Here is a 54,113-nt window from a genome sequence, read left to right as displayed (position 1 = left end):
CATCGATGGTGCTGGGCTCTTCCGAAGTTCGCCTGATCGACCTTACCCGGGCGTATGCCGCGGTGGAGAACAAGGGGGTCGCGGTCATGCCTTACGCCATCACTCGGGTGGTCACTGCGGACGGGCGGCTGCTTTACCGACACGAGCCGACCGAGAACCGGGTGCTGGTCGCGCCATGGGTGGCGGCCGAAATGACGGACCTGCTGCAGACCGCCGTTCTGTCCGGCACCGGCCGGGCGGCGCAGATCGGGCGACCGGTCGCGGGCAAGACCGGAACGACCACCTCCAACAAGGACGGATGGTTCATGGGCTTCTCGTCGGGGCTTACCACCGGCGTGTGGATGGGTCGCGATGATGCCAGACCGATTCCCGGCCTTCAGGGCGGCACGGCGCCGGCCCGGGCTTTTCACGATTTCATGGTTGCCGCCGTCGCCAATCGGCCTGTCGAGCAGTTCGAGACCGAAGTGCCGATGCCGGACTGGCAGCTGTCGCCCGAAGAGGATCTGAACGCGACCATTGGCGACAGTCAGCCGCTCGTCGATGCCGACGGCAATCCGCTGCCCAGCCAGCCGGCTGACCCGATGGGCGCTCAGCCCGGTCCGCAGCAGCAGCAAGCCCCGCAGCAGCAGGGCTCGCCTGACCAGACGGAGCTTGATCGCATTTTCGGTGGCACTCCGCCGCCGCGCGAAGGTGCGCCGCCGCCGACCGACCGCTCTCCGCCGCCGTCAGCCCCGGCCGATCAGCCGCAGCGCCGGCCCGACTTCTCGCAATAAGGCTCGGGCGGGGCCAACCGGGCCGCCGAACAGCCGCTCCTCGGCCCGGCGGAAGGCGGGCGAGTGATCCATGTGCAGCCGGTGCGCGACTTCGTGGGCGACAACGAAGCGGCGGCATTCGGCCGGCGCGAGGATCAGTCGCCAGCTGTAGCGGATCGCGCCTGCCGACGAGCAGCTACCCCATCGGCTCGCCGCATCGCCGATCGCCACGGACGAGACGGACACGCCCGCCGTCGCGGCAATGGCGCTTGTTTCGGCGCTCAGCGTATCGAGCGCGCGTTTGTGCAGCCACCGCAACGTGGCGCGCGGCAGGGCGTCGGCCGGGCCGCCGACGTGGAGTTCGTCGCCGACGTGACTGACTCCCCGCCGTCCGACGATGCCCCTGATCGTGACTGGCTGTCCCTCGAGGGGGATCGTTGCGCCATCGTGGAGGGGGGAGTGGCCGGGCGCCCCGGCGAGTTGCCGTTCAACCCAGGCGCGCTGTTCGCCCGCCCAGCGCAGCGCAGCCTGCGCCGAGCCGCGCGGCGGCATCGTCAGGCGAAGCTGACGCCGTTCATGATCGACCCGCAGGCGCAGGCGCCGCGCGGCGTGGTGGCGCACCAGCGCGATCGGCAGCGGCAGGTCGGGATGATCAAAGATCGCGGTCGACAAGATGGAACTCAAGTTCGCCGGCGTCGGTCTCGCTGATCGTCCAGCCGCGAGTCGACATGCCTGCCTGATGCACGCTCTCGCGGCTGCCGCTGACCAGATAATGCCAGTCAGGGAGCGGCAGATTGTCGGCCCGCAGGCGGTAGGCGCAGGTCGAGGGCAGCCATTCCAGGCTGTCGAGCTTATCCGGCGAGAGCTGCACGCAATCGGCGACGTGACGGGCGCGATTCTTGTAATCACCGCATTGACCGCTTTTACGGTCGAGCAGCTTGCAGGCGACGTTGGTGGGGTAGAGCTCGCCCGTATCCTCGTCCTCCAATTTGTGGAGGCAGCAGCGGCCGCAACCATCGCACAGCGCCTCCCACTGGCCCCGGTCGAGGGTGGCCAGCGGTCTCAACCACCAGGACGTTTCGGTCGGCTTGTTCATTTCCCGCCTTGCTGTGGTCTGCTAGAGCCGCGGTTTCAAGGTCGTAAACAGGGCGATGAGCGAAATGCGCAAGGTTTCGAAGCGGTTGGCGGCGATCGCGGGATTGGCGCTGATGATCCCAACTGGAGCAAGCGCGCAGGCGGCCCGCAGCGCTTATGGCGCGGACGGCTATGGCTTCGTCGAGGCGGTAAAGTCGCGCGATAACAACAAGGTGCTCGGCTACCTTGAGTCGAACGGCGCCGCGATGATCAACTTCCGCAATGACAAGGGCGAAAGCGCGCTGCATGTCGTGACCACCCGGCGCGACGGCGACTGGCTCGCATATTTTCTGGCCAAGGGTGGCGACGTGAATCTTGGCAATGGCGCCGGTGACACCCCGCTCCACCTGGCTGCGCGCGGCGGGTGGGAAGAGGGGGTGCAGACCCTGCTCGATTATCGGGCCGCCGTGGATCGCCCGAACCGGCTGGGCGAGACGCCGCTGATCGCGGCCGTGCAGGCACGGCAACTCCAGATCATCCGGCGCCTGCTGCAGGCCGGCGCCAATCCGGATCGTCGTGACAGCGCGAGTGGCCGCAGCGCGCGCGATTACGCCAAGCTGGACACCCGCTCGGGCGCGGCCATCCTGCAGCTGATGGACACGGTGAAAGGTCGGACGGGCCGGCCCGTGGCAGGGCCCAAGATCTAGCGGTCGAAGCCCATGCTGGGGTCGAGTTGCGCGCTCAGCCGGCGGGCAGCGCGGCGGGCGAAGCGCAAGGTTTCGGCCTTGCGCCTGGCCGGAGCCAGCGGGCGGTGGGCAGCGGCGCGGCAGATGGCGGCGTCATAGCGGTCGGCGACGATCAGGCCCGCCTCGCCCGGCAGGAAGCGCTCCTCCTCGCACAGCGCGGAGAGATGCGGCGGGACCGCCCAAAAGAAGCGGTCGCAATATTCGAGATAGTCGGTCCACTTGGCGTCGGTCGTGAGGTCGGCCTTGCTGACTTTGATCTCGACGATGGTCAGCTGACCCTTGGGATCGATCCCCATCAGGTCGGCGCGGCGGCCGTTCGGCAGCGGCACCTCGCAGATGGCGAACAGGTCCTGGCGGCAGAACAGCCGCGTGACCCCGCGTGCGACCTCGGCCGCAACGGGCGGAAGGCCGTCGAAACAGGGTGGGGGGATCAGGGAATCGGGGGCGCTACTCACCCGCCGACATTAGAACAAATCGGGACCGAAGCGCTAGGGCACTTAGCGATAGAAGATGTGGTTGCCGATCGAAGCGACCTGCGTCGTCCGCCAGCCCGGATGCACGCGCTTGGCGTGGAAGAACATGGCCGAACGAGCAACGTCGTCATGCAGCTTGCCATCGACGATGCGGGCGATGGCGACCGCCGTCTGCCACTGCCGGCTGCTCTTGCTGACGGACGGCCACTGACCGCCGCGAACGAAGCTGAACTGGCCACGCTGGGTCAGAACGCCGCAGTAGCTTGCCGGGAAGCGGCCCTTGCTGTGGGTGCGGTTGGCGATCACCTGGCCGACGGCCAGCTGACCAGCGAGCGGCTCGCTCTTGGATTCGAAGTAGACACCGGCGGCGAGGCACTCGAGCTCGCGGCTGCCGGCGTTGGCGGAGCGCAGCTCGGCGACTTTGTCGGTCAGGCTTTCGGAACGATCGACGGACGGCTGAGCCGTGTCGAGCGGCGTCGGCGCTTCAGGAGCCGCGACCACCGGGGCGGCGATCAGCGGTTCACCCGGCTGAAGAAGGGACGAGGGGTTGGAGGTCTTTGCAACGGCATCGGTCGGCGTGACGGAAGCGGTGGCGGATGCGGCGACTGGGACGACCTGAGCAGGAGCGACCGAGCCGGCGGCGAGAGCCATACCAGCGATCATCATGGCGAAACGATGCAGCATTAAGGACCAAACCTGATGCGGTGGACGAGCGTCGGATGCGCACCGTCGAGCTGAAAAGCGCTCGCGCATCTTGGCCTGTCCCCCGTCTCGCGTGCCCTTAAAACGCGGCCCGAAATGGCTGCGCGAATAAGTGCCCCGCTGAACAGGTTCCTCCGTTCACCGCATTCGAATGGGGGTCAACTCACCGAGGTCGTTTCAGCGATGAATCGTTCGCTCGACGGGATATCCAGTTCCAGCACCCAGCAATCGGGGTCCCGGGCGCGGACACGCGCAACATCTTGTACGGCCCCGGCCGAATCACCCGCAGATGCGCCGACGACCGTCCACCGGTAGCTCCAGTCCGCCTGCATGCGGCGCTCGAGAAGGGCGCGGTGTTCCCCGCGCTCAGCTACCGCCAGGACGATCGTGCCGCGGTCAGGATCACCCTTGTGGAGCACGGTGCCAAAGCCGCCCAGCCCCTCCGCGCGGCGGATTAGCGCAGTGACCTCAATTCCGGGCGCGAGCCGAGCGTCCATGATCAGGAGCGATAGCCGGGCAGGCCGGCCAGCGCGATGTGCGAGCGCAGGAACGTGCCGGTGCCTCGCGCGCATTCTTCGCCGCTGGCATCGACGATCCGCGCCTCGGCTACGAACACGCGGCGGCGCCCGCTGATCCACCGGCCATGTGCCTCGGCCGGGCCAACCTTCATCGGCTTGGTGAAGTGGAGGTTGAAGGCGGTGGTCAGGAGAAAGCGGTCACTGACCAGGCTGTTCGCCGCATAAAAGGACGCGTCGTCCAGCATCTTGAAATAGAGGGTTCCATGCGCGGCGCCGGCGGCGTGGAAGGCATCCTCCCGCACCTCGAACCGGATGAGAGACTCACCAGGTGCCGAGATCGACAGACGCGATTCGAAAAGCCGGTTGATGGGCGCGGAGTCGTAGAGCGCTTCGAGCGCCCGGAAATGCGCCGCCTCACCCGTGTCAGGCGGCGTCGCGTTCATCGACACCCATCAGGACGGCGGCCAGGGCATCGCGCGAGCGGGCGCCGCGCAATTGCTCCACGGCCGCGGCGTTGCGCAGGGTCCGGCTGACCGCGGCCAGCGCCTTCAGATGCTCCGCACCGGAATCGGGCGGGGAGAGCAGGAAGAACACGAGGTCGACCGGCTGATTGTCGATCGCCTTGTAGTCGATCGCCTCGGGCAGGCGGGCGACCATGCACCAGACCCTCGCCAGCCCGTCGATCTTGCCGTGAGGAATTGCGACCCCGTTGCCGAAGCCGGTCGAGCCAAGCTTCTCCCGCTCGTTGAGAGCGCTTGTCACCTGGGCGGGATCAAGCCCGAGCCGCTGCGCCGCCAATTGGCCGAGCAGCTGGAACAACCCGCGCTTGTTGCTGGCGGGAAGGGCGGACTTGATGGACTCGAAATCGACGAATTCGCTCAAACGCATGTCTTGGCACTCGATCCTGCGCCGTCCGGATTGGGCGAACGCTTGGTGCAATCACTTCGGAAGGGCAATGGTCAGCTCCGCGGCTCGACCCACCCGATGGTCCCGTCCTCACGGCGATAGACCATGTTGAACGCACCCGTCCGAAGATTGCGGAACATCAACGCGCCAGTGTTGCGAAGGTCCATCAGCATCACCGCGTCCCCGACGCTCGCCTCCGGAATGTCGACGCTGGTCTCGGCAATGATCGGCGGATGCTCTGGAGCCGGCGCCTCCTCGGGCGGTGGGGCGAAGATCGTGTAGCCGGCATCCTGTGCCAATTCGGTACTGGGCGCATGGTCGCCCTTACGCTCCCGAAGCCGTGACACGTAACGCCGCAACTGCCGCTCGATCTTGTCGGCCGCGCCTTGGAAGGCGGTGTGTGCGTCCTGCGCGCGGCCAAAGGCCTTCAATACGACGCCATTGGCTACCGGAGCGATGATGTCGCAGGTGAAGCCGCGATCGTGTGGCCCACGGCCAAAGGTTACATTGGCGCCGATCGCGCGCGAGAAGTAGCGGTCCGCCACCGCCGAGATGCGATCCCTTACATGCGCCCGCAGCGCGTCACCCGTCTCGACCTGATGGCCCGACACCCGAACGTCCACTTCAGCGGACTCCCTTGCTTGTTGCGGCGGCGGCGGCCTGCCTCAGCAAGGCCGATGCCGTCAATGAGCGAGACCGGCGTCCTGCCGCTGCAGCAGGTGCCACAGCGGATCCTTCAGCCCCGCGACGAACTGGGCGTGACGCGCCAACTCTTCAACCGATGCGTGGTAGGGACGCGCCGGGCGGACCGGCCGCTGCGCCGGAGCGACCACACCGGCGCTGACGCCACTGTCGGCCACCACTTCGGCCATGAGCGAGAGCCCGATCTGCCGCCCACCGGTCAATTCGACATAGACCTGCGCGAGCAATTGCGCGTCGAGCAGCGCGCCGTGCTTCACGCGCGCCGAGCGGTCGACTCCAAACCGCGTGCAGAGCGCGTCGAGGCTATGCTTGGCGCCGGGATGCCTGGATCGCGCCATCATCAGGGTGCAGATCATCCGGCTCATGCAGACAGGATCGCGGCCGCACAGCGCCAGCTCGGCGTTGAGGAAGCCGAAGTCGAAGCTCGCATTGTGGGCAATCAGGGGCGCATCGCCGATGAAGTCGAGCAGTTCGTCACAACGCTCGGCGAAACGCGGCTTGTCGGACAGAAAGATGGCCGACAGGCCGTGCACCGCCTCCGCCTCGGAGGGCATCGCCCGTTCCGGGTTGAAGTAGGCATGGAAGTGCCGTCCGGTCTCGCACCGATTGACCATCTCCACGCAGCCGATCTCCACCATCCGGTCGCCGGTGGCCGGGTTCACGCCGGTGGTTTCAGTGTCGAAGATGATCTCGCGCATGGTTGCGTGAATCTATGCGCCTTTGCCCGAATCCAGTCCAGCAAGGATCGCGTCGACCTGCCTTTCCGTTTCTGCCAGTGAGGCGCCGGTGTCGATCACTACATCGGCCCGCGCCCGCTTTTCCGAATCGGGCATTTGGCGGGCGAGGATGGCCGCAAGCTTTGCGTCGGTCATGCCGGGTCGGCCGAGCACGCGCTGGCGCTGAACGTCAGCCGGCGCGGAAGCGACGATCACGCGGTCGAATGCCTTTGCTCCGTCCGTTTCAAACAACAGGGGAATGTCGAACAGGAGAACGGGTTCTCCCGCATGATCGGCGATGAATCGCTCGCGTGCGGCTTTCACGGCGGGATGCACCAGCGCCTCAAGGGCGGCGAGTTCGCCGGGTTTGCCGAGCACGGCCGCGGCCAAGGCGTCGCGATCAACCGCGCCGTCGCGCGTGGTTCCGGGGAACCGCTCCTCGACCGCCGGAACCAGCGCGCCGCCGGAACCCTGAAGTGCGCGAACCGCCGCGTCCGCGTCGAACACGGGCACGCCGCGCGAACGGAACATGGCGGCGACGGTCGATTTTCCCATGCCGATCGACCCGGTGAGCGCAAGGCGGATCATGCGGCCAGCTGCCGGTGAAGCTCATCCTCGTCATCCGGCCCGCGCGGCGGGGCGACGCCGAAGAAAAGCGGAAATGCCGCCGCGGCCTGTTCGATGAGCATCGTGAGGCCTCCGGAAGCGGCCAACCCTCGTTGCCGCGCATCGGCCACCAACGCCGTGGGATCGGGCGCGGTGACCAGGTCAAAGACCCAGCCGTCGGCCGGCATCGCCGTCAGGTCGGCCTCTAGCGCAGGTGCACCAACCATGCCGAGCGGCGTTGCATTGACGAGGCCGTCGGTGCGGATAGGTGCGCCAAGCTCTTGAGGCCGCAAGGAAAGCCCGAAGCTGTTGGCGAGCGAGAAGGCCGCCTCCTGGTCGCGGGCGTGGATCGCCACGTCAGTAAAGCCAAGCGACTTGCACGCGACTAGCACGGCGCGCGCCGCCCCACCGGTCCCGAGCAGGGTCATGGACCTCGCTGGCGAGGCGCCGGCAAGCTGTTTCAGCACAAGAATGATCGCCCCCACGTCGGTGTTGGCGGCCGACAACTCGCCGGAACGGGGCACAAGCGTATTGCAAGCACCGACCTGGATCGCTTCATCGCTGCGCTCACCGGCCTGGAGGAGGGCGTCGAGCTTGAGCGGCATGGTGACATTGCAGCCGCGCCAGAGCGGATCGCCGCGCCGGTCTGCTATATAAGAAGGAAGGTCGTCGCGACGGACTTGCGTCCGGCGATACTCGGCATCCATTCCGAGCCGTTCGAGCCAGAAACCGTGAATCATCGGTGACTTGCTCTGAGCAATGGGGTCACCGATGACCTCGGCATAAGGTTTGCCGGGTGACATGCTGGGGACGCGATCTGACGTCATACCGCCAAGACGCCTTGACGGCGCAATTCGCCAAGCAGCGCCAGGAGGGGAAAGCCCTGGATGGTGAAGTGGTCACCTTCGATGCCCTCGAACAGCTGGATGCCCGGACCCTCGAGCCGAAACACGCCGACGCAATAACTGACTTCTGGCCAATCACTGGCGAGGTAGGAGTGAATGAAGGCTTCGCTGAGGGTTCGAACCTGCAACCTGGCTTCCTCCGCATGGCGCCAGACGACCTTGTCACCCTTCGCCAGTGCCACTGCGCTGGTCAGGAGCATGGACCGCCCAGAGAAGAAGCGTAGATGTTCGGCCGCCTCCTCAAGGCCGCCCGGCTTGGAAAATCGGCGGCCATCGACCGACACGACGCTGTCGCTGCCGATCACCAGCGCGTTCGGTCGCTCCGTCGCCACGCCTAGCGCCTTCAATTCGGCGAGGCGGGTGGCAAGCTCTCCATCATTGCCATCGAAGCCTTGCTTCACCGCGGCCTCGTCCACTGCCGGCGTCGCCATTCCATAAGGCACGCCGGCATTGGCCAGCAGCGTGCCGCGAATAGGGGACGTCGAGGCAAGGATGAGGTCCATATTTGTTCCTGTGGAAAAACCCTGTGCCCGGCCTAGCGCGACCTCGTGCATTATCCAATTGGCCGGTTCGCACCCGCGCCGGCGGTCTTCATTCGCGATTCTATCCACGGCCTTCCGACTTGATCCCCAGCCTGTGAGTCATGGGAGAGTCTCGTTCCGACTCGCGGGTAATGCTGGCCATCGGGCGCCCGACCGCTGTTGGCAAAATCGGGAGGCGCACCTATTCCCCGCGACCAAGCGGCCAACTTCATTCAACAACCTTCTAAGATTCTAAGAGAGGAATAAGGGCGTGGCTTTCCGACCGGCGGGATCGACCGACAAACCGCTGCTCGCGGTGCTGCGCGGTGAGCGGCGCGACCCTCCGCCCGCGTGGATGATGCGGCAGGCTGGTCGCTACCTGCCGGAATATCGCGCGCTGAGGGCCGAGAAGGGCGGATTCCTCGACCTCGTCTATGATCCTGAGTCAGCGGCGGAGATCACGCTCCAGCCGCTGCGGCGTTTCGCGCTCGACGCGGCGATCCTCTTTTCCGACATCCTGATCGTGCCCTTTGCGCTGGGCCAGCAGCTCAGCTTCACCGCTGGCGAAGGGCCGCGGCTGGCACCTCCGCTCAAGGGTGCCGACCTGGCCGGCCTGAAATTGCGTCTGGAGCGCCTCGATCCCATTTATGAGACGGTGGCCCGAGTGAAGGCCGCACTGCCGCCCCAAACAACCTTCCTGGGCTTCGCTGGAGCCCCGTGGACGGTCGCTACCTACATGGTGGCGGGTGAGGGTAGCCGGGAGCAGGCGGAGGCGCGTAGCCTCGCCTACAGCGACCCTGCGCTGTTCGGCGCAATCATCGAACGGATCGAGGAGTTGACCCTCACCTACCTGATCGGCCAGGCGGACGCCGGCGTGGATGCGGTGCAGATCTTCGACAGCTGGTCGGGAAGCCTCGCGCCGGCTGAGTTCGAGCGCTGGGTGATCGCACCCACCGCGCGACTGGTAGAGCGGCTGCGTGCCGCTCGGCCCGACCTCGCGATCATCGGCTTTCCCAAGGGCGCCGGCGGCAAGCTGGCGGCTTATGCGCGGGAAACCGGCGTTGATGCGCTCGGCCTCGACGAGACGGTGGACCCGGCCTGGGCCCACTCGGTCCTTCCCGAAGGCCTGCCGGTGCAGGGCAATCTCGATCCGCTGGCGCTCATTGCCGGAGGCCGCGGACTGAAGGAAGCGGTCACGCGAATCCGCGAGGCCCTTGCCAGCAGGCCGCACGTGTTCAATCTCGGACATGGGATTCAGCAGACCACTCCGATCGCCCATGTTGAACAGCTGATGAGCCTGCTAGGGAAGTCCTCTGGAGGGGTGATCTGAGGCGATGACGTTCCTGGACGCTTATGTCGGCTGGCTTGGCAACGCCTACCCGTGGGTGAAGGCCGCGCACCTGACCTTCGTGATCTTCTGGATCTCGGGGCTTTTTTTGCTGCCGCGTTTCTACGTCTACCATCACGCCACTCCACCCGGCACCGCTGAAGATCGAGCCTGGATTGAGCGCGAGGAGCGGGTTCGGTCGATTATTCTCACGCCCGCGATGGTGATCGTCTGGATTTTGGGGCTGATGCTTGCCTTTCACCTCGGCGCCTGGGGCGAGGGGTGGTTCAGCGTCAAACTGGCGCTGGTGGTCGCTCTGACCGGTTATCAGGGCTGGATGGGTGCTTACGGACGCAAGCTGGCGAACGGTGCAAGGCCGCTCGAGAACCGTACCTTGCGGATCATGAACGAGATTCCGGGCATCGCCACCGCGGTGATCGTCGTGCTGGTGATCGTGAAGCCGTTCTAGTTGCCGCCGGAGCACAATGCTCCGGTTGACTTGGCTGCAACGGCACCATACCTCTGGACCGCATACGGGCGCACCGGTCCGTATTCCTCCTCCTCAGCCGGTGTGACCGCTTTTCAGCGGCTTTATCATCCACCTGGCTGACCATCCCCACATCCCAGGCATAGCTACATGCACTTGAAAGAATTGAAGAAAAAAACTCCCGCCGAACTGGTCGCGATGGCCGAGGAGATGGGAGTCGAGGGCGCCAGCACCTTGCGCAAACAGGACCTGATGTTCTCCATCCTCAAGGTCCGGGCCGACAGCGGCGCCGAGATCATGGGGACCGGCACCATCGAGGTGCTGAACGACGGTTTCGGCTTCCTTCGCAGTCCCGAGGCCAACTATCTGGCTGGACCCGACGACATCTACGTCACTCCCCAGGTCGTGCGCCGGTTCGGCCTCCGCACCGGTGACACGGTGGAAGGCGAAATCCGCGCGCCCAAGGACGGCGAGCGTTATTTCGCCCTGACCCGCGTCACCCAGATCAACTTCGACGATCCCGACCAGGTTCGTCACCGCGTCAACTTCGATAACCTCACGCCGCTCTACCCGAACGAGAAGCTCAAGCTCGACACGCTTGATCCGACGATCAAGGACAAGAGCGCTCGGGTGATCGACATCGTCGCCCCGCTCGGCAAGGGCCAGCGCGCGCTGATCGTCGCGCCGCCGCGCACCGGCAAGACCGTGCTGCTGCAGAATATCGCGCGGGCGATCACCGACAATAATCCCGAGGTCTTCCTCATCGTGCTGCTGATCGACGAGCGGCCCGAGGAAGTTACCGACATGCAGCGCTCGGTGAAGGGTGAGGTGATCTCCTCGACCTTCGACGAGCCGGCCCAACGCCACGTGCAAGTCGCTGAAATGGTGATCGAAAAGGCCAAGCGCCTGGTCGAGCACAAGAAGGATGTCGTGATCCTGCTCGACTCCATCACCCGCCTTGGCCGCGCCTACAACACCGTGGTGCCGAGCTCGGGCAAGGTGCTGACCGGCGGTGTCGACGCCAATGCGCTGCAGCGGCCAAAGCGCTTCTTCGGTGCGGCCCGCAACATCGAGGAAGGCGGCTCGCTTTCGATCATCGCGACCGCGCTGATCGACACCGGCTCCAAGATGGACGAGGTCATCTTCGAAGAGTTCAAGGGTACGGGTAACAGCGAAATCGTGCTCGACCGCAAGGTCAGCGACAAGCGCATCTTCCCGTCGCTGGACGTCGGCAAGAGTGGCACCCGCAAGGAGGAGCTGCTGGTCGAGCAGAACATCCTCACCAAGATGTGGGTGCTGCGCAGGATCCTGATGCAGATGGGCACCATCGACGCGATGCAGTTTCTGCTCGACAAGATGAAGGACGCCAAGTCGAACGAGGACTTCTTCGCCAGCATGAACCAGTAGGCTGAGCCCGCCCGCCGGGCGCGCTTCACACGTGTCCGGGGGTCGCGCCTCGTTCCGCGCATTCTCGGTCACTGGACCGCGGCAGCGCGGAATGATTAAAGCCCTGTCATGTTCAGCTTCGCGTCGATCTTTACCCCGGCCGGTCTTGCCGGACTAGGCCAGATCATCGTCGGGGACCTGACGCTTGCTGGCGACAACGTCGTCATCATGGGCAGCCTTGCCGCTGGCTTGCCGCCAAAAGACCGACGCAAGGTCCTCCTGTTCGGAGTCAGCCTGGCGCTGGTGTTCCTGATCACCTTCGCCCTGATCGCGACTCAATTGCTCAAGATCACCGGCCTGGTGTTTGCCGGCGGGCTGCTGCTGTTATGGGTCGCGTTCAACATGTGGCGTGAGCTTCGCCCGGTCCCGGTCGAGGTTTGCGATGATCCCGACACGCCGGAGATCGAAGGTCCTCCCGCATCGAAGTCGCTGCTTCGCGCGGCCATCCAGATCACCATCGCCGACCTTAGCATGAGCGTCGACAATGTCCTGCTGGTCGCCTCCATCGCCCGCTCCAACCCAGCGCTTCTCTTCGTAGGCCTGAGCTTCTCGGTGCTGTTCATGGGGCTTGCCGCCAACTATGTGGCGCGGCTGATCGAGCGCTACCACTGGATCAACTACATTGGTCTGGGCGTCATCCTCTATGTCGCCGCGAAGATGATCGTGGAGGGGTGGCTCGGCGGAGACCATGTCCTGGGACTGAGGACGATGTTCGGATGGTAGGAAAGCGACTTTGTCAGGAATGAAACGGCGATGATGCTGAGCTTCGTGTCCGCGACTGTTGTCGGCTTGGCGATGCCGTCCGGCGTCTGGCAGGCCATCACGGCGGATTTCGCGAACATCGGTCAGCCCGGCGCCCTTGCAGCGTTCCTGCAGGTGCTGATGATCGATCTGGTGCTGGCCGGCGACAATGCGATCGTCGTGGGCGCGCTGGCGGCGGGCCTGCCTGCGGAGCAGCGTCGCAAGGTCATTCTCATTGGTGTGATGGCAGCGCTTGTGCTGCGGGTCGCCTTTGCCCTGTTGGTCAGCCAGCTCCTGCAGATCGTCGGCCTGATCCTGGCCGGCGGATTGTTGCTGTTGTGGGTGGCATGGAAGATGTGGCGAGAGCTACGCCACGCCGGTGAGAGTACCGGATCGGTTGAGATCGTGGGAGACGAGCACAGCGGGCTGAAACCCGCGAAGAGCTTCGCCGCCGCCGCTTGGGCAGTCGCCGTCGCGGACGTCAGCATGAGCCTGGATAATGTGCTGGCGGTCGCTGGGGCCGCCCGCGAGCACCCGGGCATCCTGATCGTCGGCCTTCTGCTCTCCGTTGCACTGATGGGGCTCGCCGCTAACCTCATCGCCCGGTACATCGAACGCTACCGATGGATCGCGTACGGCGGTCTGGTCGTCATCCTGTGGGTGGCGGGCAAGATGATCTGGGAAGGTTTCCACGACGTGCGTCCCGTGTTGCTCCCCTTCATTGGCTGACGGGGACACCATCTTCGCGAACTCGAGCGGCAGTCCGCCTGCCGCGATTGCGGTCATTCGGATTAGCGGAGCTCGCGCGCATGATGCAGCGGAGCGGCTGGCTGGCCCATTGCCACCGCCCCGTCGAGCCGCTGTGCGAAAGTTAAAGGGGAGCGATGGGCTTCTGCTGGATGAAGCGTTGGTTCTGCGTTTCGACAGCCCTGCCAGTGCGACCGGCGAGGACCTGGTGGAGCTGCACTGCCACGGCGGGCGTGCGGTTGTGGCGGCGGTGCTCGCTGCCTTGTCCACTTTCCCCCACTGCCGTTTGGCGGAGCCGGGTGAATTCACGCGTCGCGCTCTTTCCGCTGGTCGGATCGACCTCACCGAAGCCGAAGGACTTGCTGATCTGCTCGAAGCGGAGACCGAGGCGAAGCGCCGGGCGGCGATGGGGGTTGCTGGCGGCGGCCTGCGGCGGCTGATCGCAGGATGGCGCGAACGGGTTGTCGGGCTATCTGCCCAGGCCGAGGCGGCGATCGACTATGTTGGTGATGAGGATGAGACAGCATTGGACACGGGTGCGCTGGTGACCGCCGCCCGTGAGCTCGCAGACGAGTGGAAGGGGTGGCTTGCGCGCCCCCGCTCGGATGTCCTCCGCCGGGGCGCTAGGGTGGTTCTGGCTGGTCCGCCGAACAGCGGAAAGTCCAGCCTCCTCAACGCCCTCGCGGGGGAAGAGCGCGCGATCGTTGCCGATGAGGCGGGTACCACACGTGACGTAATCGAAGTACCGCTTGCGATTGGTGGCCTGCCGATCGTTCTGGTCGACACCGCTGGGATCAGGCCGACCGATCAGCACGTCGAGCGGATTGGGGTCGAGCGTGCGCTGGTGCAAGTCGACTTCGCGGATGTTGTGCTCTGGCTGGGAAATGAGGAGAGCAGGCCCACGCATCCGCGGGTCATCCCCATTCATGCGCAAGCGGACGTAAGGCCGGGTCCCCCGCCAGACCGGATAGCTGTATCCGTCGTGACTGGGGAGGGGCTGACATCCTTGCTCCATGCGATCCGCCGTTTTGTCGAGACCGTGGTGCCGCCGGAGGACCAGCTGGCGCTTAATCAGCGGCACGCAGACCTGTTGGAACAAGCGGCAGGCGCATTGGAGGGGGTTTCAACGGACCTCGTCATCCTGGCGGAGCAGCTTCGCCAAGCTCGCTCCTTGCTCGACAAGATCACTGGTCGCAGTGGCACCGAAGAGATGCTCGACGCACTGTTCTCACGCTATTGCTTGGGTAAATAGCGGAGCCGTGTTTCACGTGGAACATTGGTCGGCTAAGGCGCCCGCATGTTTGATGTGGTCGTAATCGGGGCAGGTCATGCCGGCTGCGAAGCTGCATGCGCGGCGAGCCGCCGTGGAGCGCGGGTGGCACTGGTCACCCTCCGTGCTGACAACATCGGCCAGATGAGCTGCAATCCGTCGATTGGAGGCGTCGGTAAAGGGCACCTTGTCCGCGAACTCGACGTCTTCGATGGTTTGATGGCGCGGGCGGCCGATCACGCTGCGATCCACCGCCGAATGTTGAACCGCAGCAAGGGGCCAGCCGTCTTCGGTCCACGGGTTCAGGCTGATCGAAAGTTTTACGCACGAGCCGTCCGCCGAATGGTGGAAGAGAGCGGTGCGACCCAGATCGAAGGCGAAGCCACTCGCCTCATCGTCGTCAGCGGGAGGGTGGCCGGCGTTGCTCTTTCTGACGGGAGCCAACTGAAGGCCCGGGCAGTCGTCATTACCACGGGAACTTTCCTCAAGGCGATCATCCACATCGGAGAACAGTCCTCAGCCGCCGGTCGCAGTGGTGAGGCATCCTCCGTTCCTCTGGGCAATCAGATACGGGAGCTCGGCCTAGCGCAAGGTCGACTGAAGACCGGAACGCCGCCGCGCCTGGACGGACGGACGATCAACTGGAGTGTTCTGGAAGAGCAGCCATCCGATGCAAGCCCGTGGCTGATGAGCGCGCTGGATGACGGTGCCCGACCCCCGCAGCTTCGGTGCGCGATCACGCGGACCACGACGGACACGCACGAGATCATCCGGTCGTCGGAACATCGCTCTCCGCTATACTCCGGAGCCATCGAGGGGCGGGGACCGCGTTATTGCCCCTCCATCGAGGACAAGGTGCGACGCTTTGCCGATCGCGACAGCCACCAGATTTTTCTCGAACCGGAGGGGCTTGATTCAACCCTGGTCTATCCGAACGGCATTTCGACTTCCCTGCCTGCGGAGGTGCAGGAGAGTTTTGTCCGTTCGATCACGGGGCTCGAACGGGTGACGGTCGTAAAGCCCGGCTATGCCGTCGAGTATGAGCACGTTGACCCGCGTCACCTGAGCGGCACGCTTGAAAGCAAGGCGGTTGCGGGGCTGTTCCTCGCTGGGCAGATCAACGGCACGACGGGGTATGAGGAGGCCGGAGCACAAGGCCTCGTCGCAGGCTTGAATAGCGCGGCTGTGGCTTGTGATATGGCCCCGCTCTTCTTCAGAAGAGAGACCAGCTACATCGGTGTCCTGATCGATGATCTGGTCGTTCAGGGCGTCAGCGAGCCGTACCGAATGATGACCGCGAGAGCCGAGCATCGCTTGGCGCTCCGTGCCGACAATGCCGTCGCTCGTTTGGGGGAGGATGCTCTCGCATCGGGAGCGTTGAGCTACCGGCGGCGCAAGGCAGTCGATAAGCATCTACAATTCAGGACAACGGCCGCATACGCCACGACCGACGAGGGTAAGGCCGATGCGCTCTATGCGCCTTATGTGGAGCGCCAGGCTAGAGAGTGGTCAGCGGTCCGCGCGTCTTCCGACGCAGTGATCCCCAGCGACCTTGATTTTAGCAGCATCGCTGGAATGTCCGCCGAGATGGCTGAGCGGCTAGCGGCAGCGAGGCCGGACAATCTCGATCAGGCGTCTCGCGTGGCCGGCATCAGCCCGGCTGCCCTTACTGCTCTGCACCTCACCATCTCTCGGCGCGCCGCGTGATCGAAAAGGTCGCAGCAGCGGCGGGAAGCTCCGTTTCACGTGAAACAATGGAGCGTCTCGAGCACTACGTTCACCTGTTACTGGACGAGAACAACCGGCAAAATCTGATCGCGGCTTCTACGGCTGAAGACGTGTGGATGCGGCATGTCGTCGACTCTGCGCAGTTGCTCCGGTTCATGCCCGCTGGCCGACACCTCGATGTAGGATCAGGCGCGGGTTTGCCGGGGCTCGTCCTGACGATACTTAGTGAAGCGCCGATCACGATGGTTGAGCCCCGGCGTTTACGAGCAGAGTTCCTTCAGCGCTGTATCAACGAGCTGGACCTGCGCCATGCCACTGTTCAGCAGGCGAAGGTTGAGCGGGTTTCAGGAAAGTTCGACACGATTACCGCGCGGGCCGTGGCTGCAATCGAGCGGCTCTTTGCTGTTGCACACCATTTGTCGCATCCACAGACCGTCTGGGTACTACCGAAGGGCCGGTCTGGACAAATGGAACTGGCAGCGGCTCGTTCCTCGTGGCAAGGTCACTTTCGTACGGAGCCGAGCATCACCGAGGGGGAAGCGGTGATCGTGATTGCTTCGGGCGTGTCGCCAAGACGAAAGGGGCGGGGATGATCCGGATTGCGGTCGCCAACCAGAAGGGTGGAGTGGGAAAGACCACCACCGCCATCAACCTCGCGACCGCACTCGCGGCGACGGGCTGGCGGGTGCTGCTGCTCGATCTTGATCCGCAGGGAAATGCATCGACGGGGCTGGGCGTCAGCCAGGCCGCCCGTCACCATTCCAGTTACGACGTCCTGATGGGTGAAGCCACGCTCGAGGAATCGGTCGTCGCCACCCGCGTTCCTCGGCTCGACGTTGTGCCGGCTACCCAGGATCTCTCCGGCGCTGAAGTGGAGATGGTGGAGTTTGAGCGGCGCACGCACCGGCTTGCGGATGCGCTCGACAAGGCGCCAGTCGGCCGTTGGGACATCGTCCTGATGGACTGCCCGCCGTCGCTGGGCCTTCTGACCGTGAATGCGTTGATCGCTGCCCGGCAACTGCTGGTGCCGCTCCAATGCGAGTTCTTCGCTTTGGAGGGCTTGAGCCAGCTGTTGCAGACGGTCGAGCGCATCCGAACTCGCTTTAATCCGGACCTCAGCATCCTTGGCGTTGCGCTCACCATGTTCGACCGACGCAACAGCCTGTCCCGGCAGGTCGCGGAGGACGTTCGCGCCTGCCTCGGCTCGGCGGTGTTCGAAACTGTGGTGCCGCGCAACGTGCGGCTGTCGGAAGCGCCCAGCCACGGCTTGCCGGCCCTGATCTACGACCTGCGCTGCTCGGGGAGTGAAGCCTATGTGCGGCTCGCCAAGGAACTGATGGATCGCCTTCCGGCACCAGTCATCGTGGAGGCTGCATGAACGAGCTTCGGCAGCGCGGGCTCGGGCGTGGACTGTCTGCCCTGCTAGGTGACGCTCAGCCGGACTTGGAGGGTCCGCGGGGCGCGGGCGTGCGCGAGATCGACATTGCGGCGATCAAACCCAATCCGCAGCAACCCCGCCGAGTGTTCGATGAGGTGGCGATTGCCGAGCTTGCCGCGTCCATCGGCGAGCGTGGAGTGCTTCAGCCCATCCTTGTTCGCGACCTCAAGGACGGCCGTTTCGAGCTGATCGCCGGCGAACGCCGCTGGCGCGCGTCGCAACGGGCTCAGTTGCACAAGATCCCGGCACTGGTTCGCGAGTTTGACCAAGCCGCCAGCGCGGAGGTCGCGCTGATCGAGAATGTGCAGCGCGAGGACCTGAACGCGTTGGAGGAGGCCGACGCCTACGCCAGTCTGATCGAGCGCTATGGGCACGGGCAGGATGCTGTCGCCAAGCTGGTCGGCAAGTCACGCAGCCATGTGGCTAACCTGTTGAGATTGCGGGATCTTCCAGAGTTCGTACGAGAGGCCCTGCTGCGTGGCGAACTGACCATGGGGCATGCCCGGGCAGTGGCCACCGCAAGCGATCCCGAGGCGCTTGCACGAGAGGTGATCGCCGGTGGCCTGTCGGTCCGCCAGACGGAGCAGCTGGCCAAGGCGGTCAAACCCGGCAACGAGAGCGACAGCGCCCGTGCTTCCGCCAGAAAGGTGGGGACCGGGCAGGACGCCGACGTGGCGGCGCTGGAGCGCCAGCTGGGCGACGTTCTGGGCCTTAGGGTAAAGATTGCTGCCAAGGGTAGCGCGGGAACGGTGACGCTGCACTTCTCAACGCTCGATCAGCTAGATCTGGTTTGCCAGCGGCTGACCGGCGAACCGATCTAGGCTCAGCGACGGCCTGCGCGGGCCAGCTGCAGCAATTCGGTGCCGAGCGTCGCCGCGGCAGGCGGGGCGGTACCGCCCTTAAGCAATTCGCGTTCGACCTGCGCCAGACGACTCATCGCCTGTGCCAGGCGGGGGCTGGTCCAGCGCGACAGCATGCGTCCGACCAGGGCGCGGTCCTTCCAGAAGATGCCGGCCAGCACCGCGTCCATGGGCTGGCCGGAGTCGAGCCGCGCCCGCAAGGGAGCGAGCTGAAGAAGGCGGCGCTGCAATGATCGGGTCATCGGGATGGCGTCACTGCCGACATCTTCGGCGACGGCCAATTCGTCGGCGAGGTCGGCCAGCGCTCCGCTTAGCGCTAGGTCACCAGCACGGTTGAGGTCGCGGTCCGGCGCGTCGGCGCCGAGCAGGTCGAGGTGTTCGGCCAGCAGCTCGCGCGGATTTTCGGCAGTGGAGTTGAGAAAAACCGAGAATTTTGCGAGTTCCTGCGCGATGATCGCCTGATCGGCGCCCGCTGAAGCGGCCACGCGGTCCGCGATATCACGGGACAGGCGCAAGCCCTGTCCGCGCGCCAGATCGGAGACTAGCCGGCCCATGTTGGCCGCATCCGGCATGTAGGAAAGGTGCGACAGAGCGCTGGCGTGGGCGTCCACCGCCTTCATCAGCGCCGAAGTCTTCTTGAGCGCTCCGGCGATGAGCACGGTTGGGTGTTCGACCGCAGGAGCGGCGAGCAGGGCTTCCACTGCGGGCAGCGACTCCTCGCCGGCGGGCTCGACCCAGATCAGGCGCGGACCGCCGAACATGGAGATGGCGCTGGCACTGTCGCTGAGCAGGGCAGGGTCGCTCTTGAGCTGGACGCCCGTGAGCGCCTCCTTTTCGGCGTTGAGGCCAGCCAGCAGACGGGCGGCAAGCGCGCGGGAGGCGGACTCGTCCTCGCCGGCGAACAGATACAGGCGGACAGCCGCATCGGGCCGATCGACACTACGGTCGACCTGCCCCTTGGAAATCTTCACCGCGCGCCGGTCCGGGTCGCGTAAAGACCAAGCCGCGCGACAATCTGGTCGGCAAGGATCACGCTCAGCCGCTCCAGCGCGCTCTGCTCGGCGGCGACGGTCGCATATTCGCTGCTGACCACGTCGATACCGACATCGGACCCGGCGGTAGCGTCGAGTACCACGGCGCCGGTGGTGGAATCCACAAGACGGTAGCGCGCCCGCAGAGTGCGCCGTTCGCGGGTCACGGCGGAGTCGCCGCGAATGCCGAAGCCCTCGATGGCATCGTCGAGTTCGACCTGCAGCCGGTAGCGGGGGTTGGCGTCGGTGGTGCCAAGCCGGTCAACCAGCGCGGACCGGACGAGATAACCCGATTGGCCGGGGATCGGTTGAACTGCGACGGAGCGCAGAACCTGCGCGACTGGCCCGGACTCACCCCCGGCATAGAGCGGACGAAGGCCACAGGCCGAAGTCGCGACCGCCAGCACAAGGAGGAGTAGAAAGCGGCTCACAGGACGATGTTCACGAGGCGATCGGGCACCACAATCACTTTCCGCGGCTCAGCGCCGTCCAGCAGGCGCGAAATCTTGTCGGCGCCAAGGGCCATGGCCTGCAATTCCTCGCGGGCAAGTCCCCGAGGGGCGGACAACGTGTCGCGCAGCTTGCCATTGACCTGCACCGCCACCGTCACTTGGTCGTCGACCAGAAGCGCGGGATCATGCTCGGGCCAAGGCTGGTCGGTGATCAGGCCGTCACCGCCAACGGCGGTCCAGGCTTCCTCGGCGAGGTGAGGAGCCATCGGTGAGACCAGCTTCAGCAGCGTATGGATGGCGCTCGTGCGGTCGGTCGACGGCTTCGCCTTCTCAATGGCGGTGGTCAGCTCATACAGACTGGCGATCGCCTTGTTGAACTGCAGGCCCTCGATCGCCTGCCCGACGGCGGCAATCGTCTTGTGCATTCGCCGGCGCAGTTCGAGATCTTCGCCCTCCGTCTTGGGCTGGACCGCACTTTGTGCCAGGCGCCAGACCCGCTGGACGAAGCGCGCGGCGCCCTCGATGCCGCCGATCGACCATTCAAGGTCCCGCTCGGGCGGCGAATCGGACAACATGAACCAACGCACCGCGTCCGCGCCGTAGCGATCGATGATCAAGTCCGGATCGACGACATTCTTCTTCGACTTGGACATCTTCTCGACGCGGCCGGAGGTGACCGGCTGGCCGGACTCGACGTGCACCCAATCGTCGCCGTCGCGACGGACCTCATCAGGGCTGAGCCAGCTGCCGTCGCCCGCGCGATAGGTCTCGTGAGTGACCATCCCTTGCGTGAACAGGCCTTTGAACGGCTCGGCCATGCCGAGTCGGCCGATGCGTTCCAGCGCCCGGGTCCAGAAGCGGGCGTAGAGCAGGTGCAGGATCGCATGCTCGACCCCGCCGATGTACTGGCCAACGGGGAGCCAGGCCTCAGCCTCCGCGCGGTCGAACGGCTTGTCGTCCGGCTGGCTGGCGAAGCGGATGAAGTACCAGGAGGAATCGACAAAGGTGTCGAGGGTGTCGGTCTCCCGCCGGGCCGCGCCCCCGCACTTGGGGCACTCGGCCTTGTTCCACGTGGAATGGCGGTCCAGCGGGTTGCCGGGCACGTCGAAGCTGACGTCTTCGGGCAGAACCACCGGCAACTGATCGCGAGGCACGGGCACGGGCCCGCACGCATCGCAGTGGATGATTGGGATCGGCGTGCCCCAGTAGCGTTGGCGGCTGACACCCCAATCGCGGAGGCGGTACTGGATGGTGCCTTTGCCCCAGCCTGCGGTCTCGGCGCGGCGGATGATCTCGGCGGTCGCAGCATCGCTGGTGAGGCCATCGAGGAAGCGCGAGTTCACCGCGACGCCCGAGCCTACCTCGGCCGCGGTAACCGGAAGCGAGGCCTCGTTGGCGCTCGCGGCGACCACGCGGCGGATCGGGAGGTGGTATTTGCTCGCGAACTCGAAGTCACGGACGTCGTGCGCCGGAACGCCAAACAGTGCGCCGGTGCCATAGTCCATCAGCACGAAGTTCGCGATCCACACCGGCAGGCGCCAGTCGGGGTCGAGCGGGTGAAGAACCTCGAGGCCGGTGTCGAACCCAAGCTTCTCGGCGGTCTCGATCTCCGCGGCGGTGGTACCGCCCTGCTTGGCAAGCGCGATGAACTCGGCGACCTCGGGCCGCTCGGCCGCGAGCGCTTCGGCAATCGGGTGACCGGGTGAAATGGCGATGAAGCTGGCACCGAAGATGGTGTCTGGCCGGGTGGTGAAAACCTCGATCTCGCCCGGTCCATCCAAGCGCTGAAAGCGGAACTGCAGTCCCTGGCTTTTGCCGATCCAATTCTCCTGCATCAGGCGAACCTTGTCGGGCCACTGGTCCAGTGTTCCAAGGCCATCGAGCAGTTCTTCGGCGAAGTCGGTGATCTTGAGGAACCACTGACTCAATTTGCGCCGCTCGACGGCCGCCCCCGAGCGCCACCCCTTGCCGTCGATGACCTGCTCGTTGGCGAGCACGGTCATGTCGACGGGATCCCAGTTGACCTCCGATTCCTTACGGAAGACCAGGCCCGCTTCAAACAGGTCGAGGAACAGCGCCTGTTCGTGCCCGTAGTAATCGGGTTCGCAGGTCGCGAGCTCCCGGCTCCAGTCGAGCGCGAAGCCAAGGCGCTTAAGCTGGCCGCGCATGGTGGCGATGTTCTCGCGGGTCCAGCTGCCGGGGTGGACCTTCTTTTCCATGGCCGCATTCTCGGCCGGCATTCCGAAGGCGTCCCAGCCCATCGGGTGGAGCACTTCGAAGCCCTGCATCCGGCGGAAGCGGGCCAGCACGTCGCCCATGGTGTAGTTGCGCACGTGCCCCATGTGGATGCGTCCCGATGGATAGGGAAACATCTCCAACACGTAGGATTTTGGCTTGGGGCTGGCGCTGTCCGCGCGGAAACAGCCCTCCGACTCCCACCGCTCCTGCCAGCGGGAGTCGCTCGCCGCCGGGTCGAAACGGTCGGTCATGAAACGCCTCTTGGTGCTTAGCCGGCGACAGTGCCGCGGCGGATGTCGCGGGCGCGGGTCAGGATGATGTCCTCAAGCTTCTGGACGGTGGCGGCCGAGACCGGCGCATCGACCCACTGCCCGCCCTGGTTGACCTGGCGGCTGGCGGCGACCCGCAGCGCGTCGGCCCGCAGGTCCTGATCGAGGATGGAGACGGTCAGCTTGACCCGCTCACCCGGCGCCTGCGGGTTGGCATACCAGTCAGTGACGATCACGCCACCGTTGCTGTCGGCGGTGACCAACGGCGCGAAGCTTAGCGTGTCGATGGCGGCACGCCACAGATAGGTGTTGACGCCGATCTGCGTCAGCCGCGCGGGCGCGAGCCGGGTCGGCACGTCGCGATTGCGCGAACAGCCCGCGGCGAGCAACGCCAGGGGGATCAGCGCAGCGGTGAGGGTGGTGCGGGCCATCGAGGATCTTCCTGCCATCTTGTTTTGAGAAGGGTCGGGCGGCGTTATAGATGCTGTGCCAAAGCGGGCAAGCGGCGTAACGGGGCGGCTGCATTGTGGATTCAATGTCACATCGGCCCGCCAACTCCGAAGTGTCGTGGAACATTCATCTAAGCGAGGCTATATCCTCAACACAGGGAGTGGTGACTCGACAATGAACCGGGGCAGAATCAGCAAAGGTAAGATTGCCGTGGCATGGGCCGCGGCCAGCCTCCTGCTGCCTGCGACGGTGGTCATCGCAGCCGCTCCGCAGAGCAAGGGCGGTCGTCCGCCAGCGCTCGCCCTCTCCTTCGAGCGCGGTTTCACGCCGGCCCAGGCCGACCCGCGACTCGCCGCGGCACTTGCTAGCCGCCCGGCCCTCGCCAGCGACTTCGGCTTCACGCCGGCGGCGGCCAAGCGCCGTCCGAATCAGGTGAGAGTGGCGATCCGGGCGCAGCTGCCCGATCGGGCGCTCAAGGCGGCCGACTTGGCCACCCTGCCAGTCAACCAGGGCGTGGCGCTCACTCCTGCCAGCTACAATCTCGGCGTAGCCGTCGGTTGGCGTCGTTTCGCGCTGACCGGCGACGTCGCCAAGGCCAAGTCTGACGTGCCGGCGCTTGGCGCTAGCGAAGGCGCGGTGGTCGGCGTCAATTACAATCTGAAGCGCTTCACGGCGCGAATGGCGGCGAGCGCCGATCGCAGTGATCGCAACGTGCCCGCTATCGCCACCAATAACAGCTACGCGCTGGATGTCGGCGGCGCCTACAATCTGTCGAGCAATGTCGCCGTGACCGGCGGCGTTCGCTACAAGATCGAGCGTGAGAAGGTCGCGACCTTCGCCGACCAGCGCCGTGACAGCCAGGCGGTCTACATCGGCACCGCGCTGAAGTTCTAGGCCAAGCCGGCCGCGTGACGGGAGAAATCCCGTGACGGCACCTTCGGTTTACGGTTGCTCCGCCATGGCCAGCCAGGCATCAATTCCCGCCCATCCAGCGAAGCCTAGCTTCGGCAGTTTGCGCATTGCTCGTTCGTCGATTCCACCCAGCGCAAAGGCCGGGACAGCCGCGAGTCGAGCCAACCTTGCGGCCTCCTTCTCACCCAGCGCCGGCGCGCCCGGGTGGGAGCGGGTGCAATAGACTGGCGACACAAACACCAGTGCGGCGCCGTCCCGAGCGGCCGCGCGGGCCTCTGCTTCGTCATGCACCGAGCGCGAGAAGGGCAGTCCAAGGCTGGAGCCCTCCGGATTGTGGACGAAAGCGGCCCCGAGCGCGCGCGCCAGGATCGGATCGCGGGCAACGCCAAGAATCAGTCCGCAACGATGGCAAAGGTCCGCGACCTTCCGAGTGATAAGCATGCGCCCCTGGGGCTCAGTCGCGTGGTGCCGAACGATGACGCCCGCGCCGAGGTCACCCGCACGATCGAGCGCCGGCCACAGGCGGTCACCCATCCGTTCGTCGGTCATCAGCCAGGCGCTGGGCCAGCGTTGCGTCGTCATTGGTGTCGCTATAGCAGCGCGGCGTGATTGATGCTGCTACCCGCCTTGCCTCCGTTCGAGACGGGATTGCCGCCGCAGCCCGAACTGCAGGGCGCGACCCTGATTCGGTGACCTTGGTGGCCGTGTCCAAGACCAGGTCCGCGGGGGAGGTGGAGGAACTCATTGCTGCCGGGCAGAAGATCTTCGGCGAAAGCCGGGTGCAGGAAGCCGCGGACAAATGGTCCGGGCTCAAGGCTGCGCACCCTGACGTTACGCTGCACTGCATCGGCCGCCTGCAGTCCAACAAGGCGGACGAAGCGGTTCAGCTGTTCGACGTGATCCACTCGCTCGACCGGGCAAGCCTGCTCGACGCGCTGGTCAGGGCGGGGGAGCGAGCGGGTCGCTATCCCGCTGTCTATGTCCAGGTGAACATCGGCGCCGAGGAACAGAAGGGCGGCGTGGCGCTGGCCGAGTTGCCGGCGTTCCTCGACCAGGTGCGCGCCAGTCCGCTGCCGCTGGCCGGGCTGATGTGCATTCCGCCCGCGGGGGTGGAGCCGTCACCCTATTTCGCGCTGCTCGCCAAGCTGGCGCGGCGTCATGACGTCACCGGCCTCAGCATGGGGATGAGCGGCGATTACAAGGCAGCGGTCATGCTGGGGGCGACGGTCGTGCGGGTGGGCACCGCTTTATTCGCGGACTGACCTGCTCAGTCCAGGTGACCGCTCTTCCGGCGCTTCGTGTCGAGGTAATCCGCATTGTGCGGGTTGGCCGGCATGTGATGGGCAACGCGCTCCACCACCGCGATCCCCGCCTGTTGAAGCCCCGCCAGCTTGGCCGGATTGTTGGTCAGCAGCCGAACGCGGTCGATGCCGAACGTGCGCAGCATGGCGGCCGCCAACGCATAATCCCGCACATCATCCGGGAAGCCGAGGCGCCGGTTGGCCTCGACGGTGTCCAAACCACGGTCCTGCAGCTGATAGGCGCGGATCTTGTTGCTGAGGCCGATGCCCCGTCCCTCGTCGCGCAGGTAAAGGAGGACGCCTCCGCCGCCATTCGCGATCAGCCGGAGCGCGGCTTTGAGTTGCGGCCCGCAATCGCACTTGAGGCTGCCGAATACGTCGCCAGTCAGGCACTCGCTGTGCAGCCGAACGAGCGGAGGTGTGCCACTCGGTGCGCCAACGATGATGGCGGCGTGCTCACTGCCGTCCTCGGCCGAGCGAAAAACCGCGATTTGCGTCTCGACATCGACTCCGTCGATAGGGAGGCGCGCGCGGGCGGCGAGGGTGACGTGGCGCCGATGGCTCGCTGCCCGCGCTTCTTCGGTGCCAATTCGAAGGACGGACGATCCGGCCGGGGCTAGCCAGAGCGCCGGCAGGAGAGACGCTAGGCGGGCGAGCGTCAAGGCTGCCGCCGCGCTGCTGCCGTCACTCACGCTGCCGAGCGCAAGCGGGCCGAGCGGTCCACGGCTGAAATCCAGGCTGGGATCGACCAGCCGGCGAACCGCGGCCGAATCAAGCCAATCGGAGCGAAGGACAAGCACGGGCTGTTGCGGGTCGGCGGCTTCCCGGCGCTGGCCAAGCCCAAGCGCGGCGGCCCGTTCGCCACTTATCAGAAGGTCGCCGCCGGGGTCTTCGCCAGTCTCGACCGATGCGACCGTCAGGTCGCCCACGGTGATCGCTTGCCCTGCCGCCAGCACGGCGACTGCCGCGCGGACCTGGTTCACAGGGCGAACTCGACCACCAATGGCACATGGTCGGACGGCTTTTCCCACGCGCGGCAGGGCTCGTGCACGGCATGGCCGGTCGCCTGCCCGGCCAATTCGGGCGAGCACCACATATGGTCAAGACGCCGCCCACGGTCATTCTTCGTCCAGTCGGCCGAGCGATAGCTCCACCAGGTGTAGTTGCGGGCAGGGGCCGGGATGAACTGCCGGCCCAGATCGACCCATCCGTGCGCCGCTTGCAGTCGGCCCAGCGTCTCTACCTCGATCGGCGTGTGGCTGACCACGTCGAGCAGCGCCTTGTGGCTCCACACGTCGCATTCGAGCGGGGCGACGTTGAAGTCACCAACGATCACGGTTGGTTCGCTCAGGCCTTCCGACCAGCGGGTCATTCGCTCGAGGAAGTCGAGCTTCTGACCGAACTTGGGGTTGAGCCTCCGGTCGGGCACGTCGCCGCCGGCCGGAACATAGACATTCTCGATCCGAAGTCCGCCCGGTAGTCGCGCGCCAACATGCCGCGCTTCGCCATTGTCCTGCCAGTCGTGACTTCCAGAATCAGCAAGCGGCACCCGTGAGAGGATCGCCACGCCATGATGCATGCGCTGGCCGTTCAGCTGCTGATGGACGTAGCCCAGACGGTGGAACAGGTCGCAGGGGAAGACATCGTTGGCGGCCTTGGTTTCCTGGAGGCAAAGCACATCGGGCGCTTCCTCGGTCAGAAAGCGCTCGACGATGGTGGCGCGGGCGCGCACCGAATTGATGTTCCAGCTGGCGATCTTCAGGCTTGTCACACGCGTTCCCTAGCCCGGCCGTGCCCTGATACGCAAAGGCCCCCGCTCCGGGGGCATGGAGCGAGGGCCGACCAAGCGTTCGTCACGCGAGGGATCGCCGGCGTCCGGGTAACAGGGGGAAACCCCGGCTCAGCTGACGATCACAAAGCGGTTTAGCAGCTTTTGCCTGTCGGTCACATTAACAGTTTCGATTCGAATACGGGAATCCCGTCGTTATTTCCGCGACTTGGGCTCGGCATAGCTGAAGGCTCCGTCGGGAATGGGGACATTGTAGCGCTGGCTGTCGAGCTTGACGGTGGTTCGCTTGCTCTGCGCGTCGATGGCCGTCCAGCCCTCCAGCCGGAGGCCGCCCGGTGCCGCACCGCTCTTCACGAAGGCGAGGATGATGGTGCCGAACTCCGGCCGGCGGTTGTCACGCGCGCGAACCAGCAGGATGCGCGGGTCGCTGGTCGGGACCAGCGTCGCAATCCGCTTCAGGTCGGGCTGCGGTGAAAGCAGGACCGACAATGGCGAGTTGCCGATGCCCCAACTATTCTTCTGCCCGACGTCATAGTCGATGAACGTCAGCTTCTTGCCGTCGGCGACCAGCAGCATATTGGCACCGGCACCATATTCAAACCGGATCTTGCCGGGGCGCTTGAGTTGCAGCGTGCCGCGCAATTGGCGGTTCTTCTGGTCCGTCTGGATGAAGTTGGCGACCAGCGACTGGGTGGCCGCAAGCGAGCGTTCCACCTGGCCAAGGGAGTCGGCGCTCTGCGCGAGTGCCGTGCCGCTGGAGGTGGCCATAGCCACCGCGGCAACGGGCGCGAGCAAACGCGCGGAAAAGCTTGAGAAGGTCATGCAGGCTCCTGAAGGGCGTTCATTGTCGCGCGAATGGCGGTTTTCCGTTGAATGCGCTCTGAACCCGGCGGTTCCGAACAGTTCAGGCACGGTCAGAGAATGTGGCCGTCCATGTCCATCAACACCTCACGCCTGCCGACATGGTCGGGCTGACCCACCCGGCCGTCCTTCTCCATCCGCTCGATCAGCCGTGCCGCGCTATTGTAGCCAACGCGTAGCTGGCGCTGGAGATAGGAGGTTGACGCCTTCTGGCTTTCCGCGACGATCTGGATTGCCTTCCGGTACAGCTGGCTTTCCGCATCGTCCTCGCCAGCTGGGGCTCCGTCGAGCAGGTAGCCGCCGTCCTCCGGCTCTTCGGTGACCGCCTGGATATAGTCGGGCGTGCCCTGACGCCGCCAATGCTCGGCGACCGCGCGGACCTCCTCGTCGCTGACGAAGGGGCCATGGACGCGCAGGATCTGCTTGCCGCCGGGCATGTAGAGCATGTCGCCCTTGCCCAGCAGCTGCTCGGCGCCCTGCTCGCCAAGGATGGTGCGGCTGTCGATCTTGCTGGTGACCTGGAAGCTGATGCGGGTGGGAAGGTTGGCCTTGATGACGCCAGTGATGACGTCGACCGAGGGGCGCTGCGTGGCCATGATCAGGTGGATGCCGGCGGCGCGGGCCTTCTGGGCCAGCCGCTGGATCAGGAACTCGACCTCCTTGCCGGCGGTCATCATCAGGTCGGCCAGCTCGTCGACCACCACCACCACCTGCGGCAGGACTTCGTATTCGAGCTCTTCCGTCTCGTAGATGGGCTGACCGCTGTCGGCATCATAGCCGGTCTGCACCCGCCGCCCGAGCTTCGTGCCCCGAGCCTTGGCGTCCAGCACCTTCTCGTTGAAGCTCTTGAGCGCGCGCACGCCGAGGCTCGCCATCATGCGATAGCGTTCCTCCATCTGCTCGACCGCCCACTTAAGCGCGCGGATCGCCTTGGCCGGCTCCGTCACGACCGGCGACAACAGGTGCGGGATGTCGTCGTAGACGCTGAGTTCGAGCATCTTGGGATCGATCATGATCATCCGGCACTCGTCCGGGGTCATCCGGTAGAGCAGCGACAGGATCATGGCGTTCAAGCCAACCGACTTGCCCGAGCCGGTGGTGCCGGCGACCAGCAGGTGCGGCATGGGCGCGAGGTCGGCGATCACCGGATCCCCGGCGATGTTCTTGCCGAGGATCAGTGGCAGGCTCATCGACTGGTCCTCGAACGCCTGGCTGGCGATGAGTTCGCGAAGAGCGACCGTTTCGCGCTTTACGTTGGGCAGCTCGATCCCGATCACGCTGCGGCCGGGGATGGTGGCGACGCGTGCGGACAGCGCCGACATGTTCCGGGCGATATCGTCGGCCAGCTGGATGACGCGGCTCGCCTTGATGCCGCTGGCGGGCTCCAGCTCGTACATGGTGACGACCGGACCCGGACGCACCTCGACGATCTCGCCGCGGACGTGAAAGTCCTCGAGCACCCCTTCAAGCAGGCGGGCATTGCGTTCAAGCCCGGCCTTGTCGATCGGGGCGCGGCTGTTCGCCGGGGGGGCCGTCAGCAAGTCGATGGGGGGCAACTGGTAATTGTCGCCGAGCGCCAGGCTCTGCTGCTGTGCCCGGCTCGCTGTCTTGTCCGCCTTGCCACGTGCGGGCTTGATTGCTCCACTCGGCTCCATGACGGAAACCTCCGGCCGGGAGCGCGGCGGAGTGGCGACACTGTCCTCAATCCTTTTCTCGCGCGCAGCTGCGGTCTTGCGCGGCTTGACCGGGCGATCCTCGCGGTCGGCGCGGCGGAAGCGCTCCGCCACCCAGCCACGCTCGTCATCGCGCAAGCCAAGCGCCAGGAACGCCAGCGCGACGCCGGCGAGCGCCAGCACTACGATCAGCGCCAGCCGCATCGGCCCGGCGATCGCCGCATTGCCGATTTTCTCCAGGCCGAACTCCAGGCCATGAGCGCCAGCGAGGCCAAGTGCGCCACCCCAACCACCCGGCAAACCGGAGACCGCCGAACCGGCGGTGAGGCCAAGAGCACCGCCGAGCAGCAGGGCCCCGATTCCCGTCAACAGCAAGGCCCGGCCCGGACGACCGGCGGTCTCGCCGCGAAGCAACCGGATGCCAGCCATGGCGATCACCGGGAGGAACAGGATCGCGCCAATCCCGAACAGCAAAAGGAGGATGTCTGACAGGTAGGCACCGGGCGCACCCAGCCAGTTCTCGGCCGGTCCGCCGGCAGCGGTGCTCCAGCTGGGGTCGGTGCTCTGATGCGTGAGCAGGGAAACGGCGAGGCCAAGGCTGGCCGCGAGCAGCAGCGCGCCGAGCGTCCGCAGGGCAAACGCCTTGAGCGTGTCCATCAACCGGTCGCGCCAGTCCGGCTCCAGCTCGCGCCGCTGCGCGCGTCCTGCCACCGTCGCCATGTGCTTCATTCCCCACCCACGAGTGACGTCATTGTGCCTGACCGTGGACTCCGGGGTCAAGGACGGGCGCAAGCCCACGTTGCGCTAGTGGCTCCGGGGTGACAGAGCGAGCCCATGATCAGCGGCGATTGCATCATTCTTGGGGGCGGCCTGGTCGGATTGACCCTGGCTTCCGCCCTGGACGCCAGCGGCATGACCAGCGTGGTCATCGACCCCGCCGACCCCGACCTCCGCAAGGACGCCGCCTTCGACGGCCGCACCAGCGCCATTTCGTCCTCGTCCATGCGACTGCTGCGGACGATCGGGGTGGCGGAGCACTTTCCCGAGGCGGGTAGTCCGATCAGGGAGATCCGGGCGTCCGACGGGCTCGCGCCCGGTGGGCTGACGTTCGAGGCGGAACCGGACGAGCCGCTCGGCTGGATGCACGAGAACCGGCACCTGCGCGCGGCCCTGCGGACACGGGCCGAGGCGGGGACGGGGATCACCCTGCTGTGGCAGAGCAGCGCGGCAACCATCGACCGGGGCGAGTTCGGCGTGACGGTCGCGCTGTCTGACGGCCGCGAGGTCCGAGCGCCGCTGCTGATCGTGGCGGAAGGGCGCAATTCGCCCACGCGCGATGCGGCGGGCATCCGGCTGGCGCGCTGGCGTTACGACCACAATGCGATCGTTTCCACGCTGGCGCATGAACGCCCGCACGACGACGTCGCTTATGAGATCTTCTTCCCGGATGGCCCGTTCGCGCTGCTGCCCATGACCGACATGGCGGATGGTTCGCACCGCTCGGCGCTAGTCTGGTCGATCAGTGGGGCCGATGCGCCGGGCTGGCTGAGCCTCAGCGACGAGGACTTCGCGTCCGAGGTCAAGGCGGCCATGGGCGGCTTTCTCGGAAACATCCGCATGACCGCGCCGCGATCGACCTACCCGCTCGGGTTCCATCATGCGGCCCGCATCACCGATCACCGGATGGCGCTGGTCGGTGACGCCGCGCATGGCATCCACCCGATTGCGGGACAGGGGCTGAACCTCGGTCTGCGCGATGCTGCGGCGCTGGCGGAGGTGCTGGTGGATGGCGCGCGCCTCGGGCTGGAGCCCGGCAACGCCCAGCTGCTCGACCGATACCAGAAGTGGCGAGCGCTCGACACGCTGTCGGTGGCGCTGTCGACCGACAGCCTGGCCCGCATCTACGGCGTGCCCGGCAAGGCGGCATCGGCGGTGCGACGCTTCGGCATGGCGCTGATCGACAGGATGGAGCCGATCAAGGAACGGCTCAACGCCGAGGCGCGAGGAACCAGCGGCGACCTCCCGCTGCTGTTGCGCGGACTTCCGATCTAAGCCAGGCCGCCCTGATTATTGCAGGCGCGGGCTCTGCTCGCCGCCGCCGACGGCCAGCCTTAGAAACTGCATCAGCTGGACCAGCAGGTCGGCGCGCTCCGGCAGTGTCGCGGCCTCGAGCAATGCCTGCTTGGCCCCGACGTCAAATGGCGCGACCTGGGCGATGGCATTGACCAGCATTTCGTCGTCCAAACGCCCGACTGCCGACCAGTCCACCGTCAAACCCATCGCATCACCCAGCCGCCGCGCCTCGCGCTCGACTTCCGAACGCTGCGCTAGGCCAAGCGGATCGGGATCGCTGTCGTCGAACGCGCCCTCATCGACGTCGGCCTGGCGATAGGGCGTGCCGACGTCGGCCTCGGCGATCAGGCGGAAGCGGGTCGAGCCCTGCAGGACGAGGTTGAACCGGCCATCGTCCAGCTCTTCCAAACCCACGATCTCGCCGACGCAGCCGACGCGATAGAGCGGTGGATGCTGCGGATCGTCGCCCGTGCCCAGAGGCTGGATCATCCCGATTCGGGCCGCGCCGGCACTCGCGTCCTCGATCATCGTCCGATAGCGCGGCTCGAACACGTGCAGCGGTAACTGGCTGCGCGGAAACAGGATGGCTCCGCCAATCGGGAAGAGCGGAATCCGCAACGACGTCCCGCTCATGTGAACAGCAGTGCCGACAGCCGGCGGCGCTGCGCCCGCGCCCACGGGTCTTCCAGGCCGGATGCTTCAAGCAACTGCAGAAAGCGCGTCCGGGCCGCACCGTCGTTCCAGCCGCGGTCGCGCTGGATCAGGTCGAGCAGCGCATCGGCCGCGCCGTCGCGGTCGCCATTGGCCATCCGCGCACCAGCCAGTTCGTAGCGGGCCTCATGATCATCCGGGTTGGCGGCGAGCCGCTGCTCCAGCGCATCGGTCGGCTCGGCCGGAGCCGCGGCCGTTAGCGCAAGCGCGGCCTTCGCGCGGGCGATCGCGGGATCGCCGGCGACCTCGGCCGGTGCCGAATCGAGCAGAGCCCGGGCTTCGTCCTTGTGACCTTCGGCGATGAGCGCGCGGACCAGGCCGCCGATCACCTGCGGATTGTCGGGCGCCATCTCCTGTATCTGGCGGAAGATGTTGGTGGCCCGCGCAGCGTCGCCGCTGTCCAGCACCTCCTCACCCATGGCGATCAGCGGCTCGATCTCCGCCTCCAGCGCCTGTTCCTCACCCTGAACGTTCAGCTGGCCGAGCAACTGGTCGAGCGCCTTCTTGATCTGCCCCTCACTGCGGTAGGGCGTCAGGTCCGCGACCGGCTGGCCGCCAAAGAAAGCATAAATCGTCGGGATCGACTGAATGCGGAACTGGGCCGCGATGACCTTGTCCTGGTCGACGTCGACCTTGACCAGCCTAACGCCTTTCGTCGCGTAGTCGGCGGCGACCTTCTCGAGCACCGGACCGAGCTGCTTGCACGGTCCGCACCACTCCGCCCAGAAGTCGAGGATCACCAGCCCCGTCATCGACGGCTCGAGCACGTCCTTCTGGAACTTGGCAATGGCGTCGCGCTCGTCCGCGCTTAGTCCCAGAGTGGCCACGAGTGCGTTGATCCCATGCTCGAACGGAAGGTCGAGGGGCATATGAGCGTGGCAACGCCGACCCGCAAGGTTGGCCGCGGAAGGGGTTGCACGGTTCGAACACCCCTGCTAGCTGCGCCGCCTCACCCAGCCGGTCCGTCCGGCGTGACGCCAGAGCGGGCGTAGCTCAGGGGTAGAGCACAACCTTGCCAAGGTTGGGGTCGAGGGTTCGAATCCCTTCGCCCGCTCCAGTCGCCGTCCGTGGTGATTCTCACCAAACTGAGTCTGCCTCCGCTCCTATTCGGCGACAATCAGCAGCGTCTCGCCGCTTGCCTGTAGCGTGGCAGGAACGGCCGCCGCCTGCCCGCCTGCTGAACAGGTCCCGGCTGAGCTGCCGCCCGCCAGTGGCTCGGTCGACCCCGCCAGTCGAAGCGAATAGCCGGCAGCCGGCGCGGCGATGCAGAGCGTGCCCGAGCTGCTGGTCCAGGCCCGGGGCGCAACGCTCACGCTGATCATCACGCTCGCGGTGGACGTGGGTCCGATTGCTCCGTCGGCCGCAGAAGCTGGCGCCGCTCCCACCGTCAGAAGTCCGGTCACCACCATCAAGGAGCAAGCGCGCATCGTCGTGTCTCCACCTCACAACCGCGTACTCACCTGAAGGCGGACGCGGCCGTTCCCGCCCGAAATTCGGCAAACACGGTTTACGCGACGCTAACCATTTTGGCTTTACTCCATGATTCGTGAAGTCGGCGATGTCGCGGACTGGGACAGTGGCTGAACGCAGCGGCAAAGCCGTGCGATTTCAGACGCTTGGGAATTTGAAAGGGCCGGTTGAGACAAATTTAACGCCTGTTTGGTCCAATACGGACCAGAGCCGCTCCACTTCCGGAGGCTCCTGGAGGTCTTGGGGAAAGACATGATTCGCAATTCGCTTGTCCGGCTGGTGCCGGTCGCCCTTCTCATTGCCACGGCCGGCGCCGGAACCGCTCAGGCGGCTACGGACGGCTCGCTGGGCGCAACGTCCACCGGTCTGGTCAACATCAATGCGAGCATCGCCGCTCGCGTGCAGATCAGCGGCCTGAGCGATGTCACCATCGCGTCCGTCGACCCGACCGTTGCGGAAAGCCACCCGCAGGACGTCTGCGTGTGGAGCAACACCGCCGGGCACAAGTACAACATCAAGGCGACGGGCAGCGGCGCCAGCGGTGCGTTCACCCTCGCCAGCGGCACCCTGCCGGTGGTGAACTACACGGTTGAGTGGAACCAGCTGGTCGCGAAGACCAGCGGCACCGCGCTGACCGCCGGCACCGCCCTGACCGGACAGGCTTCGGCCGCGACAACGCCGACCTGCGCGTCTGGCACCAAGAGCGCCAGCCTGGTCGTGAAGATGGACACCACCAACCTGACCAACATGCAGGCCGGCGCCACCTACGGCGGCGTGCTGACGCTGGTCGTGGCTCCCGAGTGAGCTCGCTGGTTCCGTAAATGGCGCGTTTTTCATCGCCCATGCGGAACCGGCAGAAGCGGGGCGGCCGCTGGCTGCCCCGCTTTTTTCTTGCCCTGCTGGGGCTGCTGGTGGTCGGACTTCCGACCCCGGCCGCAGCACAGGAAAAGTTCGTCAAGATCGGCAATCTAACGGACTACAATTTCGGCACGATCACCAACCTCTCAGCCGATCGCACGTTGGCCAGCAGCATCTGTGTCTACAGCGCCAAGACGACACCCGGCTACAACGTGACTGCTTCCGGCAACGGTGCAGGCGGGGCGTTCACCCTCGCGGGCGGCGGCGGAACGCTGGCCTATGAAGTGCAGTGGAACCAGGCGCCCAACATGGCCTCGGGCACGACCCTTCGGCCCAACGTTCCGCTGACTGGGCTGCTGACCACCGCCATTCAGGCCAACTGCAACAATGGGCCGCCAAGCAGTGCCAGCCTCATCGTTGTCCTTCGTGCGGCGGCATTGCAGGCGGCGCCCAGCGGCACCTTCAGCGGCGTGCTGACGATCATCATCGGGTCCGAATGACGGGACGGGCTAGTCTCGCGGGCGCCCGCGCGCCGCTGCTGACCGGCTGCGCCTTGCTGGCGCTGACGGCGTCACCGGCGTGGAGCGCCACCACCGCCGCGACGGCGGCCGTGGCGACGGCGCGTGCGTCCGCCACCGGCGGCAGCAGCACCGGCTTTGAAGCGCGAGTCAGCGCGCCCGACGATTTCGCCGCACTGGACGGTCCTCGCGCGCTGGTGATGGACATCTACTTCAGCGAGCGCCGAGTCGGTGACGCACGGGTCACCATCGACCATGGCCGGGTCCGCTTCACCGATCCTGCCGCAGTCGCCGCCCTGGTCCCCAACCTTGCCGATCCAACAGCGCTTGCGAGCCAGCTTGCAAGCGAACTCGACAGCAACGCCACGCTGGTCTGTGCCCAGCTCAACGATACCGATTGCGGGGTCCTTCGGCCCGAGGTGGCGGGAATCATCGTCAACGAGGACCGCCTGCGGGTCGATCTGTTCGTCAATCCGCGCCTCCTCAAGACCGTCGCGCAAGGCGCAACCGGATTCCTGCCCAAGCCGGACACGGGCCTCTCGCTCGCCAGCAACTTCGGCCTCAGCCTCTCGGGCAGTGGCGGCCACGCGCCGCTTTACCAGGCCCAGACCCGCAATGTCCTTGCGCTCGGCAGCGGCCGGATCCGCAGCAACGTCGCCCTTGCTTCCGGCTTCGGAGTGCTGGTCGACGATCTCGTCGCCGAGCTCGACCGTCCCGACCAGCGCTGGTCGGCCGGCCTGTTCTGGGCGCCGGGAAGCGACTTCACGGGAGAACGGCGGATCCTGGGAGTCGGCTTCGAAACGCAGCTCGATACCCGCGCCGACCGCGAGCGCCTGCAAGGCACCCCGCAGTTCCTCTTCCTGCAGCAGCCGGCCCGCGTCGAAGTGCTGGTCGACGGCCGTCTGGTCGACGCGCGCTACTATGAGGCGGGCAACAATCTCATCGACACCTCCCACTTGCCCAGCGGCTCCTACAATCTGGTGCTTCGAATCCAGGAGGGCGGGGCCCCGGTCCGGGAGGAGCGGCGGTTCTTCGTCCGCAGCGCGCAGATGGCACCGCTTGGGCGGCCGCTGTTTCACGCCATGGCGGGCCTTCTCGCCAATACCCGTCCCGGTCACCCGGTCAGCCTCGACAAGCAACTCTACTACAGCGCCGGGGCCAACATCCGCCTCTCGCGCTGGTTCGGGGTGGAGAGCGGGGCCACGGGCACCCGGAACAAGGTAATTGTCCAGGCCGGCGGCTACGTCGCGACCAGCGTGGTCCGCGTCAGGGCCCTCGGCTTCATGTCGAGCGCGCATGACCACGGAGCCCTGCTCCAGGTCGCCTCGGGGGACCTTGGCCGGCTGCAGTTCAATTTCGACCTGCGCCGGGTCAACAGCCGGTTCGGCGGCGCGCTGCTGCCCCTGCAGGACAGCGGGTTCGGCTTCGACGGGCGGCAGGCGGACGCCAACGAGGTCCGCAACGGCAACTTCACGCAGCTCAATGGCAATGTCGGGTTCCAGTTCGGCGCGCTGGCCCTGCAGGTCACCGGTTTCTACCGCGGTGACCACCAGATGCGCGACTACAGCATCGGGCCGAGCGCCACCTGGCGGGTCGGGCAGATCGGCGGCCTCCAGTTCACGATGCTGTCGGACTTCCAGTTCACCCGGATGGGCAAGGCCGGCTTCATTGGCGCGCGCATGACGATGAACCGCGGTGCCTTTACCACCGTCAGCAGCGCCGGCGGTGCCTTCAGTCGCGGCTCGGACGGGAGCAATCGCGCCCGTGCCGTCACCAACATCTCGAGCCAGTGGCAGACCCAGCCATTCGAAGACGCGCAGCTGGCGCTCACCGGTGGGCTCAACCGCGACCAGACCGAGAGCAGCCTCCAGGGCAGCGCCAGCCTCCAGAGCCGCTTCGGCACCGCCCGCGCCGATGTGATCAAGCGGCTCGGCGGCGACTTCGGCTATTCGCTCAGCATCCAGTCGGGCGGTGCGGCGCGCGGTGACGGTGTGATCGTCGGCGGACGTGAGCTGACCGAAAGCGCGTTGATCGCCACCGTGCGCGGCCGTGGCGGCGCGTTCGAGCTGCTGGTCGATGGAATCCCGCGCGGACGGATCATCAACGGCCGCAGCCTGCCGATCTTCCTCTCGCCCTATCGCAGCTACAAGATCCAGCTGAAGCCGCTGTCCGGCGGCGCGATCGATTTCGATGCCGCGCCGCGCACCGTCACACTCTACCCCGGCAATGTCGCCCACGCAGTCTGGACAGCGAAGAAAATGACCACCGTGTTCGGCAAGCTGGTCGACGGCGGCGGCCGCCCGCTCGGCGGTGCCCGCGTCGCCGACGGAACGGAGGACATGGTGACCGCCGACAGTGGCTGGTTCCAGTTCGACCAGCAGGGTGCGAAGTCGTTGCGCTTCATTCGTCCCGACGGCAATCCATGCGCGGTGGCCCTGCCCGCACTGCCGGCGGACAAGGATTATCTCAGCCTGGGAACGGTGACCTGCTCATGATTCGACGTCTGATCCAGACTGCTACGATGGTTGCGGCGGCCGCGCTGGCCTGGCCCCAGGCGGCCTCGGCCGAGATCGTGCTGAGCCAGCTCGTGATCGACATGGTGCCGGGCAAGCCGGCCCGCGGCGATATCGAGGTGTGGAACAACGACAAGGATCGCGCCTACGTCACGGTCGAGCCCTATGAGGTGACGAACCCCGGCGCTCCGACCATGGAGCGGCGCACCGAGCCTGATCCCGAGAAGCTGGGTCTGCTGGTAACGCCGGCGCGAATGATCCTCGAGCCCGGGCAGCGCAAGCTGCTGCGGATCTCGGCGATCGGCGCACTCCCAGCCCGTGAACGCGTGTTTCGGGTGACGGTGAAGCCGACCGTCGGGACCATCCAGACCAACGTGTCGGGTCTCAAGCTGCTGATCGGCTATGATGTGCTGGTGCTGCTTCGTCCGGCGGGTGCGCTGGTGCCGAAGCTGGCCAGTCGCCGCTCGGGGGACAAGCTGGTCATCCGCAACGAGGGCACGGTCAGCGTCGAGCTGGCCGCCGGCAAGGCGTGCCGCGCGAAGAATCAGTGTCAGGAACTGCCCGGCAAGCGGCTCTATGCGGGGGCTGAGTGGACCGTCGATGCGGCGGCGGGAACAGCAGTCGACTATGCCGTGGTGACGGCGGGAACGACCACCCACCAAACTTTCTGACGCCCGCCAACAAGAAAGGCGCTCCGGTTACCCCGGAGCGCCTTTCCCTAAATCGTCACTGCGTTCGTGCGGCTTAGGCCGAGGCCTGCTCCGGAAGCGCGGTGCGGGCCTGCGCGATCAGCGCCGAGAATGCGGCGCCCTCGTGCATCGCCATGTCAGCCAGGACCTTCCGGTCGAGGTCGACACCCGTGAGCTTCAGCGCATGCATGAACTGACCGTAGGTCAGCCCCTCGGCGCGAACCGCGGCATTGATGCGCTGGATCCACAGGGCGCGGAAGCTCCGCTTCTTCACCTTGCGGTCGCGGTAGGCGTACTGCCCGGCCTTCTCGACCGCCTGGCGGGCGATGCGGATCGTGTTCTTGCGGCGGCCGTAATAGCCCTTGGCCTGATCCAACAGGCGCTTGTGCTTGGCGCGGGTGGTTACACCCCTTTTGACGCGTGCCATCTGTCAGAACTCCTTACTTGAGACCGTAGGGGGCCCAGAGCTTCACCCGCGCCGTATCGGCGACGGCGAGCACTTCGGTACCGCGGTTCTGACGGATGTACTTGGCGTTGTGGCTGATCAGCCGGTGGCGCTTGCCGGCGACTCCATGCTTCACCTTGCCAGTGGCGGTGAGCTTGAAGCGCTTCTTCACGCCGCTCTTGGTCTTGAGCTTGGGCATTTTCGTCTCCTGTGTTGCCCGCGAACGGGCGACGTTTCTCACCTGACACGGCAGCCCTCACTGGCCGGCCCGGTGGTTTTTCCAACGATCTGGAAAGCGGGAGCGCCAATAGCGGGCTGTCCTGCTTCTGGCAAGCTGCGGGACGGTCAAAGCTTGAATCACGTTCATGATGCGGCGCGGGGGACGTCGGCATCGTCGAGTTCATCCGAAGCAGGAGAAGCTCCATGACCATTCGTCCGATGCTGATCGCCATGGCGGCGCTGACCGCGATGGTCGCACCCGCGGGCGGCGAAGCCAAGGGTTGCATCCGCGGTGCGCTCGCCGGGGGCGTTGCCGGCCACTATGCGGGTCATCATGCCATCGCCGGTGCGGCCGCTGGCTGCGCGGCCGGCCATATGTACTACAAGCACAAGCCCGGACCGCGGCTGTCCACCGCTAGGCGGTCACCAGGGGACGCGATTGCCCTGGAAGTCCAGGAACTCACCCGAGTCCGCCGGCGTGAGGCTGTCGATCACCCGCCGCAAGCCGGCGATGCTTTCTTCCGGCTGGACCGGCGCGTTGGGCCCGCCCATCCGCGTCTGGACCCAGCCGGGATGGAGCACGGCGCAGGTGAGGTCGCGATTCGCGAGCGCCAGCGTGCGCCAGGCCATGTTGAGCGCGGTCTTGCTGGACCGGTAGGCGAGGTAGCCGCCGCCTTTGTTGTCCTCGATCGAACCCATCCGGGTGCTGACGGCGATGGCCTTGCCCCGGGCATGGCGCAGGTTGGGAAGCAGCCGCTGCGCCAGCAGATAAGGCGCCACGGTGTTCACCGCGAAGGTGTCGAGCCACTCGTGTGCCTCATCGGCGGTGGTTGCGTCGCGAGGGCCATAGGTGCCGGCGTTGGCGATCAGCAGGTCCAGCGGGCCCTCGAGTTCGAACGAGGCCACTCCCGCGAGGTCGGACAGGTCGAGCTGCAGCAAGTTGGCGCCAAGCTCCAAGACTTCTGGCGCCGCGGTGCGGGCAGTGGCCACGACCTCCCACCGGTCGCGGGTGAACTGACGCACAAACTCAAGCCCCAATCCGCGATTGGCACCGGTGACGAGCACTCTTGGCATTGGGTAGCCCTCTTAGTCGAAGAGGCTGGAAACGCTCGACTCGTCCGCAATTCTCCGCATCGCCTCGGCCAGCAGCGGCGCAATGGTCAGGCGGCGGATCTTGTCCTGCTCGGCATTCTCGCCCGAATAGATGGAGTCGGTGACGACAAGCTCCGTCAGCTCGCTCTGCGCGACCCGCGCCGCAGCTCCGCCGGACAGCACGCCATGCGTGACATAAGCCACCACTTCGGTCGCGCCCTGCTGCTTCAAAGCGGCGGCCGCGTTGCACAGGGTGCCGGCCGAATCGACAATGTCGTCGATCAGCACGCAGAAACGGCCCGACACGTCGCCGATGATGTTCATCACCTCCGATTCGCCCGCCCGCTCGCGCCGCTTGTCGACAATGGCCAGCGGAGCGTTGTTGAGCCGCTTGGCGAGACTGCGGGCGCGCACCACGCCGCCGACGTCGGGGGACACCACCGTGATCGGCTGGTCGGCGAAGCGCGCCTGGATGTCGGCGCTCATCACCGGCGCGCCAAACAGGTTGTCCGTCGGAATGTCGAAGAAGCCCTGGATCTGCCCGGCGTGCAGGTCGACGGACAGCACCCGGTCGGCACCGGCGACGGTGATCAGGTTTGCCACCAGCTTGGCAGAAATGGGAGTGCGCGGACCGGGCTTCCGGTCCTGCCGGGCATAGCCGAAATAGGGCACCACCGCCGTGATCCGCTTGGCCGACGCACGGCGCAGCGCGTCGATGCAGATCAACAGCTCCATCAGGTTGTCGTTCGCCGGGTAGCTCGTCGGTTGGATCAGGAAGACGTCCTCGCCGCGGACGTTCTCGTGAATCTCGACGAAGATCTCCTCATCCGCGAAGCGGCGCACGCTGGCCTGCGTTAAAGGGAGCTCGAGATAATCGCTGATCGCCTTGGCGAGCGGCAGGTTCGAATTGCCGGCGAGAATCTTCATCGGTGCGTGCCCCTTCGCTTGGTGCCTGCGTCACTAGCCGCGACACGCGTTGGACGGAAGTGCGGGAGACGGTAAGGGCGGCACATGACTGATCGGCTGACCATCGCCCTTGCCCAGATGAACCAGAAGATCGGCGATCTCGCCGGCAATGCGGCGGCGATCCTGGAAATGCGCCGGCAGGCCGTTGGCGCCGACCTGCTGCTGGTGCCCGAGCTTCAGCTGACCGGCTATCCGCCCGAGGACCTTGTTCTCAAGCCGGAATTCCTGCGGCGAACGGCGGAGGAGGCCGCCAGGCTGGTCGCCGCCACCGCCGAGCCAGGGCCGGCGATTGCCTTCGGCTCGATCGTGGTGCGTGACGGAAACCCGTACAATGCGGTCATCGTCGCCGACGAGGGGCGCGAGTTGTTCGTGACGCTCAAGCGGGAGCTGCCCAACTACGGCACCTTCGATGAGAAGCGAGTGTTCGTGCCGGGCCCGCTTCCCGAGTTATTCACCTTCAAGGGCGTGAAGCTCGGCTTTCCGATCTGCGAGGACATCTGGCTGGAAGATGTCTGCCAGCATCTGAGCCAGGCGGGCGCCGAGCTGTTCCTGGTGCCCAACGGCAGCCCCTATGAGCTCGACAAGGACGCGATCCGCCGCACACTAGTAGAGGAGCGGGTTCGCACCACCGGCATTCCGATGATCTACCTCAACCGGGTCGGCGGGCAGGACGAACTGGCATTCGACGGCTCGTCGTTCGTGGTGAACGCCGATGGGCGCACCGTGGTCCAGTTCTCCGACTGGAAGGAGCAATTGCTGCTGACGGAGTGGGAGCGAGCCGGAGATCGCTGGATCTGCCGCACCCGCGCCCACAACACGCTCGATCACTATCCGCAGGACATCTACCACGCGATGATGGTCGCCCTGCGCGATTATGTCGCGAGCAACGGCTTTCCGGGCGTGCTGCTCGGCTTGTCCGGCGGGATCGACAGCGCCCTTTCGGCGGCGGTCGCGGTGGACGCGCTTGGGGCCGACAAGGTGTGGTGCATAATGCTACCGTCCAAATACACACATTCCACCAGCGTGGAGGACGCGCAGGAGTGCGCCCGCCTGCTCGGCTGCCGCCATGACGTCATCCCCATCGTGCCCGGGATCGACGCGCTCGACGCCATGCTGGCCCCAGCCTTCGCCGGCCGGAAGCCCGACCTCGCCGAGGAAAATATCCAGTCCCGGCTGCGGATGGTGACGTTGATGGCCCTCTCCAACAAGTTCGGACACATGCTGCTGACCACCGGCAACAAGAGCGAGATGAGCGTCGGCTATGCGACCCTGTATGGCGACATGGCCGGCGGTTATTCGGTGCTGAAGGACGCCTACAAGTCGACGGTCTTTGCCCTCTCGCGCTGGCGCAACGCGCACCGTCCGGAAGACGCGCTCGGGCCGTCCGGCCCGATCATGCCGCAGCGCGTGATCGACAAGCCTCCCTCGGCTGAGCTTCGGCCGGACCAGAAGGACGAGGACAGCCTGCCGCCCTACAGCCTGCTCGACCCCATCCTCGAGGGGCTGGTCGACCTGGAAAAGGGCGTCGACGAAGTGGTGGAGGCGACCGGAGCAGACCGGGCGGTGGTGGTTGAGATGGAGAAGTTGCTGATGCGCGCCGAATACAAGCGCCGCCAGGCCCCGCCCGGAGTCAAGATCGGCACCCGCAATTTCGGCCGCGACCGCCGCTATCCGATCACCAACGCCTTCCGGACCGGCGCATGACCGTCGTCACGCGCTTCGCTCCCTCGCCCACCGGCCGTCTGCATGTCGGCAACATTCGCACGGCGCTCCACAACTATCTGTTCGCGAAGAAGGAGGGCGGGCGCTTCCTGCTGCGCGTCGACGACACCGATGGTGAGCGTTCCACCAGCCAGAACGAGCAGGCGATCCGCGACGACCTCGCCTGGCTCGGACTCGGCTACGACGACAGTGTTCGCCAGTCCGGGCGCTTCGCCCTTTATGAGCGCGAGTTCGAGCGGTTGCGAGCCGCCGGGCGGGTCTATGCCTGCTATGAGACGCCCGAAGAGCTGGACCTGCGCCGCAAGGTGCTGCTCGGGCGTGGGCTGCCGCCGGTCTATGAGCGGCCTGAGCGCGAGAACACCCCGGTCGAGGGGCGCACCCCGCACTGGCGCTTCCGGCTCGACCATGAGCGGCCGATCAGCTGGACCGACCTCATCCGCGGCGAGCAGAAGTTCGACCCCAGGCTCCTGAGCGATCCCGTCATCCGCCGCGCCGACGGCAGCTGGCTCTACCTGCTGCCCAGCGTGATCGACGATATCGACCTTGGCATCACCCACATTGTGCGCGGCGAGGACCATGTCTCCAACAGCGCGGTGCAGTTGCAGATGTTTTACGCGCTGGGCGCTAAGCCGCCTCAGCTTGCGCACGAAGCGCTGCTGGTCGCCGCCGATGGTAAGCTCAGCAAGCGGCTGGGGGCCAGCGGTGTCCCCGCCATCAAGGATGCCGGCCTTGAGCCGATGGCATTGCTGTCGCTGCTTGCGCGGCTTGGGACGTCACAGCCGGTCGAGCCGGTCGCTTCCCTCGACCAACTGGCGCAAGGCTTCGACTTCGCTCACTTTGGCCGGGCGCCGGCGCATTTCGATCTGCACGACGTCGAGTTGCTGAACGGCAGGCTGCTTCACCAGCTGCCGTTCGCCGCCGTTGCCGAGCGCCTGCCAGCAGGGGTCGGCGAAGGCGATTGGCTGCTTTTGCGCTCGGCGTTGCACCGGTTCGATGAACTCGGCGACTGGCTGCCGGTCCTTGGCGGCAAGATCGCCGCACCGGCGCTAGAGCCCGACGATCGCGCTTATCTGGCAGAGGCGCAGGCCTTGCTGCCTTCGCTCGATTGGGCAGCGGACCCGTGGCACCAGCTCACTGGGTTGCTGAAGGAGCGAACCAGCCGCAAGGGCAAGGCGCTCTTCCTTCCGCTTCGCCGAGCGCTGACCGGCCGGGACTCAGGACCAGAAATGGCCCCTTTGCTGAAGCGTTTGGGGCCTGAATTGGCGGCCACCCGCCTGGGCGCCGCGGTCGCCTGAGGAGGCAATGGAACATTATCACATTTGTTGTTGCGCGACTCACGTGATGATGTAACATCTACTCTCCTCAAGGAGGAGACGTGCCATGCTTGCTTATGCCGCACACCGCCGAACCCGCCGGCAACTCAGCCCGCCCACCCTGATCGCCATCGTCGCCGTACATGCCGCCGCGCTGACCGCACTCGCGCTCGCCAAGATGGACGGTGGCAGGCTCGTCGACGTGGTCACCACAGTGTACCGGGTGCGGCCCGAGCCGATCCCTCCCGATCCAAAGCCTCAGCCCAAGCCCAAGCCGGCGCAGCAGTCCATCAAGCAAGTTCCGCCGGACTCGCACGTTGATCGGCCGCAGCCGGTGATCCCCAACAACGCGCAGCCGCAACCGTTCGACCCCGGCCCTAGGCTGGCTGACCCTGGTCCCCTCATTGGTACCGGGGCGAATCCACTGCCGCCGATCGTTCCGGATCCGCCCAAGGTGATCGTCGCGAGGCCTACCGCGCCGGTGCTGGCCACCCCTGCCGACCAGCTTCGCCCCCCTTATCCGGAGGAGAAAAGGCGCCTGGAGGAAGAGGCCGTTCTGCGGCTGCGGCTCGCGATCGACCCGCGCGGACGGGTGACCGAGGTTGATCCGGTCGGCGCGGCCGATCCGCTGTTCCTCGCGTCGGCGCGCAGCCACCTGCTGCGCTACTGGCGCTACCGGCCCGCGACCGAGGCTGGCCAGCCGGTGGCGACCAGCATCGTGGTCACGCTGCGCTTCAGGCTCGACGAGGGTTGAGGCATGACTGGCGGGGAAGGACGCGAGCCCTTATCTAGGCAATATGCCCGTTCTTCCCCGCCCGTCCTCGCCGCGCGCCGCCTGGGCCGACTTGCGCGCCTTCCTGCGCCGTCGCAGCCGCGAGCAGACGATCGGTGCGATCTGCGCGCTGGTCGCCACGGCGCTGATCGTCGTGGCCTTCTACTTCGATCCAAAGGTCAACACGGCCCCGCCGCCGACCGTCATTTATGTCGAGAGCTTCCGAGCGGATCGCACGGACGCCCAGATCATCGCTGATCAGAAGAAGAACCAGGCCAAGAAGGAAGCCGCCGAAGCCGAGCGCCAGCGGCAATTCAAGGAGCTCGGGAATCAGCTCGGCATCAAGTGACGGCCCGTTCATGGCCGAGGCGCTGCGCCTCGGTGAGGAGGCGCGCGGCACCACCGCGCCCAATCCGAACGTTGGCTGTGTCATCGCCTTGGCCGGGGCAGTCGTCGGGCGCGGCGCGACGAAGCCCGGAGGCAGGCCTCATGCAGAGGCGGTGGCGCTGGCGGACGCGGCGGAGCGAGCGCGCGGCGCCACCCTCTTCACCACGCTCGAGCCCTGCGCCCATCGCAGCCATCGCGGACCGACCTGCGCGCACCTGATTGTCGCGGCTGGCGTGTCCCGGGTGGTTGCCGCTATCGAGGACCCCGATCCGCGCACCGCGGGCGATGGCTTCCGCATCCTGCGTGACGCCGGCATCGCAGTCGAGGTCGGTCTCAATGCCGACGAGGCCCGCAACGGCATGGCGGGCTGGCTCACCCGTCTGAAGCTTGGCCGACCGCGCATCACGCTCAAGCTCGCCTTGTCGATCGACGGCAAAATTGCGCTCCCGTCTGGCGAATCGAAGTGGATTACCGGCGAGGACGCGCGTGCCCACGTTCACCTCGAGCGCGCCCGCTCCGACATGATCCTGGTCGGGCGGGGCACCCTGCTCGCCGACCAGCCGCGCCTTGATGTCCGGCTGCCTGGACTGGAGGAGCGCTCGCCGCGTCGCGCCCTGCTTACCCGCGGGGAGCCGGTCGAGAATTGGGAGACGCTCTCCTCGCCCGAGGACGTGTTTCGACTTCATGACGTCAACGACCTCTTGGTCGAAGGGGGGTCGAGTACGGCGACGGCCTTTCTTGCGGCTGACCTGGTTGATCGCATTCTGCTCTACCGTGCTCCAATTATCATCGGCGAGGGCCGGCAGAGCGTCGGTTACATCGGACTGGACGCCATTGGCGACGCGCATGGCCGATGGGAGGCCCGCGACGGGCGCTCGCTTGGCATTGACCGGCTCGAAGTCTACGAGCGCGTCCGCACCCACTGAGGCTCATCCATGTTCACCGGCATCGTCACCGACATTGGTACCGTCCGCTCCGCCGAGGAGCGCGGCGACCTGCGGCTGGTGATCGGCTGTGGCTACGACATGACGGGGGTGGCACTGGGCGCGTCCATCGCCTGCTCGGGCTGCTGTCTTACGGTTGTTGACAAGGGAGAGGACTGGTTCGCGGTCGACGTTTCGGCCGAAACCCGCAGCAAGACCGCCGCCGGCCTGTGGCAGGAAGGCGCCCGGCTGAACTTGGAGCGCGCCTTGCGGATGGGTGACGAGCTTGGCGGGCACCTCGTCACCGGTCACGTCGACGGCCTGGGCGAGGTGCTGGGCGTTTGTGCGGAGGGCGATTCACTGCGTGTGGGGATCCGGGTCCCACGCCAATTGGGACCGATGCTGGCTCCCAAGGGCAGCATTACACTGGACGGCGTCTCTCTGACCGTGAACGAAGTGCGTGACGAGGAGGACGGGACCCACTTCGCGATCAATCTCATCCCGCATACGGCCCATGAGACCACGCTCGGATCTATCTCCGCCGGGCGACAACTGAATGTGGAGGTGGACGTCCTCGCGCGCTATCTGGACCGCATGTTGGCAGCTCGAGCACAGCGCTGACGTAAATCTGACTGTCGATTCTCACATTGCAATGTGATATGGCGTTGCCATGTCCACTAGTCTGATCGATCGCCTCAACGCCATCATCGATACCGGCGAGGTCAGCCGCGCCGGCCTTGCCCGTGCCGCCGGCCTTCACCCCAACTCGCTCCGCAAGCTCGGCTCGCCCGACTGGAATCCAACTGCCGACACGCTCGGGCGGCTGGAACGGTTGCTCAAACGCGGGACGACCGAGGTGCTGGTCGGGGCAGAGCAGATCATCGACGAGGCGCGCAACGGGCGCATGTTCATCCTCGTCGACGACGACGACCGCGAGAATGAAGGCGATCTGGTCATTCCCGCGCAAATGGCCACGCCCGACGCGATCAACTTCATGGCCCGCCACGGCCGAGGGCTGATCTGCCTCGCACTGACCGCCGATCGGGTGGAGCAGCTGCAGCTCCCGCTGATGGCACGCAAGAACGGCACTCGGCATGAAACCGCCTTTACAGTCTCGATCGAGGCACGCACCGGCGTGACCACCGGCATCAGCGCCGCCGATCGCGCGCGCACCGTTGCTGTCGCGATTGACAGCTCCAATGACGCCGATGCGCTGGTGAGCCCGGGCCACGTCTTCCCACTGGTGGCGCGGGCTGGTGGCGTGCTGGTGCGTGCGGGTCATACGGAAGCGGCGGTCGACGTGTCGCGGCTGGCCGGCCTCAACCCTTCCGGCGTCATCTGTGAGATCATGAACGAGGACGGGACCATGGCCCGCCTCGACGAACTGATCGACTTCGCACGCCAGCACGGGCTGAAGATCGGTACCATCCGCGACCTTATCGCCTACCGCCTGAAGAAGGATAACATGGTGGAGCGCGTGGCAGAGACTGGCTTCGCCTCGCGTAGCGGCGCCAATTGGCAGGCACAGGTCTTTCGCGACAAGTCGACCGGCGCCGAGCAGCTCGCCCTAGTGCTGGGGCCACTGGACGTCACTCAGCCCGTGCTGGTGCGGATGCACAGCCTCGACCTGTTCGCCGACGTGCTCGGCGAGCCTGGTGAGCGGGCCGGCCTGCTCCACGGGGCAATGCAGATGATCGAAAGCGAGGGATCCGGCGTCATCGTCGCTCTTCACGCCGCCGCGCCGGGTTCGCTCAGCCGTTCCGCCGACCGCCGCGCCGGCAAGGACGTCGAAGAAGGCGAGATGCTTCGCAGCTACGGCGTCGGTGCGCAAATCCTGGCCGCGCTGGGCATTCACGACATGGTCCTGTTGTCCAACACGCGCCACCAGCCGGTGGGCCTGTCCGGCTACGGCCTGTCGATCGTCGAGGAACGCTGCATTCCCATGGAGAATCGTTGATGGCCCGCGTCCTGATTGTCGAGGCGCGCTACTATGCGCACCTGAACGACATGCTGCTGAGCGGCGCACAGGCCGCGCTGGCCGGGCATGAGGTCGAGGTACTGACGGTGCCGGGCGCGCTCGAGGTGCCTGGCGCCATCGCCCTTGCCGCCGACAGCAACCGCTTTGACGCGTTCGTCGCGCTTGGCGTGGTGATCCGGGGGGAGACATATCACTTCGAGATCGTCGCCGGCGAAAGCGCGTGCGGGATCATGGCGCTGACCATGGACGGGGTCGCGATCGGCAACGGCATCCTGACGACCGAGAACGAAGCGCAGGCGATTGCCCGCGCCGATCCCTCACAAGGGGACAAGGGTGGCGACGCCGCCCGAGCCGCGCTGGCGTTGCTCGCGGTCAAGGAGCAATTCGTCTAGCCGAGCGCCAGCAGCACCTCGTTGCGCCGCAGCGGCGGCGGGATCATCGGTGAGTTATAGAAGGCATATTCGGGTTCGACCTGAAGCGCTTTCTCGCCGTGCCGCTCGAGCCAGCCGCGAAGCGCATCTTCATGCTCGGCCAGCCGGTCGTCGTCCGCCACTCCCGAAAATTGCACGGCACCGACCCGTCGCTCCGCGAGCTCCACGATACTGATGCCGTCAGGCGGCGGCGGGAGGTCGCCGCTGCTTCGCCCCTCCGGCATGACAAAGCGGACGCGCCACCCGCCCTCGACCGCATCGTCGAACACCGGCGGGTCGCTGGCCATGGGATTGCCCCCATCGACGAGCACCGGTGCGGTCATCGGCAGCTTCTCGCCATCGCGCGACTTGGCGAAGATGTAGTCGGCGAGGCGGCGGAAGCCTTCTCGCAAGGCTTGCTTGCGCTCGCCGTGCACCACCGTCTCGGCGACGGTCATTGCCTTGTAGGCCCGGATCTCGAAGTTCTTCTCGCTCGCCAGAACTCGATACTCGGGCTGCGGCGTTGCTTTCTCCTGCAGGACGTAGGCGATGCCCAAACCGACCAGCGCGCCGCCGGCAAGCGCCGCGCCTGCTTTCCAGTTGATTGCAAGGCGCGGCGTTGGCCGCTTCTTCGATGAGGTCTTACCGCCGGTCTTTGTCATGCAGCGAGTAACAGGTTCAGGCGGCCTGCTGTTCCGCCAGCACCGGATAGTCGGTGTAGCCCTCGGGGCCGCTCGAATATAGCGTGGGAACGTCCGGCACCTGCAGGGGGGCATCCTGCGCCAGACGTGCGACCAGGTCGGGGTTGGCGATGAACGGTCGCCCAAAGCTGATCGCGTCGGCCACGCCCTCCTTCAGACGCGCTTCGGCGCTGTGATGGACATAGTCGCTGTTGAGGATGATCGCGCCCTTGAACAGCGGCCGGATCAGCGGGCTCACCGGCGCAATCTCCGTCGCCGCGAAGGTCGATTGGGGACCGGGCTCGCGCAGCTCGATGCTGGCGATGCCAAGATCGGCAAGCGCCTGACCGGCAGCGGTGAACAGCGCGTGCGGGTCACTGTCGTCGCAGCCCTGGACTTCGCCGTTCGGGCTAAGGCGTACGTGGGTGCGGCCGGCTCCGACTTCGCCGGCCAGCGCGGCCGTGACCTCGCGCAACAGGCGCACCCGATTATCGATGGAGCCACCGTAATCGTCGTCGCGGTGATTGGTCCCGTCGCGCAGAAATTGATCGATCAGATAACCGTTGGCGCCGTGCAGCTGCACGCCGTCGAAGCCGCCGGCCATCGCATTGCGCGCCGCCCGGACGTAATCGTCGGTGATCCGCTTTATGTCGTCGAGCGTCGCCGCGCGGGCCTCCTCATACGGCTTTTTGCCCTCGTAGGTGTGGGCCTTGTGCGGCGCGGTGGTTGCGCTGGCGGACACCGGCTGCCCGCCACCCAGGTCCGGGTGGACCAGCCGGCCCATGTGCCACAGTTGCGCGATGATCCGGCCGCCGGCCGCGTGCACCGCGTCGGTGACGATCTTCCACCCCTCGACCTGGGCCTCGTTCCACAATCCCGGCGCATTGGGCCAGCCGAGCCCTTCGCGGCTGATCCCGGTCGCTTCGGAGATGATCAATCCCGCGTCCGCCCGCTGCGAATAATATTCGGCCATCAGCGGATTGGGCACGCCCTCGCGCCCGGCGCGGCCGCGGGTCAGCGGCGCCATCACGATACGGTTGGGCAGGGTCAGCGCCCCGAGCGTCAGGGGATCGAACAGATTGGCCATGCAAAGCTTCCTCTTGGTGTAGGTGCGTCGACCCTGGCGGGGCGAGCCGCAGATAGGCACTCATCCGCCGGGCACAATAAGGAACCTTGCGGCACGAGCATCAGCGGCTAGGACGCGCCGTGGTCCACGCTCCGATCCGCCCCCGCGCCTTTGTCGCCCTGCTGCTCGGCAATGTCGCGCTGGCCTTCGGGCCCTGGCTAGTCCGCTTGTCCGGAGTGGGACCCGCCAGCGCGGGCTTGTGGCGGCTGCTGCTCGCCGTGCCGTTCCTTTGGGTGCTGGCCGTGCTGATGAAGCAGCGGCCGCACTGGCCCAGCACCGCCATGGTTGGTGCGATTGCGGTCGCCGCCTTCTTCTTCGCCGCTGACTTGGCCGCCTGGCATGCCGGCATTCACCTCACCAAGCTCGGCAACGCCACTCTGTTCGGCAATGTCGCGAGCTTCGCCTTCGCCGGCTGGGGCCTGTGGATCGCGCGGGCGTGGCCGACCCGGCTGCAGGCGTCAGCGCTCATCTTGGCCCTGCTCGGCACCGTGCTGCTGATGGTGCGCAGCGCCGAACTCAGCGCCGCGTATCTCCACGGCGATCTGCTCTCTTTGCTGGCTGGCCTGCTCTACACCGGCTACCTGATCGGGGTGGAGCGGATCCGCGGCACACTTCAGCCGCTTCCCGTCCTGATCCTCGCCAGCCTGTTCGGCGCCGCTTACCTGCTGCCGCTGGCGCTGCTCACGGGCGAGCAGATTATCCCGGCCGACTGGACGGGCGTGCTGCTGCTGGCACTGGGCAGCCAGGTAATCGGCCAGGGACTGCTGGTCTATGCGTTGGGCGAGGTGCCGCCACTGGTGGTCGGCCTGGCCCTGCTCACCCAGCCCGGGGTGTCAGCCCTGGTCGGCTGGCTGGTCTACGGCGAGCGGCTCACCTTGCTCGACTTCATCGGCGCGGGGGCAATTGCGGTGGCGCTGGTGCTGGTGCGCTTGCGTCCACGCAGCGCCAGTCCCAGTTAGGGCGCCATGGACGAGATCACTCCGCTTGAGCGCATCCGCCGGCAGCTGGCCCTCTCGGTCGGCGAGAATGCCGTGTTCGACGGCTGGACAGGCACGGCGGTGGACGCCGCTGCTGACGCCCACGGCATCACCCGCGAACAGGCGCGGCTGGCCATGCCCAAGGATGCGGTCGGCTTGATCGACCTCTACGGCCAGGCGATCGATCGCGAGCTGACCGCCGCCTTCCCGCCCGAGCGGATCGCCGCGATGAAGATCCGCGCGCGCATCCGTGAGTTGCTGTGGGCGCGCATTCAGTTGCAGGCACCGGCCAAGGAAGCGGTCCGCCGCGCCCTTGCGACCCTGGCCATGCCGCAGAACCTGGCTGCCGCAGCGCGTCTGTCGTGGCGCACCACCGACCACATCTGGCGGCTCGCTGGCGACACCGCCACCGACTACAACCACTTCACCAAGCGGCTGACGCTGGGGGCGGTCTATGGCTCGACCCTTCTGGCCTGGCTGCAGGACGAAACGGAGGACAGCGTGGCGACTGCTGCCTTCCTGGACCGGCGGATCGACGAGGTGATGCGATTCGAGCAGTTCAAGGCGCGCTGGAGAGATGGATCGGAGCGCCGGCCCAGCCTCACCCGGTTTGTCGCCCGACTGCGCTACCCGCCCCGCTGAGGCGGAATTGATCCATATCATTGTTGCGACTCATTAGCGTTTTCACTTTACGCGCTCTATCGTTATTGATAATCAGTCGCAGCAATGACGCTCCACCAGCCCGCCACGAGCTTCTCGCTCCCTCTGGACCAGCTTCCGCTGGGCGGCCGTGGCCGAGTCGAGATCGTCGACTGGTCCGCGCTGGATGAGAGCGACGCCTGTCGGCTGAAGCACTTCGGTTTCGACGAAGGCGTAATGGTAGAGCCGCTGCACTCGGGTCCGGTCAGCCGTGATCCGCTGGCGGTGCGGGTGGGCCGGATGACGGTCGCGATCCGCCGGACTCACGCCCGCGCCATCCGAGTCGTTCCGGGCGCCTGACGGACCCTCACTCGTGAACCCCGCACCACTCGTCGCGGTGGTCGGCAATCCGAACGCCGGCAAGAGCGCCCTGTTCAACGCCTTGACCGGCGCGCGCCAGAAGGTCGGCAATTACCCCGGCGTCACTGTTGAGCGGAAAAGCGGACGAACCACCTTCGCCGACGGCCGCCCGGTCGAACTGGTCGACCTGCCCGGCGCTTACGGTCTCGATCCGTCGAGCCCCGATGAGGCGGTCACCCGCGACGTGCTGCTAGGCCGCTTCGCCGGCGAGCGGCGGCCAGATGCGCTGCTGATCGTGGTGGACGCCTCCAACCTCGACAATCACCTTCGCTTCGCCCTCCAGCTCATCGCCCTCGGCCTGCCGACGGTCGTCGCCTTGAATATGATCGACATGGCGCGGCGCGACGGGCTTGAGATCAGCGCGGAGCGCCTGTCCGGACTGCTCGGCGTGCCGGTGATCGAAACCGTGGCCGTCCGGCGCAAGGGCATCGACCAGGTCCGCCAGACGCTTCACGACACCATCGCCGCGCCGCGCCGCCTTCCTGCCGATCCGCCCCGCGATGTCAGTCGCGAGGCACGGCGGATCGCGCTCGGGGCGGTCGTCAATGAAACTCCCACGCGCCGCTGGACCCACCAGCTCGACCGCGTGCTGCTGCACCCCGTCGCCGGGCCGATCATCCTGACGCTGGTCATGTTCACCATGTTTCAGGCGGTGTTCGCCTGGTCGGAGGCACCGATCGGCTGGATTCAAAGCGGCATGTCGGCCTTGAGCGACGCAGTCGCCGCGGCGCTTCCCGCGGGAGCGCTGCGCTCTCTGCTGGTCGACGGAGTGATCGCGGGCGTCGGATCGGTAGTCACCTTCCTGCCGCAGATCCTGATCCTGTTCCTGTTCATCCTGCTCCTCGAAGGCACCGGCTACATGGTCCGCGCCGCCTTCCTCATGGATCGGCTGATGAGCCGCGCCGGCCTGTCGGGCCGTGCCTTCATTCCCTTGCTATCGAGCTTCGCCTGTGCGGTTCCCGGCATCATGGCCACGCGGACGATCGACAATGAGAAGGACCGGCTGACCACCATCCTGGTTGCGCCCCTGATGACCTGTTCGGCCCGGCTGCCGGTCTACACGCTGATCATCGCTGCCTTCATTCCGCACCGGGACGTGCTGCCCGGGATTGGTCTGCAGGGAGTGGTGATGTTCTGCCTCTACTTAGCCGGCATCGTGGGCGCGCTCGGGGTCGCGCTGGTGCTTCGCCGAACGGTTGCCAAGGGCCGCTCCAGCAGCTTCATGATGGAGCTGCCGAAATATCAGATGCCCGCGCTCAAGGACATTGCGCTTGGGCTGTGGCAGCGTGCCGTTATCTTCCTCAAGCGCGCCGGCGGGATCATCCTGTTCACCACGGTGATCCTGTGGGCACTGGCCAGCTTTCCCCAGGCCGGTCCGGGCCAGAAGCAGAGCGAGGTGTCGATCGCCGGCAAGATAGCCAGCGGGATCAAGGTCGTGGTCAAGCCGATCGGCTTCAATCATGACATTTCGCTGGCGCTGCTCCCCGCCATGGCCGCGCGCGAAGTGGCGGTCAGCGCGATTGCCACCGTTTATGCTCTGGACCAAAGCGACGACCAGCAACTGCAGAAAA

Annotated in this window: 62 protein-coding genes and 1 tRNA gene (2 of these 63 only partly in view); 32 read left to right on the top strand and 31 right to left on the bottom strand. The window is 66.2% G+C overall.

The window, feature by feature from the left end:
• Positions 1-773, top strand: partial view of a transglycosylase domain-containing protein gene (locus M8312_RS10515; protein ID WP_502957413.1) — the 3' portion only. The gene continues 1,366 nt to the left of window position 1, outside the view; the window shows 773 of its 2,139 coding nt (coding positions 1,367-2,139); the start codon falls outside the window, past its left edge; its stop codon occupies positions 771-773.
• On the opposite strand, the gene M8312_RS10510 is transcribed toward M8312_RS10515, so the two are convergent.
• A complete protein-coding gene (locus tag M8312_RS10510) occupies positions 726-1,424 on the bottom strand; it encodes a M48 family metallopeptidase (RefSeq protein ID WP_250117644.1) in 699 nt (232 codons plus the stop codon). The genes M8312_RS10515 and M8312_RS10510 overlap by 48 nt on opposite strands.
• Positions 1,405-1,848 (bottom strand): YcgN family cysteine cluster protein, encoded by a 444-nt coding sequence (locus M8312_RS10505; protein ID WP_250117643.1) that lies wholly within the window; start codon positions 1,846-1,848, stop codon positions 1,405-1,407. Before M8312_RS10505 ends, M8312_RS10510 begins: the two co-directional genes overlap by 20 nt.
• 64 nt (positions 1,849-1,912) lie before the next feature.
• On the opposite strand from M8312_RS10505, the gene M8312_RS10500 reads away from it, so the two are divergent.
• On the top strand, positions 1,913-2,533 hold the full coding sequence (locus M8312_RS10500; protein WP_250117642.1) for an ankyrin repeat domain-containing protein: 621 nt from the start codon (positions 1,913-1,915) through the stop codon (positions 2,531-2,533).
• On the opposite strand, the gene M8312_RS10495 is transcribed toward M8312_RS10500, so the two are convergent.
• The 10 genes from M8312_RS10495 to M8312_RS10450 form a co-directional block, all read right to left on the bottom strand.
• Positions 2,530-3,027, bottom strand: coding sequence for an MmcB family DNA repair protein (locus M8312_RS10495; protein WP_502957412.1), 498 nt, complete (start codon positions 3,025-3,027; stop codon positions 2,530-2,532). The genes M8312_RS10500 and M8312_RS10495 overlap by 4 nt on opposite strands.
• A 42-nt stretch (positions 3,028-3,069) precedes the next feature.
• Positions 3,070-3,729, bottom strand: a complete 660-nt coding sequence (locus M8312_RS10490; RefSeq protein WP_250117641.1) for a cell wall hydrolase — start codon at positions 3,727-3,729, stop codon at positions 3,070-3,072.
• 176 nt (positions 3,730-3,905) lie between these two features.
• Positions 3,906-4,244, bottom strand: coding sequence for a DUF1491 family protein (locus M8312_RS10485; protein ID WP_250117640.1), 339 nt, complete (start codon positions 4,242-4,244; stop codon positions 3,906-3,908).
• Positions 4,245-4,246: 2 nt separating this feature from the next.
• Complete coding sequence (locus M8312_RS10480) at positions 4,247-4,708, bottom strand: PaaI family thioesterase (protein ID WP_250117639.1); 462 nt, start codon at positions 4,706-4,708, stop codon at positions 4,247-4,249.
• Positions 4,689-5,153 carry a PTS sugar transporter subunit IIA gene (locus M8312_RS10475; RefSeq protein ID WP_250117638.1) on the bottom strand — a complete coding sequence of 155 codons (465 nt, stop codon included), beginning with the start codon at positions 5,151-5,153 and terminating at the stop codon, positions 4,689-4,691. Before M8312_RS10475 ends, M8312_RS10480 begins: the two co-directional genes overlap by 20 nt.
• 71 nt (positions 5,154-5,224) lie before the next feature.
• Entirely contained in the window at positions 5,225-5,794 is a 570-nt protein-coding gene (gene hpf / locus M8312_RS10470; RefSeq protein ID WP_250117637.1) for a ribosome hibernation-promoting factor, HPF/YfiA family, read from the bottom strand.
• Positions 5,795-5,854: 60 nt separating this feature from the next.
• A complete protein-coding gene (gene dnaQ, locus M8312_RS10465) occupies positions 5,855-6,571 on the bottom strand; it encodes a DNA polymerase III subunit epsilon (RefSeq protein WP_250117636.1) in 717 nt (238 codons plus the stop codon).
• Between the two features lie 12 nt (positions 6,572-6,583).
• Positions 6,584-7,177 (bottom strand): dephospho-CoA kinase, encoded by a 594-nt coding sequence (gene coaE / locus M8312_RS10460; RefSeq protein WP_250117635.1) that lies wholly within the window; start codon positions 7,175-7,177, stop codon positions 6,584-6,586.
• Positions 7,174-8,022, bottom strand: coding sequence for a shikimate dehydrogenase family protein (locus M8312_RS10455; protein ID WP_250117634.1), 849 nt, complete (start codon positions 8,020-8,022; stop codon positions 7,174-7,176). Before M8312_RS10455 ends, coaE begins: the two co-directional genes overlap by 4 nt.
• Positions 8,019-8,603 carry a Maf family protein gene (locus tag M8312_RS10450; RefSeq protein WP_250117633.1) on the bottom strand — a complete coding sequence of 195 codons (585 nt, stop codon included), beginning with the start codon at positions 8,601-8,603 and terminating at the stop codon, positions 8,019-8,021. Before M8312_RS10450 ends, M8312_RS10455 begins: the two co-directional genes overlap by 4 nt.
• A gap of 289 nt (positions 8,604-8,892) precedes the next feature.
• Between M8312_RS10450 and hemE the strand changes: the two genes are divergently transcribed.
• The 10 genes from hemE to M8312_RS10400 all read left to right on the top strand — a co-directional run bounded on the left by hemE (position 8,893) and on the right by M8312_RS10400 (position 18,626).
• Complete coding sequence (gene hemE / locus M8312_RS10445) at positions 8,893-9,951, top strand: uroporphyrinogen decarboxylase (protein WP_250117632.1); 1,059 nt, start codon at positions 8,893-8,895, stop codon at positions 9,949-9,951.
• A gap of 4 nt (positions 9,952-9,955) precedes the next feature.
• Positions 9,956-10,417: a CopD family protein gene (locus M8312_RS10440; RefSeq protein ID WP_250117631.1), complete on the top strand. Its 462-nt coding sequence runs from the start codon at positions 9,956-9,958 to the stop codon at positions 10,415-10,417.
• A 168-nt stretch (positions 10,418-10,585) separates the two neighbouring features.
• Positions 10,586-11,842, top strand: a complete 1,257-nt coding sequence (gene rho, locus M8312_RS10435) for a transcription termination factor Rho (RefSeq protein ID WP_250117630.1) — start codon at positions 10,586-10,588, stop codon at positions 11,840-11,842.
• 108 nt (positions 11,843-11,950) lie between these two features.
• Positions 11,951-12,604, top strand: a complete 654-nt coding sequence (locus tag M8312_RS10430; RefSeq protein WP_250117629.1) for a YjbE family putative metal transport protein — start codon at positions 11,951-11,953, stop codon at positions 12,602-12,604.
• Positions 12,605-12,637: 33 nt separating this feature from the next.
• A complete protein-coding gene (locus M8312_RS10425) occupies positions 12,638-13,351 on the top strand; it encodes a YjbE family putative metal transport protein (RefSeq protein ID WP_502957460.1) in 714 nt (237 codons plus the stop codon).
• Positions 13,344-14,621 (top strand): tRNA uridine-5-carboxymethylaminomethyl(34) synthesis GTPase MnmE, encoded by a 1,278-nt coding sequence (gene mnmE / locus M8312_RS10420; protein ID WP_250117627.1) that lies wholly within the window; start codon positions 13,344-13,346, stop codon positions 14,619-14,621. Before M8312_RS10425 ends, mnmE begins: the two co-directional genes overlap by 8 nt.
• 45 nt (positions 14,622-14,666) lie before the next feature.
• Positions 14,667-16,346, top strand: a complete 1,680-nt coding sequence (gene mnmG, locus M8312_RS10415) for a tRNA uridine-5-carboxymethylaminomethyl(34) synthesis enzyme MnmG (protein WP_250117626.1) — start codon at positions 14,667-14,669, stop codon at positions 16,344-16,346.
• Positions 16,343-16,960, top strand: a complete 618-nt coding sequence (gene rsmG, locus M8312_RS10410; RefSeq protein WP_250117625.1) for a 16S rRNA (guanine(527)-N(7))-methyltransferase RsmG — start codon at positions 16,343-16,345, stop codon at positions 16,958-16,960. Before mnmG ends, rsmG begins: the two co-directional genes overlap by 4 nt.
• Positions 16,957-17,745 carry a ParA family protein gene (locus M8312_RS10405; protein ID WP_250117624.1) on the top strand — a complete coding sequence of 263 codons (789 nt, stop codon included), beginning with the start codon at positions 16,957-16,959 and terminating at the stop codon, positions 17,743-17,745. The genes rsmG and M8312_RS10405 overlap by 4 nt, the downstream gene beginning before the upstream one ends.
• Positions 17,742-18,626 (top strand): ParB/RepB/Spo0J family partition protein, encoded by an 885-nt coding sequence (locus M8312_RS10400; protein ID WP_250117623.1) that lies wholly within the window; start codon positions 17,742-17,744, stop codon positions 18,624-18,626. The genes M8312_RS10405 and M8312_RS10400 overlap by 4 nt, the downstream gene beginning before the upstream one ends.
• 2 nt (positions 18,627-18,628) lie before the next feature.
• Here M8312_RS10400 and M8312_RS10395 read toward each other — a convergent pair whose 3' ends face one another.
• The 4 genes from M8312_RS10395 to M8312_RS10380 are packed head-to-tail and all read right to left on the bottom strand — an operon-like array spanning position 18,629 to position 23,104.
• The gene (locus tag M8312_RS10395) at positions 18,629-19,636 is read right to left on the bottom strand and encodes a DNA polymerase III subunit delta (protein ID WP_250117622.1); all 1,008 of its coding nucleotides are present in this window, start codon (positions 19,634-19,636) and stop codon (positions 18,629-18,631) included.
• On the bottom strand, positions 19,633-20,127 hold the full coding sequence (gene lptE / locus M8312_RS10390) for an LPS assembly lipoprotein LptE (protein WP_250117621.1): 495 nt from the start codon (positions 20,125-20,127) through the stop codon (positions 19,633-19,635). The genes M8312_RS10395 and lptE overlap by 4 nt, the downstream gene beginning before the upstream one ends.
• Entirely contained in the window at positions 20,124-22,637 is a 2,514-nt protein-coding gene (gene leuS, locus M8312_RS10385; protein WP_250117620.1) for a leucine--tRNA ligase, read from the bottom strand. Before leuS ends, lptE begins: the two co-directional genes overlap by 4 nt.
• A 17-nt stretch (positions 22,638-22,654) precedes the next feature.
• A complete protein-coding gene (locus M8312_RS10380; protein ID WP_502957411.1) occupies positions 22,655-23,104 on the bottom strand; it encodes a DUF3576 domain-containing protein in 450 nt (149 codons plus the stop codon).
• Between the two features lie 211 nt (positions 23,105-23,315).
• Here M8312_RS10380 and M8312_RS10375 point away from each other — a divergent pair, with 211 nt between their 5' ends.
• Entirely contained in the window at positions 23,316-23,999 is a 684-nt protein-coding gene (locus M8312_RS10375; RefSeq protein WP_250117618.1) for a porin, read from the top strand.
• 48 nt (positions 24,000-24,047) lie between these two features.
• Here the strand turns inward: M8312_RS10375 and M8312_RS10370 are convergent, their stop codons facing one another.
• Entirely contained in the window at positions 24,048-24,599 is a 552-nt protein-coding gene (locus M8312_RS10370) for a thiamine phosphate synthase (protein ID WP_250117617.1), read from the bottom strand.
• A 23-nt stretch (positions 24,600-24,622) separates the two neighbouring features.
• Between M8312_RS10370 and M8312_RS10365 the strand changes: the two genes are divergently transcribed.
• On the top strand, positions 24,623-25,279 hold the full coding sequence (locus M8312_RS10365; protein WP_250117616.1) for a YggS family pyridoxal phosphate-dependent enzyme: 657 nt from the start codon (positions 24,623-24,625) through the stop codon (positions 25,277-25,279).
• A gap of 5 nt (positions 25,280-25,284) precedes the next feature.
• Here M8312_RS10365 and ribA read toward each other — a convergent pair whose 3' ends face one another.
• From ribA to M8312_RS10345, 4 genes are all read right to left on the bottom strand, one after another.
• On the bottom strand, positions 25,285-26,301 hold the full coding sequence (gene ribA / locus M8312_RS10360) for a GTP cyclohydrolase II (protein ID WP_250117615.1): 1,017 nt from the start codon (positions 26,299-26,301) through the stop codon (positions 25,285-25,287).
• The gene (gene xth / locus M8312_RS10355) at positions 26,298-27,080 is read right to left on the bottom strand and encodes an exodeoxyribonuclease III (RefSeq protein ID WP_250119768.1); all 783 of its coding nucleotides are present in this window, start codon (positions 27,078-27,080) and stop codon (positions 26,298-26,300) included. Before xth ends, ribA begins: the two co-directional genes overlap by 4 nt.
• A gap of 222 nt (positions 27,081-27,302) precedes the next feature.
• A complete protein-coding gene (locus M8312_RS10350; RefSeq protein WP_250117614.1) occupies positions 27,303-27,929 on the bottom strand; it encodes a LolA family protein in 627 nt (208 codons plus the stop codon).
• Positions 27,930-28,021: 92 nt separating this feature from the next.
• Entirely contained in the window at positions 28,022-30,361 is a 2,340-nt protein-coding gene (locus M8312_RS10345) for an FtsK/SpoIIIE family DNA translocase (RefSeq protein WP_502957458.1), read from the bottom strand.
• Positions 30,362-30,475: 114 nt separating this feature from the next.
• On the opposite strand from M8312_RS10345, the gene M8312_RS10340 reads away from it, so the two are divergent.
• On the top strand, positions 30,476-31,693 hold the full coding sequence (locus tag M8312_RS10340) for an FAD-dependent monooxygenase (RefSeq protein WP_250117613.1): 1,218 nt from the start codon (positions 30,476-30,478) through the stop codon (positions 31,691-31,693).
• Between the two features lie 15 nt (positions 31,694-31,708).
• Here the strand turns inward: M8312_RS10340 and M8312_RS10335 are convergent, their stop codons facing one another.
• Positions 31,709-32,347 carry an LON peptidase substrate-binding domain-containing protein gene (locus tag M8312_RS10335; protein ID WP_250117612.1) on the bottom strand — a complete coding sequence of 213 codons (639 nt, stop codon included), beginning with the start codon at positions 32,345-32,347 and terminating at the stop codon, positions 31,709-31,711.
• Positions 32,344-33,294 (bottom strand): tetratricopeptide repeat protein, encoded by a 951-nt coding sequence (locus tag M8312_RS10330; RefSeq protein WP_250117611.1) that lies wholly within the window; start codon positions 33,292-33,294, stop codon positions 32,344-32,346. Before M8312_RS10330 ends, M8312_RS10335 begins: the two co-directional genes overlap by 4 nt.
• Before the next feature lie 113 nt (positions 33,295-33,407).
• Here M8312_RS10330 and M8312_RS10325 point away from each other — a divergent pair.
• A tRNA-Gly gene (locus M8312_RS10325) sits at positions 33,408-33,482 on the top strand.
• A 46-nt stretch (positions 33,483-33,528) separates the two neighbouring features.
• Here the strand turns inward: M8312_RS10325 and M8312_RS10320 are convergent.
• Positions 33,529-33,828 (bottom strand): hypothetical protein, encoded by a 300-nt coding sequence (locus M8312_RS10320; protein WP_250117610.1) that lies wholly within the window; start codon positions 33,826-33,828, stop codon positions 33,529-33,531.
• A gap of 319 nt (positions 33,829-34,147) precedes the next feature.
• Between M8312_RS10320 and M8312_RS10315 the strand changes: the two genes are divergently transcribed.
• From M8312_RS10315 to M8312_RS10300, 4 genes are read left to right on the top strand one after another with little or no spacing between them, the layout of a single operon-like run.
• On the top strand, positions 34,148-34,699 hold the full coding sequence (locus tag M8312_RS10315; protein WP_250117609.1) for a hypothetical protein: 552 nt from the start codon (positions 34,148-34,150) through the stop codon (positions 34,697-34,699).
• Positions 34,700-34,737: 38 nt separating this feature from the next.
• Complete coding sequence (locus M8312_RS10310) at positions 34,738-35,253, top strand: hypothetical protein (protein WP_250117608.1); 516 nt, start codon at positions 34,738-34,740, stop codon at positions 35,251-35,253.
• Positions 35,250-37,766: a TcfC E-set like domain-containing protein gene (locus M8312_RS10305; protein WP_250117607.1), complete on the top strand. Its 2,517-nt coding sequence runs from the start codon at positions 35,250-35,252 to the stop codon at positions 37,764-37,766. The genes M8312_RS10310 and M8312_RS10305 overlap by 4 nt, the downstream gene beginning before the upstream one ends.
• Entirely contained in the window at positions 37,763-38,455 is a 693-nt protein-coding gene (locus tag M8312_RS10300; RefSeq protein ID WP_250117606.1) for a fimbrial biogenesis chaperone, read from the top strand. Before M8312_RS10305 ends, M8312_RS10300 begins: the two co-directional genes overlap by 4 nt.
• Positions 38,456-38,528: 73 nt before the next feature.
• On the opposite strand, the gene rplT is transcribed toward M8312_RS10300, so the two are convergent.
• The 5 genes from rplT to M8312_RS10275 all read right to left on the bottom strand — a co-directional run bounded on the left by rplT (position 38,529) and on the right by M8312_RS10275 (position 41,156).
• Positions 38,529-38,900 carry a 50S ribosomal protein L20 gene (gene rplT, locus M8312_RS10295; RefSeq protein ID WP_250117605.1) on the bottom strand — a complete coding sequence of 124 codons (372 nt, stop codon included), beginning with the start codon at positions 38,898-38,900 and terminating at the stop codon, positions 38,529-38,531.
• Between the two features lie 13 nt (positions 38,901-38,913).
• Positions 38,914-39,117, bottom strand: a complete 204-nt coding sequence (gene rpmI, locus M8312_RS10290) for a 50S ribosomal protein L35 (protein WP_114227521.1) — start codon at positions 39,115-39,117, stop codon at positions 38,914-38,916.
• A 164-nt stretch (positions 39,118-39,281) separates the two neighbouring features.
• Entirely contained in the window at positions 39,282-39,512 is a 231-nt protein-coding gene (locus M8312_RS10285) for a hypothetical protein (RefSeq protein ID WP_250117604.1), read from the bottom strand.
• A gap of 48 nt (positions 39,513-39,560) precedes the next feature.
• Positions 39,561-40,211, bottom strand: coding sequence for an SDR family oxidoreductase (locus tag M8312_RS10280; RefSeq protein WP_250117603.1), 651 nt, complete (start codon positions 40,209-40,211; stop codon positions 39,561-39,563).
• A gap of 12 nt (positions 40,212-40,223) precedes the next feature.
• Positions 40,224-41,156 (bottom strand): ribose-phosphate pyrophosphokinase, encoded by a 933-nt coding sequence (locus tag M8312_RS10275; protein WP_250117602.1) that lies wholly within the window; start codon positions 41,154-41,156, stop codon positions 40,224-40,226.
• Between the two features lie 84 nt (positions 41,157-41,240).
• Between M8312_RS10275 and M8312_RS10270 the strand changes: the two genes are divergently transcribed.
• From M8312_RS10270 to ribH, 8 genes are all read left to right on the top strand, one after another.
• Positions 41,241-42,899: an NAD+ synthase gene (locus M8312_RS10270; protein WP_250117601.1), complete on the top strand. Its 1,659-nt coding sequence runs from the start codon at positions 41,241-41,243 to the stop codon at positions 42,897-42,899.
• Complete coding sequence (gene gltX, locus M8312_RS10265; protein ID WP_250117600.1) at positions 42,896-44,212, top strand: glutamate--tRNA ligase; 1,317 nt, start codon at positions 42,896-42,898, stop codon at positions 44,210-44,212. Before M8312_RS10270 ends, gltX begins: the two co-directional genes overlap by 4 nt.
• 85 nt (positions 44,213-44,297) lie before the next feature.
• Positions 44,298-44,984, top strand: a complete 687-nt coding sequence (locus tag M8312_RS10260) for an energy transducer TonB (protein ID WP_250117599.1) — start codon at positions 44,298-44,300, stop codon at positions 44,982-44,984.
• Positions 44,985-45,027: 43 nt separating this feature from the next.
• Complete coding sequence (locus M8312_RS10255) at positions 45,028-45,351, top strand: hypothetical protein (protein WP_250117598.1); 324 nt, start codon at positions 45,028-45,030, stop codon at positions 45,349-45,351.
• Positions 45,352-45,361: 10 nt separating this feature from the next.
• On the top strand, positions 45,362-46,315 hold the full coding sequence (ribD, locus tag M8312_RS10250) for a bifunctional diaminohydroxyphosphoribosylaminopyrimidine deaminase/5-amino-6-(5-phosphoribosylamino)uracil reductase RibD (RefSeq protein ID WP_250117597.1): 954 nt from the start codon (positions 45,362-45,364) through the stop codon (positions 46,313-46,315).
• A 9-nt stretch (positions 46,316-46,324) separates the two neighbouring features.
• Positions 46,325-46,933 (top strand): riboflavin synthase, encoded by a 609-nt coding sequence (locus tag M8312_RS10245; RefSeq protein WP_250117596.1) that lies wholly within the window; start codon positions 46,325-46,327, stop codon positions 46,931-46,933.
• Positions 46,934-46,982: 49 nt separating this feature from the next.
• On the top strand, positions 46,983-48,269 hold the full coding sequence (gene ribB, locus M8312_RS10240; RefSeq protein WP_250117595.1) for a 3,4-dihydroxy-2-butanone-4-phosphate synthase: 1,287 nt from the start codon (positions 46,983-46,985) through the stop codon (positions 48,267-48,269).
• On the top strand, positions 48,269-48,682 hold the full coding sequence (gene ribH / locus M8312_RS10235) for a 6,7-dimethyl-8-ribityllumazine synthase (protein ID WP_250117594.1): 414 nt from the start codon (positions 48,269-48,271) through the stop codon (positions 48,680-48,682). The genes ribB and ribH overlap by 1 nt, the downstream gene beginning before the upstream one ends.
• On the opposite strand, the gene M8312_RS10230 is transcribed toward ribH, so the two are convergent.
• Positions 48,679-49,362: an SOUL family heme-binding protein gene (locus M8312_RS10230; RefSeq protein ID WP_250117593.1), complete on the bottom strand. Its 684-nt coding sequence runs from the start codon at positions 49,360-49,362 to the stop codon at positions 48,679-48,681. The genes ribH and M8312_RS10230 overlap by 4 nt on opposite strands.
• A 16-nt stretch (positions 49,363-49,378) precedes the next feature.
• Entirely contained in the window at positions 49,379-50,467 is a 1,089-nt protein-coding gene (locus M8312_RS10225; RefSeq protein WP_250117592.1) for an alkene reductase, read from the bottom strand.
• Between the two features lie 119 nt (positions 50,468-50,586).
• Between M8312_RS10225 and M8312_RS10220 the strand changes: the two genes are divergently transcribed.
• From M8312_RS10220 to feoB, 4 genes are all read left to right on the top strand, one after another.
• Positions 50,587-51,465 carry a DMT family transporter gene (locus M8312_RS10220; protein ID WP_250117591.1) on the top strand — a complete coding sequence of 293 codons (879 nt, stop codon included), beginning with the start codon at positions 50,587-50,589 and terminating at the stop codon, positions 51,463-51,465.
• A gap of 6 nt (positions 51,466-51,471) precedes the next feature.
• Positions 51,472-52,125 carry a COQ9 family protein gene (locus M8312_RS10215; protein WP_250117590.1) on the top strand — a complete coding sequence of 218 codons (654 nt, stop codon included), beginning with the start codon at positions 51,472-51,474 and terminating at the stop codon, positions 52,123-52,125.
• An 84-nt stretch (positions 52,126-52,209) separates the two neighbouring features.
• A complete protein-coding gene (locus tag M8312_RS10210; protein ID WP_250117589.1) occupies positions 52,210-52,482 on the top strand; it encodes a FeoA family protein in 273 nt (90 codons plus the stop codon).
• A 13-nt stretch (positions 52,483-52,495) separates the two neighbouring features.
• A protein-coding gene (feoB, locus tag M8312_RS10205; RefSeq protein ID WP_250117588.1) for a ferrous iron transporter B crosses the window boundary here: on the top strand, positions 52,496-54,113 show its 5' portion. Its footprint extends 218 nt past the window's final position; 1,618 of the gene's 1,836 nt are visible here — the first part of the coding sequence; it begins with the start codon at positions 52,496-52,498; its stop codon lies beyond the right edge, outside the window.

This window comes from Sphingomonas sp. KRR8, assembly GCF_023559245.1.
Lineage (GTDB): Bacteria > Pseudomonadota > Alphaproteobacteria > Sphingomonadales > Sphingomonadaceae > Sphingomicrobium.
This window is presented reverse-complemented; position numbering and strand designations above follow the sequence as displayed.

Coding starts and splice junctions, on each gene's coding strand:
- M8312_RS10505 (WP_250117643.1), bottom strand. CDS start 1,848: ATGAACAAGCCGACCGAAACGTCCTGGTGGTTGAGACCGCTGGCCACC.
- M8312_RS10500 (WP_250117642.1), top strand. CDS start 1,913: ATGCGCAAGGTTTCGAAGCGGTTGGCGGCGATCGCGGGATTGGCGCTG.
- M8312_RS10490 (WP_250117641.1), bottom strand. CDS start 3,729: ATGCTGCATCGTTTCGCCATGATGATCGCTGGTATGGCTCTCGCCGCC.
- M8312_RS10485 (WP_250117640.1), bottom strand. CDS start 4,244: ATGGACGCTCGGCTCGCGCCCGGAATTGAGGTCACTGCGCTAATCCGC.
- M8312_RS10480 (WP_250117639.1), bottom strand. CDS start 4,708: ATGAACGCGACGCCGCCTGACACGGGTGAGGCGGCGCATTTCCGGGCG.
- M8312_RS10475 (WP_250117638.1), bottom strand. CDS start 5,153: ATGCGTTTGAGCGAATTCGTCGATTTCGAGTCCATCAAGTCCGCCCTT.
- dnaQ (WP_250117636.1), bottom strand. CDS start 6,571: ATGCGCGAGATCATCTTCGACACTGAAACCACCGGCGTGAACCCGGCC.
- coaE (WP_250117635.1), bottom strand. CDS start 7,177: ATGATCCGCCTTGCGCTCACCGGGTCGATCGGCATGGGAAAATCGACC.
- M8312_RS10455 (WP_250117634.1), bottom strand. CDS start 8,022: ATGACGTCAGATCGCGTCCCCAGCATGTCACCCGGCAAACCTTATGCC.
- M8312_RS10450 (WP_250117633.1), bottom strand. CDS start 8,603: ATGGACCTCATCCTTGCCTCGACGTCCCCTATTCGCGGCACGCTGCTG.
- M8312_RS10440 (WP_250117631.1), top strand. CDS start 9,956: ATGACGTTCCTGGACGCTTATGTCGGCTGGCTTGGCAACGCCTACCCG.
- rho (WP_250117630.1), top strand. CDS start 10,586: ATGCACTTGAAAGAATTGAAGAAAAAAACTCCCGCCGAACTGGTCGCG.
- M8312_RS10430 (WP_250117629.1), top strand. CDS start 11,951: ATGTTCAGCTTCGCGTCGATCTTTACCCCGGCCGGTCTTGCCGGACTA.
- M8312_RS10425 (WP_502957460.1), top strand. CDS start 12,638: ATGCTGAGCTTCGTGTCCGCGACTGTTGTCGGCTTGGCGATGCCGTCC.
- mnmG (WP_250117626.1), top strand. CDS start 14,667: ATGTTTGATGTGGTCGTAATCGGGGCAGGTCATGCCGGCTGCGAAGCT.
- M8312_RS10405 (WP_250117624.1), top strand. CDS start 16,957: ATGATCCGGATTGCGGTCGCCAACCAGAAGGGTGGAGTGGGAAAGACC.
- M8312_RS10400 (WP_250117623.1), top strand. CDS start 17,742: ATGAACGAGCTTCGGCAGCGCGGGCTCGGGCGTGGACTGTCTGCCCTG.
- leuS (WP_250117620.1), bottom strand. CDS start 22,637: ATGACCGACCGTTTCGACCCGGCGGCGAGCGACTCCCGCTGGCAGGAG.
- M8312_RS10380 (WP_502957411.1), bottom strand. CDS start 23,104: ATGGCAGGAAGATCCTCGATGGCCCGCACCACCCTCACCGCTGCGCTG.
- M8312_RS10370 (WP_250117617.1), bottom strand. CDS start 24,599: ATGACGACGCAACGCTGGCCCAGCGCCTGGCTGATGACCGACGAACGG.
- M8312_RS10350 (WP_250117614.1), bottom strand. CDS start 27,929: ATGACCTTCTCAAGCTTTTCCGCGCGTTTGCTCGCGCCCGTTGCCGCG.
- M8312_RS10345 (WP_502957458.1), bottom strand. CDS start 30,361: ATGGCGACGGTGGCAGGACGCGCGCAGCGGCGCGAGCTGGAGCCGGAC.
- M8312_RS10340 (WP_250117613.1), top strand. CDS start 30,476: ATGATCAGCGGCGATTGCATCATTCTTGGGGGCGGCCTGGTCGGATTG.
- M8312_RS10335 (WP_250117612.1), bottom strand. CDS start 32,347: ATGAGCGGGACGTCGTTGCGGATTCCGCTCTTCCCGATTGGCGGAGCC.
- M8312_RS10330 (WP_250117611.1), bottom strand. CDS start 33,294: ATGCCCCTCGACCTTCCGTTCGAGCATGGGATCAACGCACTCGTGGCC.
- M8312_RS10315 (WP_250117609.1), top strand. CDS start 34,148: ATGATTCGCAATTCGCTTGTCCGGCTGGTGCCGGTCGCCCTTCTCATT.
- M8312_RS10310 (WP_250117608.1), top strand. CDS start 34,738: ATGCGGAACCGGCAGAAGCGGGGCGGCCGCTGGCTGCCCCGCTTTTTT.
- M8312_RS10305 (WP_250117607.1), top strand. CDS start 35,250: ATGACGGGACGGGCTAGTCTCGCGGGCGCCCGCGCGCCGCTGCTGACC.
- M8312_RS10300 (WP_250117606.1), top strand. CDS start 37,763: ATGATTCGACGTCTGATCCAGACTGCTACGATGGTTGCGGCGGCCGCG.
- rplT (WP_250117605.1), bottom strand. CDS start 38,900: ATGGCACGCGTCAAAAGGGGTGTAACCACCCGCGCCAAGCACAAGCGC.
- rpmI (WP_114227521.1), bottom strand. CDS start 39,117: ATGCCCAAGCTCAAGACCAAGAGCGGCGTGAAGAAGCGCTTCAAGCTC.
- M8312_RS10285 (WP_250117604.1), bottom strand. CDS start 39,512: ATGGCCGGCCGCGCAGCCAGCGGCCGCACCGGCGATGGCATGATGACC.
- M8312_RS10280 (WP_250117603.1), bottom strand. CDS start 40,211: ATGCCAAGAGTGCTCGTCACCGGTGCCAATCGCGGATTGGGGCTTGAG.
- M8312_RS10275 (WP_250117602.1), bottom strand. CDS start 41,156: ATGAAGATTCTCGCCGGCAATTCGAACCTGCCGCTCGCCAAGGCGATC.
- M8312_RS10270 (WP_250117601.1), top strand. CDS start 41,241: ATGACTGATCGGCTGACCATCGCCCTTGCCCAGATGAACCAGAAGATC.
- gltX (WP_250117600.1), top strand. CDS start 42,896: ATGACCGTCGTCACGCGCTTCGCTCCCTCGCCCACCGGCCGTCTGCAT.
- M8312_RS10260 (WP_250117599.1), top strand. CDS start 44,298: ATGCTTGCTTATGCCGCACACCGCCGAACCCGCCGGCAACTCAGCCCG.
- M8312_RS10255 (WP_250117598.1), top strand. CDS start 45,028: ATGCCCGTTCTTCCCCGCCCGTCCTCGCCGCGCGCCGCCTGGGCCGAC.
- ribD (WP_250117597.1), top strand. CDS start 45,362: ATGGCCGAGGCGCTGCGCCTCGGTGAGGAGGCGCGCGGCACCACCGCG.
- M8312_RS10245 (WP_250117596.1), top strand. CDS start 46,325: ATGTTCACCGGCATCGTCACCGACATTGGTACCGTCCGCTCCGCCGAG.
- ribB (WP_250117595.1), top strand. CDS start 46,983: ATGTCCACTAGTCTGATCGATCGCCTCAACGCCATCATCGATACCGGC.
- ribH (WP_250117594.1), top strand. CDS start 48,269: ATGGCCCGCGTCCTGATTGTCGAGGCGCGCTACTATGCGCACCTGAAC.
- M8312_RS10230 (WP_250117593.1), bottom strand. CDS start 49,362: ATGACAAAGACCGGCGGTAAGACCTCATCGAAGAAGCGGCCAACGCCG.
- M8312_RS10225 (WP_250117592.1), bottom strand. CDS start 50,467: ATGGCCAATCTGTTCGATCCCCTGACGCTCGGGGCGCTGACCCTGCCC.
- M8312_RS10215 (WP_250117590.1), top strand. CDS start 51,472: ATGGACGAGATCACTCCGCTTGAGCGCATCCGCCGGCAGCTGGCCCTC.
- M8312_RS10210 (WP_250117589.1), top strand. CDS start 52,210: ATGACGCTCCACCAGCCCGCCACGAGCTTCTCGCTCCCTCTGGACCAG.